General features: G+C 71.6%; 51 protein-coding genes and 2 pseudogenes (1 of these 53 running past the window's edge). 30 read left to right on the top strand and 23 right to left on the bottom strand.

Annotated elements, in window-relative coordinates:
- Nucleotides 1–12: 12 nt before the first annotated feature.
- From ABZZ74_RS10400 to thpR, 3 genes are all read left to right on the top strand, one after another.
- Nucleotides 13–450, top strand: a complete 438-nt coding sequence (locus ABZZ74_RS10400; protein ID WP_356763151.1) for a MarR family transcriptional regulator — start codon at nt 13–15, stop codon at nt 448–450.
- Nucleotides 451–549: 99 nt separating this feature from the next.
- On the top strand, nt 550–1,914 hold the full coding sequence (locus ABZZ74_RS10395; RefSeq protein WP_356763149.1) for an MFS transporter: 1,365 nt from the start codon (nt 550–552) through the stop codon (nt 1,912–1,914).
- A 112-nt stretch (nt 1,915–2,026) separates the two neighbouring features.
- A complete protein-coding gene (gene thpR, locus ABZZ74_RS10390) occupies nt 2,027–2,599 on the top strand; it encodes an RNA 2',3'-cyclic phosphodiesterase (protein ID WP_356763147.1) in 573 nt (190 codons plus the stop codon).
- Nucleotides 2,600–2,731: 132 nt separating this feature from the next.
- Here thpR and ABZZ74_RS10385 read toward each other — a convergent pair whose 3' ends face one another.
- From ABZZ74_RS10385 to ABZZ74_RS10370, 4 genes and pseudogenes are all read right to left on the bottom strand, one after another.
- Nucleotides 2,732–3,724: an aldo/keto reductase gene (locus ABZZ74_RS10385; protein WP_356763145.1), complete on the bottom strand. Its 993-nt coding sequence runs from the start codon at nt 3,722–3,724 to the stop codon at nt 2,732–2,734.
- Between the two features lie 30 nt (nt 3,725–3,754).
- Complete coding sequence (locus ABZZ74_RS10380) at nt 3,755–4,408, bottom strand: 1,4-alpha-glucan branching protein (protein ID WP_356763143.1); 654 nt, start codon at nt 4,406–4,408, stop codon at nt 3,755–3,757.
- Nucleotides 4,409–4,425: 17 nt separating this feature from the next.
- Nucleotides 4,426–4,924, bottom strand: a pseudogene (locus ABZZ74_RS10375) (Uma2 family endonuclease).
- A 92-nt stretch (nt 4,925–5,016) separates the two neighbouring features.
- Nucleotides 5,017–5,691, bottom strand: a complete 675-nt coding sequence (locus tag ABZZ74_RS10370) for an SGNH/GDSL hydrolase family protein (protein WP_356763141.1) — start codon at nt 5,689–5,691, stop codon at nt 5,017–5,019.
- Nucleotides 5,692–5,809: 118 nt separating this feature from the next.
- On the opposite strand from ABZZ74_RS10370, the gene ABZZ74_RS10365 reads away from it, so the two are divergent.
- Nucleotides 5,810–6,784 carry a WD40 repeat domain-containing protein gene (locus ABZZ74_RS10365; protein WP_356763139.1) on the top strand — a complete coding sequence of 325 codons (975 nt, stop codon included), beginning with the start codon at nt 5,810–5,812 and terminating at the stop codon, nt 6,782–6,784.
- On the opposite strand, the gene ABZZ74_RS10360 is transcribed toward ABZZ74_RS10365, so the two are convergent.
- The 7 genes from ABZZ74_RS10360 to ABZZ74_RS10330 form a co-directional block, all read right to left on the bottom strand.
- Nucleotides 6,708–7,370 (bottom strand): hypothetical protein, encoded by a 663-nt coding sequence (locus ABZZ74_RS10360; protein WP_356763137.1) that lies wholly within the window; start codon nt 7,368–7,370, stop codon nt 6,708–6,710. The genes ABZZ74_RS10365 and ABZZ74_RS10360 overlap by 77 nt on opposite strands.
- Nucleotides 7,371–7,482: 112 nt before the next feature.
- Complete coding sequence (gene serC, locus ABZZ74_RS10355; protein WP_356763135.1) at nt 7,483–8,601, bottom strand: phosphoserine transaminase; 1,119 nt, start codon at nt 8,599–8,601, stop codon at nt 7,483–7,485.
- Nucleotides 8,602–8,707: 106 nt separating this feature from the next.
- Nucleotides 8,708–10,018, bottom strand: coding sequence for a cytochrome P450 (locus ABZZ74_RS10350; RefSeq protein WP_356763133.1), 1,311 nt, complete (start codon nt 10,016–10,018; stop codon nt 8,708–8,710).
- 64 nt (nt 10,019–10,082) lie between these two features.
- Complete coding sequence (locus ABZZ74_RS10345; protein ID WP_356763301.1) at nt 10,083–11,234, bottom strand: cytochrome P450; 1,152 nt, start codon at nt 11,232–11,234, stop codon at nt 10,083–10,085.
- Between the two features lie 103 nt (nt 11,235–11,337).
- Complete coding sequence (locus ABZZ74_RS10340) at nt 11,338–11,685, bottom strand: DUF742 domain-containing protein (RefSeq protein WP_356763131.1); 348 nt, start codon at nt 11,683–11,685, stop codon at nt 11,338–11,340.
- On the bottom strand, nt 11,682–12,089 hold the full coding sequence (locus ABZZ74_RS10335; RefSeq protein ID WP_356763129.1) for a roadblock/LC7 domain-containing protein: 408 nt from the start codon (nt 12,087–12,089) through the stop codon (nt 11,682–11,684). The genes ABZZ74_RS10340 and ABZZ74_RS10335 overlap by 4 nt, the downstream gene beginning before the upstream one ends.
- Nucleotides 12,086–13,783: an ATP-binding protein gene (locus ABZZ74_RS10330; RefSeq protein ID WP_356763127.1), complete on the bottom strand. Its 1,698-nt coding sequence runs from the start codon at nt 13,781–13,783 to the stop codon at nt 12,086–12,088. The genes ABZZ74_RS10335 and ABZZ74_RS10330 overlap by 4 nt, the downstream gene beginning before the upstream one ends.
- A 226-nt stretch (nt 13,784–14,009) precedes the next feature.
- On the opposite strand from ABZZ74_RS10330, the gene ABZZ74_RS10325 reads away from it, so the two are divergent.
- From ABZZ74_RS10325 to ABZZ74_RS10310, 4 genes are all read left to right on the top strand, one after another.
- A complete protein-coding gene (locus tag ABZZ74_RS10325; RefSeq protein WP_356763124.1) occupies nt 14,010–16,931 on the top strand; it encodes an FAD-binding and (Fe-S)-binding domain-containing protein in 2,922 nt (973 codons plus the stop codon).
- Nucleotides 16,932–16,990: 59 nt separating this feature from the next.
- Nucleotides 16,991–17,131 (top strand): hypothetical protein, encoded by a 141-nt coding sequence (locus ABZZ74_RS10320; protein WP_356763311.1) that lies wholly within the window; start codon nt 16,991–16,993, stop codon nt 17,129–17,131.
- Between the two features lie 113 nt (nt 17,132–17,244).
- Nucleotides 17,245–18,177, top strand: a complete 933-nt coding sequence (locus ABZZ74_RS10315) for an EamA family transporter (RefSeq protein WP_356763122.1) — start codon at nt 17,245–17,247, stop codon at nt 18,175–18,177.
- Between the two features lie 56 nt (nt 18,178–18,233).
- A complete protein-coding gene (locus ABZZ74_RS10310; protein ID WP_356763120.1) occupies nt 18,234–18,509 on the top strand; it encodes a hypothetical protein in 276 nt (91 codons plus the stop codon).
- Nucleotides 18,510–18,512: 3 nt separating this feature from the next.
- Here ABZZ74_RS10310 and ABZZ74_RS10305 read toward each other — a convergent pair whose 3' ends face one another.
- The 3 genes and pseudogenes from ABZZ74_RS10305 to ABZZ74_RS10295 all read right to left on the bottom strand — a co-directional run bounded on the left by ABZZ74_RS10305 (nt 18,513) and on the right by ABZZ74_RS10295 (nt 20,273).
- A complete protein-coding gene (locus ABZZ74_RS10305; RefSeq protein ID WP_356763118.1) occupies nt 18,513–19,253 on the bottom strand; it encodes a class I SAM-dependent methyltransferase in 741 nt (246 codons plus the stop codon).
- Nucleotides 19,254–19,301: 48 nt separating this feature from the next.
- Complete coding sequence (locus tag ABZZ74_RS10300; RefSeq protein ID WP_356763116.1) at nt 19,302–19,433, bottom strand: DUF397 domain-containing protein; 132 nt, start codon at nt 19,431–19,433, stop codon at nt 19,302–19,304.
- A gap of 34 nt (nt 19,434–19,467) precedes the next feature.
- A pseudogene (locus ABZZ74_RS10295) lies at nt 19,468–20,273 on the bottom strand (helix-turn-helix transcriptional regulator).
- Between the two features lie 127 nt (nt 20,274–20,400).
- Here ABZZ74_RS10295 and ABZZ74_RS10290 point away from each other — a divergent pair.
- The 8 genes from ABZZ74_RS10290 to ABZZ74_RS10255 are packed head-to-tail and all read left to right on the top strand — an operon-like array spanning nt 20,401 to nt 30,452.
- Nucleotides 20,401–21,195: a TIGR03084 family metal-binding protein gene (locus ABZZ74_RS10290; RefSeq protein WP_356763114.1), complete on the top strand. Its 795-nt coding sequence runs from the start codon at nt 20,401–20,403 to the stop codon at nt 21,193–21,195.
- A complete protein-coding gene (locus ABZZ74_RS10285) occupies nt 21,192–22,871 on the top strand; it encodes an acyclic terpene utilization AtuA family protein (protein WP_356763112.1) in 1,680 nt (559 codons plus the stop codon). Before ABZZ74_RS10290 ends, ABZZ74_RS10285 begins: the two co-directional genes overlap by 4 nt.
- Nucleotides 22,868–24,466, top strand: coding sequence for a carboxyl transferase domain-containing protein (locus ABZZ74_RS10280; RefSeq protein WP_356763110.1), 1,599 nt, complete (start codon nt 22,868–22,870; stop codon nt 24,464–24,466). The genes ABZZ74_RS10285 and ABZZ74_RS10280 overlap by 4 nt, the downstream gene beginning before the upstream one ends.
- Nucleotides 24,467–24,483: 17 nt before the next feature.
- Nucleotides 24,484–26,331 (top strand): biotin carboxylase N-terminal domain-containing protein, encoded by a 1,848-nt coding sequence (locus tag ABZZ74_RS10275; protein WP_356763108.1) that lies wholly within the window; start codon nt 24,484–24,486, stop codon nt 26,329–26,331.
- Between the two features lie 5 nt (nt 26,332–26,336).
- A complete protein-coding gene (locus tag ABZZ74_RS10270) occupies nt 26,337–27,482 on the top strand; it encodes an acyl-CoA dehydrogenase (RefSeq protein ID WP_356763106.1) in 1,146 nt (381 codons plus the stop codon).
- An 8-nt stretch (nt 27,483–27,490) separates the two neighbouring features.
- Nucleotides 27,491–29,068, top strand: a complete 1,578-nt coding sequence (locus ABZZ74_RS10265; protein ID WP_356763104.1) for a 4-coumarate--CoA ligase family protein — start codon at nt 27,491–27,493, stop codon at nt 29,066–29,068.
- The gene (locus ABZZ74_RS10260) at nt 29,065–29,799 is read left to right on the top strand and encodes an enoyl-CoA hydratase family protein (protein ID WP_356763102.1); all 735 of its coding nucleotides are present in this window, start codon (nt 29,065–29,067) and stop codon (nt 29,797–29,799) included. Before ABZZ74_RS10265 ends, ABZZ74_RS10260 begins: the two co-directional genes overlap by 4 nt.
- On the top strand, nt 29,787–30,452 hold the full coding sequence (locus ABZZ74_RS10255; RefSeq protein WP_356763100.1) for a TetR/AcrR family transcriptional regulator: 666 nt from the start codon (nt 29,787–29,789) through the stop codon (nt 30,450–30,452). Before ABZZ74_RS10260 ends, ABZZ74_RS10255 begins: the two co-directional genes overlap by 13 nt.
- 15 nt (nt 30,453–30,467) lie before the next feature.
- On the opposite strand, the gene pdxH is transcribed toward ABZZ74_RS10255, so the two are convergent.
- Entirely contained in the window at nt 30,468–31,136 is a 669-nt protein-coding gene (gene pdxH / locus ABZZ74_RS10250; protein WP_356763098.1) for a pyridoxamine 5'-phosphate oxidase, read from the bottom strand.
- Nucleotides 31,137–31,403: 267 nt separating this feature from the next.
- On the opposite strand from pdxH, the gene ABZZ74_RS10245 reads away from it, so the two are divergent.
- The 3 genes from ABZZ74_RS10245 (at nt 31,404) to ABZZ74_RS10235 (ending at nt 35,179) form a co-directional block, all read left to right on the top strand.
- Nucleotides 31,404–32,504 carry a citrate synthase 2 gene (locus ABZZ74_RS10245; protein ID WP_356763096.1) on the top strand — a complete coding sequence of 367 codons (1,101 nt, stop codon included), beginning with the start codon at nt 31,404–31,406 and terminating at the stop codon, nt 32,502–32,504.
- A gap of 309 nt (nt 32,505–32,813) precedes the next feature.
- A complete protein-coding gene (locus ABZZ74_RS10240; RefSeq protein ID WP_356763094.1) occupies nt 32,814–33,635 on the top strand; it encodes a GNAT family N-acetyltransferase in 822 nt (273 codons plus the stop codon).
- A gap of 137 nt (nt 33,636–33,772) precedes the next feature.
- On the top strand, nt 33,773–35,179 hold the full coding sequence (locus tag ABZZ74_RS10235; RefSeq protein ID WP_133045592.1) for a PAS domain-containing protein: 1,407 nt from the start codon (nt 33,773–33,775) through the stop codon (nt 35,177–35,179).
- 55 nt (nt 35,180–35,234) lie between these two features.
- Here ABZZ74_RS10235 and ABZZ74_RS10230 read toward each other — a convergent pair whose 3' ends face one another.
- On the bottom strand, nt 35,235–35,990 hold the full coding sequence (locus tag ABZZ74_RS10230) for an SIS domain-containing protein (RefSeq protein WP_356763091.1): 756 nt from the start codon (nt 35,988–35,990) through the stop codon (nt 35,235–35,237).
- A gap of 226 nt (nt 35,991–36,216) precedes the next feature.
- On the opposite strand from ABZZ74_RS10230, the gene ABZZ74_RS10225 reads away from it, so the two are divergent.
- On the top strand, nt 36,217–36,909 hold the full coding sequence (locus tag ABZZ74_RS10225) for a metal-dependent transcriptional regulator (protein ID WP_054216870.1): 693 nt from the start codon (nt 36,217–36,219) through the stop codon (nt 36,907–36,909).
- Nucleotides 36,910–37,443: 534 nt separating this feature from the next.
- The gene (locus tag ABZZ74_RS10220; RefSeq protein ID WP_356763089.1) at nt 37,444–38,394 is read left to right on the top strand and encodes an alpha/beta hydrolase; all 951 of its coding nucleotides are present in this window, start codon (nt 37,444–37,446) and stop codon (nt 38,392–38,394) included.
- Nucleotides 38,395–38,416: 22 nt separating this feature from the next.
- Here ABZZ74_RS10220 and ABZZ74_RS10215 read toward each other — a convergent pair whose 3' ends face one another.
- The 3 genes from ABZZ74_RS10215 to ABZZ74_RS10205 are packed head-to-tail and all read right to left on the bottom strand — an operon-like array spanning nt 38,417 to nt 41,462.
- The gene (locus ABZZ74_RS10215) at nt 38,417–40,009 is read right to left on the bottom strand and encodes a transporter (RefSeq protein WP_356763087.1); all 1,593 of its coding nucleotides are present in this window, start codon (nt 40,007–40,009) and stop codon (nt 38,417–38,419) included.
- Nucleotides 40,006–40,779: an ABC transporter ATP-binding protein gene (locus ABZZ74_RS10210; RefSeq protein WP_356763085.1), complete on the bottom strand. Its 774-nt coding sequence runs from the start codon at nt 40,777–40,779 to the stop codon at nt 40,006–40,008. Before ABZZ74_RS10210 ends, ABZZ74_RS10215 begins: the two co-directional genes overlap by 4 nt.
- Nucleotides 40,780–40,799: 20 nt before the next feature.
- The gene (locus tag ABZZ74_RS10205; protein WP_356763083.1) at nt 40,800–41,462 is read right to left on the bottom strand and encodes a bifunctional DNA primase/polymerase; all 663 of its coding nucleotides are present in this window, start codon (nt 41,460–41,462) and stop codon (nt 40,800–40,802) included.
- A 309-nt stretch (nt 41,463–41,771) separates the two neighbouring features.
- Here ABZZ74_RS10205 and ABZZ74_RS10200 point away from each other — a divergent pair, with 309 nt between their 5' ends.
- Both ABZZ74_RS10200 and ABZZ74_RS10195 read left to right on the top strand, forming a co-directional pair.
- Entirely contained in the window at nt 41,772–43,157 is a 1,386-nt protein-coding gene (locus tag ABZZ74_RS10200; protein ID WP_356763081.1) for a transcriptional regulator, read from the top strand.
- Between the two features lie 221 nt (nt 43,158–43,378).
- Entirely contained in the window at nt 43,379–45,226 is a 1,848-nt protein-coding gene (locus ABZZ74_RS10195; protein ID WP_356763079.1) for a hypothetical protein, read from the top strand.
- Nucleotides 45,227–45,242: 16 nt separating this feature from the next.
- On the opposite strand, the gene ABZZ74_RS10190 is transcribed toward ABZZ74_RS10195, so the two are convergent.
- Nucleotides 45,243–46,550 (bottom strand): ABC transporter substrate-binding protein, encoded by a 1,308-nt coding sequence (locus tag ABZZ74_RS10190; protein ID WP_356763077.1) that lies wholly within the window; start codon nt 46,548–46,550, stop codon nt 45,243–45,245.
- Between the two features lie 117 nt (nt 46,551–46,667).
- On the opposite strand from ABZZ74_RS10190, the gene ABZZ74_RS10185 reads away from it, so the two are divergent.
- Together ABZZ74_RS10185 and purU are read left to right on the top strand one after the other, a co-directional pair.
- Nucleotides 46,668–47,168 (top strand): hypothetical protein, encoded by a 501-nt coding sequence (locus ABZZ74_RS10185; RefSeq protein WP_356763075.1) that lies wholly within the window; start codon nt 46,668–46,670, stop codon nt 47,166–47,168.
- A 46-nt stretch (nt 47,169–47,214) separates the two neighbouring features.
- Nucleotides 47,215–48,099: a formyltetrahydrofolate deformylase gene (gene purU / locus ABZZ74_RS10180; protein ID WP_356763073.1), complete on the top strand. Its 885-nt coding sequence runs from the start codon at nt 47,215–47,217 to the stop codon at nt 48,097–48,099.
- 192 nt (nt 48,100–48,291) lie between these two features.
- Here the strand turns inward: purU and ABZZ74_RS10175 are convergent, their stop codons facing one another.
- Both ABZZ74_RS10175 and ABZZ74_RS10170 read right to left on the bottom strand, forming a co-directional pair.
- Entirely contained in the window at nt 48,292–49,557 is a 1,266-nt protein-coding gene (locus ABZZ74_RS10175) for a zf-HC2 domain-containing protein (protein WP_356763299.1), read from the bottom strand.
- 194 nt (nt 49,558–49,751) lie between these two features.
- Entirely contained in the window at nt 49,752–50,324 is a 573-nt protein-coding gene (locus tag ABZZ74_RS10170) for a sigma-70 family RNA polymerase sigma factor (protein ID WP_356763071.1), read from the bottom strand.
- Nucleotides 50,325–50,633: 309 nt separating this feature from the next.
- On the opposite strand from ABZZ74_RS10170, the gene ABZZ74_RS10165 reads away from it, so the two are divergent.
- The gene (locus ABZZ74_RS10165; RefSeq protein ID WP_208782330.1) at nt 50,634–51,014 is read left to right on the top strand and encodes an STAS domain-containing protein; all 381 of its coding nucleotides are present in this window, start codon (nt 50,634–50,636) and stop codon (nt 51,012–51,014) included.
- A gap of 186 nt (nt 51,015–51,200) precedes the next feature.
- Nucleotides 51,201–51,713, top strand: a complete 513-nt coding sequence (locus ABZZ74_RS10160; RefSeq protein ID WP_356763069.1) for an EF-hand domain-containing protein — start codon at nt 51,201–51,203, stop codon at nt 51,711–51,713.
- Here the strand turns inward: ABZZ74_RS10160 and ABZZ74_RS10155 are convergent.
- The gene (locus ABZZ74_RS10155; RefSeq protein ID WP_356763067.1) at nt 51,697–53,229 is read right to left on the bottom strand and encodes an AMP-binding protein; all 1,533 of its coding nucleotides are present in this window, start codon (nt 53,227–53,229) and stop codon (nt 51,697–51,699) included. The two genes, ABZZ74_RS10160 and ABZZ74_RS10155, sit on opposite strands and share 17 nt — an antisense overlap.
- 87 nt (nt 53,230–53,316) lie before the next feature.
- Here ABZZ74_RS10155 and ABZZ74_RS10150 point away from each other — a divergent pair, with 87 nt between their 5' ends.
- The 3 genes in view from ABZZ74_RS10150 to ABZZ74_RS10140 are tightly spaced (at most 8 nt apart) and all read left to right on the top strand, a layout consistent with a single transcriptional unit that may run on beyond the window.
- On the top strand, nt 53,317–54,510 hold the full coding sequence (locus ABZZ74_RS10150) for an amidohydrolase family protein (protein ID WP_356763065.1): 1,194 nt from the start codon (nt 53,317–53,319) through the stop codon (nt 54,508–54,510).
- The gene (locus tag ABZZ74_RS10145) at nt 54,510–55,643 is read left to right on the top strand and encodes an acyl-CoA dehydrogenase family protein (protein ID WP_356763063.1); all 1,134 of its coding nucleotides are present in this window, start codon (nt 54,510–54,512) and stop codon (nt 55,641–55,643) included. The genes ABZZ74_RS10150 and ABZZ74_RS10145 overlap by 1 nt, the downstream gene beginning before the upstream one ends.
- 8 nt (nt 55,644–55,651) lie before the next feature.
- Nucleotides 55,652–55,798, top strand: partial view of an acyl-CoA dehydrogenase family protein gene (locus tag ABZZ74_RS10140; RefSeq protein WP_356763061.1) — the beginning only. It continues 783 nt past the right edge of the window; only the first 147 of its 930 coding nucleotides appear in the window; its start codon is at nt 55,652–55,654; the stop codon falls past the right edge of the window.

Raw genomic sequence — 55,798 nt, 5'->3', positions numbered from 1 at the left:
TACGCTAAAGACATGTCGGACCTCACCCATGGCGACGACGGTGCCGCCGTGAACGCCCTTCGCTCCGCCGTCATGCGGCTGTCCCGTCGGCTCAAGCACCAGCGCGTCGACGAGTCGCTGAGCCCCACCGAGATGTCGGTGCTGGGCACCCTGTCGAACTGCGGCAGTGCCACGCCGGGCGAGCTCGCCCGCAAGGAGCACGTGCAGCCGCCGTCGATGACCCGCATCGTCGCGCTGCTGGAGGCCAAGGGACTGGTCCGGCTGGAGCCGCACCCCGAGGACCGGCGCCAGAAGGTCGTCACCAAGACCGAGCAGGCCGAGGCCATGCTCGCGGAGAGCCGAGCCAAGCGGAACGCGTTCCTGGCGGGCCTCGTCGAGGGCCTGGACGAGGACGAGTGGGCCAAACTGCGCGCCGCCGCCCCCGTGCTGGAGAAGCTCGCACACCTGTAAGCAAGCAGTACGTCGCACGCGAGTGAGCCGGAGGGGAGCGTCGACACCGGCTGGAGCTCCCCGGAGGCGAACGAGCAATGAAAAGAGGAGGCGAACCCTTTGAGTTCGGGACCCGGAGCAGAATCCGCCCCCGCACCGACCACCCCCCACACCTCCCCGCCCGCCCCCGCAGCCCCCCGCAAGTCCTCGATGTTCAGCTCCCTGAGGATCCGTAACTACCGGCTCTTCTTCGCCGGCCAGGTCGTCTCGAACATCGGCACCTGGATGCAGCGCATCGCCCAGGACTGGCTGGTCCTCAGCCTCACCGGCTCCGCGACCGCCGTCGGCGTCACCACCGCCCTGCAGTTCCTGCCGATGCTGCTCTTCGGTCTCTACGGCGGTGTCCTCGTCGACCGGCTGCCCAAGCGCCCCGCGCTGCTGTTCACCCAGTCCGCGATGGCCCTCACCGGCATCGCGCTGGCGCTGCTCACGCTCTCCGGCCATGTCCAGGTCTGGCACGTCTACCTCGCCGCGTTCGCCGTCGGTCTCGCCACGGTCGTCGACAACCCGGCCCGGCAGTCCTTCGTCTCCGAGATGGTCGGCCCGGACCAGCTGCAGAACGCGGTCAGCCTGAACTCCGCCAACTTCCAGTCCGCGCGCCTCGTCGGCCCCGCCGTCGCCGGCGTGATGATCACCGGCGTGGGCACCGGCTGGGCGTTCCTCTTCAACGGGCTGTCGTTCGCCGCGCCGATCGCGGGCCTGCTGCTGATGCGGGCGCGCGAGCTGCACACCGTCCAGCGAGCCCCGCGCGGGAAGGGCCAGCTGCGGGAGGGCCTGCGGTACGTGGCCGGGCGCCCCGACCTGATCTGGACCATCGTCCTGATCGGGTTCATCGGCACCTTCGGCTTCAACTTCCCGGTGTACCTGTCGGCCTTCGCGGACGACGTCTTCCACGCCGGAGCCGGTTCCTACAGCGCCTTCAACACGCTGATGGCGGTCGGCTCCCTGGTCGGCGCCCTGCTCGCGGCCCGGCGCGGCACCGCCCGGATGCGGGTGATGATCGCCGCGGCGGTGGCCTTCGGCGCGCTGGAGCTGGTGGCGGCCGTGGCGCCGTCGCTGTGGCTCTTCGCCCTGATCATGGTGCCGATCGGCATGTTCGGCATGACGGTCAACGTCACCGCCAACACCACGGTACAGATGGGCACCGATCCGGCCATGCGCGGCCGGGTGATGTCGCTCTACATGATGGTGTTCATGGGCGGCACCCCGATCGGCGCGCCCATCGCCGGCTGGATCACCGACACCTACGGCGTCCGGGCGGGTCTTGCGGTCGGCGGCGCGATCGCGGCGGGCGCGGCGCTCGTCGTCGGCCTGGTCCTGGCCCGCGTCGGCAACCTCCGCCTCGCCCTCGGCTGGCACCGGGGCCACCCGGTCGTCCGGTTCGTGCCGCGCGAGGAGCAGGAGCAGCTGGCCCCGGCGGCGTGAGGTGCGGGAGTCGCGCTCCTCCCCGGATGCCGCTCGGTCACGGACAGCCGCGCAGGACAACGATACGTACGGTGACCGGGTCACGCATGGACATGGCGGCGAGACTGGCCCCATGAGACTCTTCGCCGCCGTGCTGCCCCCCGAGAACGTCACAGGTGAACTGGCCGCCGCGGTGGACGAGTTGCGGAAGCTGCCGGGCGGGGAAGGCCTGCGCTGGACCGGGCGGCCGGGGTGGCACTTCACCCTGGCCTTCTACGGCGAGGTCGACGACGACGTCGTGCCGGAACTGTCGGACCGGCTGGAACGGGCGGCCCGGCGGTCGGGGGCCTTCGCGCTGGCGCTGCGGGGTGGCGGGCAGTTCGGGCACGGGCGGGTGCTGTGGGCGGGGGCCGAGGGCCAGACACAGGAGCTGCGGCTGCTGGCGGACCGGGCGGAGGCTGCCGGGCGCAAGGCCGGAGTGGACATGGGGGAGCACCGGCGCTACAAGCCCCATCTGACGGTCGCGCGGGGCCGGGACGCGAGGGACGTACGGCCGTATCTGACGGCCCTGTCGGACTTCACGAGCCGCACCTGGACGGTCTCCGAACTCGTGCTCGTGCGCAGCAACCTGCCGAAGTCCGGGGTGCCGGGCGAGCAGCCCCGTTACGAGGCGGTCGCCCGCTGGGCGCTCGGAGGGGCCGGTTAGGCTCGGATACGTGGACCCGAAGACCCGGAACCGGATCATGGCCGGTGTGCTCGTGCTGTTGTTCGTGGTGGTGGCGTTGGCGGCGGCGCTCCGAAAGTAGTCGAGCCGACCGCCGCCACACCGCCGTGCCGCCTACCAGGCGAAGGCCTCCGGGGAGGGGCCCGGGCCGGGGAAGATCTCGTCGAGGCCGGCCAGCAGTTCCTCGCTCAGCTCCAGCTCGACCGCACGCAGGGCGGACTCCAGCTGCTGCGCCGTGCGCGGGCCGACGATCGGGCCGGTCACCCCGGGGCGGGTGAGCAGCCAGGCGAGAGCAGCCTCACCCGGCTCGACGCCGTGCTTGTCCAGCAGGTCCTCGTACGCCTGGATCTGCGCGCGGATGGTGGTGTTGGCGAGGGAGTCCGCGGCCCGGCCGCTCGCCCGGCGTCCGCCCTCGACCTCCTTCTTGATCACACCGCCCAGCAGACCGCCGTGCAGCGGCGACCAGGGGATCACCCCGAGGCCGTACTCCTGCGCGGCCGGGATGACCTCCATCTCGGCGCGGCGCTCGGCGAGGTTGTAGAGGCACTGCTCGCTGACGAGGCCGATGGTGCCGCCGCGCCGGGCGGCGATCTCGTTGGCCTGGGCGATCTTGTAGCCGGGGAAGTTCGAGGACCCGACGTAGAGGATCTTGCCCTGGGTGACCAGGGTGTCGATCGCCTGCCAGATCTCCTCGAAGGGGGTGGCGCGGTCGACGTGGTGGAACTGGTAGACGTCGATGTAGTCCGTCTGGAGCCGCTTGAGGCTCGCGTCCACCGCCCGCCGGATGTTGACGGCGGAGAGCTTGTCGTGGTTCGGCCACGACTCGCCGTCGGCGGCCATGTTGCCGTACACCTTGGTGGCGAGGACGACCTTGTCGCGCCGCTCACCGCCCTTGGCGAACCAGTTGCCGATGATCGATTCGGTACGGCCCTTGTTCTCGCCCCAGCCGTACACGTTCGCCGTGTCGAAGAAGTTGATGCCGGCGTCCAGCGCCGCGTCCATGATCGCGTGGCTGTCGGCCTCGTCCGTCTGCGGTCCGAAGTTCATCGTGCCGAGGACGAGTCGGCTGACCTTGAGTCCCGTGCGTCCGAGCTGCGTGTACTTCATGACCACCTAGCCAACGGCGTGGAGTGCGCTCTAGGCAAGGGGCTTCTGGGAGACCGGCTTCAGGAACGCGAACACGGCTCGGGCGCGGGTGCCGTCCGGGGACTGCCAGGCGCCGATGACATGACCGGTGGCTCCCTCGGGGGCGGTGTCCGGGGCGGCGGGACGCAGGACCCGGCGGAGGTGGAGGGCTTCGCCGAGGATGGTGCCGTCCTGGTCGTCGGTGACGGTGACGGGCCAGTCGGGGGAGGGGAGGCCGGCGCCCGTGAAGGAGCGGGTGACCTCGTGGTCGGGGGTGTCGGTGACGCTCTGGGCCTGGGCCTGGACGTGGCCCTCGATCAGCGCGAGGAGCTGGGCGTACAGCACCGGGTCGTGACAGCCGTCGTAGGCCCAGCGGGGGCCCAGGACGCCGTGCTCCATGGTGCCGACGAGGGCGCCCTCGGCGCCGGGGAGAGGGGCGCCGCGGTAGGTGAGGGGCACGTGGTAGGCGGTCGGCTCGGGGCCGGAGCTGTCGACGACCACCATGAACTCGATCCCGACCTCACCCTCCGGATCGTCCAGCCGGAACCCGCCGGCCTTGCTCAGCTCCGGAGTCCCGTTTCCCACATACCACGGCCGGGTCGGCAGCCAGGCGGTGAGCAGTTCCAGCTTGGTGGGCTTGACGGTGGTGTTGTGGATGATCGCCATGGACCGGATTCTGTCAGTCAGTCGCGGGGGAACTCATCCGTTTTCAGGGTGAGGCCGAGGTCCGTGAGGGTGAGGTCGACGTCCCCTCCGAAGCTGACGGTCGTCTCCGTCATGTAGTCGCCGTCCTTGGGCTGGGTGAACAAGTGGCACTTGCCCTGGTAGGGGTCGGCGATGAGGTAGACGGGGACGTCGGCGACGGCGTAGGCGGCCTTCTTGGACCCGTAGTCGTTGTGCGCCGTGCCCTTCGAGATGACGTCGGCCACGAACTCGACGTCCTTAGTAGTCGATCCGGACATCGGACTTCACGCGCCTGCGCGGGTACTTGGTGCGCAGTTGCTCGACGATGTCCAAGATGATCTCCCAGTGCGTGTCCCGCTGCGGCGTCATGAAGACGACCCCCTCGACGATCTCGACCTTGTAGCCCTCGGGGGTCCGCTCAAGCGACTCGAACAACGTGTCCAAGGTCAGCTCGCCGCTGTGGTCGGCCATCTCGATCCTGTCTTCAAGGACGGTCATCGTGGCGCTCCTCCCCGGCTGCCCCACGGACAGGTACAGCCGCGCGGTCCAACGATACGCACGGTCACCAGGGCACGCGGAGGGGAAGACGACTACGTCGCGTAGGGCTCCCCCATGTCCCACGCCTGGTGCATGGCGTCCGCGAAGGCCGCCGCGATCTTGTGTTCGCCGCTCGCGTTCGGGTGGGTGCCGTCGTAGGTGTCGAGGTGGATGTCGTACGAGGGCGGGGGCGAGACCAGGAGGAGGGGGGAGCGGGGTTCGTCCAGGTCCGCGAGGGTCTTGGCCAGCAGCTCGTTGAAGAGGGTCACCTGAGCCGCGAACGGCTCGTCGGCGGTCGCGCGGATGTTCGGGATCACCGGCAGGACGGCCATCCGGACCCGGGGCCTGGCCGACCTCGCCTCCTCGACGAAGGCCCGTACGTTGTCCGCCGTCTGCTCCGCGTTCGTGTAGAAGCCCAGGTCGATCAGGCCGAGCGACACCAGCAGCACATCCGCCCGGTGCGTGCGGACCGCCTCGCCGATCAGCGGAGCCATGTGCACCCAGCCCTCGCCCCAGCCGGCCAGGTGGGCGCGCGGGAAGTCGGGGTCCGCGTACTCGTACGACGTCGGCGCGTCCGTCGCCTTGTCGTGCAGCGTCTCGCGCGGACCGACCAGGGCGAACGAGTCGCCGTACGTCTCGCGCAGGTGCTGCCACAAGCGGTACCGCCAGGTGTGTTCGCCCGCGCTCCCGATCGTCATGGAGTCGCCGACCGGCATGAACCTAAGCATCCGCTCATGATGGACGATCAGGGCGGGATCAAGCGGACGGTCGGGGTGTGAGGCCCACCACGGTGGGCGCGAGGGGCGTGCCCGGTGAACCGGCCCCTGGGATGGCAGGCTTGGGGACATGCGCCGACCGTTCGCTCTTCTCGCCGGGGTCCTGCTCGTGGGCGTCTTCGCCGTGCCCGCCTCCGCCGCCGACGGCAAGGGGGACAAGGGGTTCACCATCACGGACCCGCGCATCAAGGAGTCCAGCGGGCTCGCCGCCTCCCATCTCCACCCCGGGATCTACTGGACCCACAACGACAGCAGCGACGGGCCGTACATCTACGCCGTCGACAGCGCGACCGGCAAGACCGTCGCCAGGATCACCCTCAGCGGTGTCGGCCGGCCGCGTGACGTCGAGGCCATCTCCATCGGGCCGAACAACGAGATCTACGTCGGCGACATCGGGGACAACCTCGGCGGCAAATGGCCGTACGTGTGGATCTACCGGCTGCCCGAGCCGAAGAAGCTCGTCGACCAGACGATCAAGGCCACGCAGTACGTGGTGAAGTACTCGGACGGGGCGCGCAACGCCGAGTCGCTGGTCGTCGACCCGAAGACCGGCCGCGCGTACATCATCGACAAGAACGAGAACGGCGGACATCTCTACGAAGGCCCGGCCAAGCTCTCCTCCTCGGGCAGCAACATCTTCCGGCCCGTCGCCCCCGTCGACCTCTGGGCCACCGACGCGGCCATCTCCCCGAACGGCAGACAGCTCGCCGTGCGCGGCTACTTCGGCGGGATCTACTACGCCTGGAACGGCGGGAAGATCAAGCGCGAGGGCCGGCTGGACGTGCCGTTGCAGGGTCAGGGCGAGTCCGTCAGCTACTCCCCGGACGGCACCAAGCTCCTGTACGGCAGCGAGGGCGAGGACAGCCCCGTGCAGGCCGAGGACGTACCGGGCGACGACTCCAAGTCACCGGCTGCGGGCGGGAGTTCGGACGCCTCCGGGTCGAGCGGCGGGGGCCTCGGCGGCAACGTCAAGATCGGCGCGCTGGCGGTGGTGGTCGCGGCGGCGGCCGTGTTCGGGATCCGGCGGCTGGGCCGGCGTCGCTAGGACGCGCGGGGTTCCGACGAGCGGGCCGCGCCGCCCTCTCACGGCGGCCTGAGCAAGGGGCGCCCGGTCCAGTCACCGGGCGCCCGCGACGGCGTTTCCAACGGTCAGTTCCGCACCGGCCTGAGCCCGTGGAGGCGGCGTGGTTTGGGGGGTCGAGGAGGCTGACGCCGTTGTAGGCGCGGCCTTGGATGAAGAAGACGGGGGCGGACACGAACGAGACGGCGATCGCGACGATGCTGACGGGGAACAGGGTCGGCAGCGACTGGCCTTCGGGCAGTGTCTTGCCGCCCTCGTGGACGGCGTAGGCGAAGGCCGCGAAGAAGACGATCACGCTGATCGCGAACAGGACGAGCAGAATGGTGCGGGTCCTGAGGGTGCGGGCCTCGGTGCGGACCTCGGCGAGCAGCGACGCGTCGCAGACGGGGCAGGTGAGCTCGACGGACTGCTTGCCCGACTGCGGGCGGCGTACCCGGAAGATGCTGTCCTTCCAGGTGATGTGTCGGGTGCGGACGAGGAAGCCCGTGACCTTGTCGCTGAGGATGTGGCGCACGGCGACCTGGACGGTGCCCGGTATCGGTCTGTTCATGCCCCGGCCGTACCCAACAGCGAGGGCCCTGTCACCGACAGGGCCCTGCAACAAGCTGCGCACCTAAGGGAGTTGACCAGGGAGTTACAGCTTCTCGATCACAGCTTCTCGATCACAGCTTTTCGATCACGTAGTCGACGCACTTCGTGAGGGCCTCGACGTCCGACGGGTCGATCGCCGGGAACATCGCGACGCGCAGCTGGTTGCGGCCCAGCTTGCGGTAGGGCTCGGTGTCGACGATGCCGTTGGCGCGCAGCACCTTGGCGACGGCGGCCGCGTCGATCTCGTCCGCGAAGTCGATCGTGCCGATGACCTGGGAGCGCTTGGCCGGGTCGGCGACGAACGGGGTCGCGAACTTCACGTCCTCCGCCCAGCCGTACAGCGTGCGCGCGGACGTGGCCGTGCGGCGCACCGCCCAGTCCAGACCGCCCTGGCCGTTGATCCACTCCAGCTGCTGGTTGAGCAGGAAGAGAGTCGCGAGCGCCGGGGTGTTGTACGTCTGGTTCTTGCGGGAGTTGTCGATCGCCGTCGGCAGGCTGAAGAACTCCGGGACGTGACGGCCGGAGGCGTGGATCCGCTCGGCGCGCTCGATCGCGGCCGGGGAGAAGACGCCGATCCACAGGCCGCCGTCGGAGGCGAAGGACTTCTGCGGGGCGAAGTAGTAGACGTCCGTCTCGCTGACGTCCACCGGCAGGCCGCCGGCGCCGGAGGTGGCGTCGACCAGGACCAGGGCGCCCTCGTCGGCGCCGGCCACGCGCTGGATCGGCATGGCGACACCGGTGGAGGTCTCGTTGTGCGTGAAGGCGTAGACGTCGACGCCCGCCTCGGCGACCGGCTCCGGGTGCGTGCCCGGGTCGCTGCTGATCACGGTCGGCTCGGCCAGCCACGGGGCCAGCTTGGACGCCTTGGCGAACTTCGAGCTGAACTCGCCGAAGGTGAGGTGCTGGGACTTGTTCTCGATCAGTCCGTGGGTCGCGATGTCCCAGAACGCCGTCGAGCCGCCGTTGCCGAGGACGACCTCGTAGCCGTCCGGGAGCGAGAACAGCTGGGAGATCCCCTCGCGCACCTTGCCGACCAGGTTCTTCACCGGAGCCTGGCGGTGGGAGGTGCCGAGGAGGGAGGTACCGGTGGCGGCCAGCGCGTCCAGCGCGTCCGTCCGCACCTTGGAGGGGCCCGCGCCGAATCGACCGTCGGCGGGCTTGATGTCAGCGGGAATCTGGATCTCAGCCACGAGCCGGAGGGTATCTCTTCGGCGAAACCGGACGGAAACGTGTCCGTTCGATGAGACGGGTTCTCCGGCCCGTGGACTTGTCGGAATGCACCACCTTCTTGCAGATCTACGAGGTCAGGCGGACCGGCAGGGCGAACAGGTCGTTCTGGGTCACCACCGGCTTGTGGCGGAGTTCGGCGGGCGGGACCGCCAGGTCCAGGTCCGGGAAGCGGCTGTACAGGGCCGGGAGGGCCACGTCGGCCTCGAGGCGGGAGAGGGCGGCGCCCGGGCAGACGTGGGGACCGTGGCCGAAGGAGATGTGGCGGTTGGCGGAGGCGCGGGTGATGTCGAACTCGCCCGCCGTCGGGCCGTGCGCCTGCTCGTCGCGGCCGATGGCGGCGTACGACACGATCAGCGCGTCGCCCGCGGGCAGCACCCGGTCGCCGATCCGAACGTCCTCGGTCGCGAAGCGGATCAGGACGTGGGAGGTGGGGGTGGAGTGGCGCAGGGTCTCCTCGATCACCTGCGACCAGTCGGCCTCCCCGGACAGCACCAGGGATCGCTGGTCCGGGTGGAGTGACAGGTTGAGCACCGCGTTGACGATGAGGGAGATCGTCGTCTCGTGGCCCGCCGCGACCATCAGCTGCAGCGTGGAGACGATCTCCTCGTCGGTGAGGTGGTCGCCGTTCTCGGAGGCCAGGATCAGGGCGGAGGTGAGGTCGTCGCCGGGCTCGGCGCGCTTGGCGGCGACGGTGGCCGCCATGATGCCCGCGAGTTCGGTGAGGGTGGCGATGACCTCCTCGGGCGGGGTCTGTGTCGAGAAGAACTTCTCGAACAGCTCCTTCAGGCGGGGCAACCGGGTCTCGTCGATGCCCATGAGGTCGGCGATGACGTACATGGGCAGGGGGTAGGCGAAGGCCGCCTTCAGGTCGACGACGTCAGCCGTGCGGCCGTTGCGGAGGTCGTCGGGGTGGTCGCCGCTGTGGTCACCGCTGTGGTCGCCGCGCAGGTCGGCGTCGAGGCCGTCCAGGAGGCTTTCGGTCAGCTCGGTGATCCGGTCGCGCATCTCCTCCACCCGGCGCGGGGTGAGCGCCTGGGCCACCAGGGTGCGCATACGGCGGTGGTCGGCGCCGTCCACGGTGAGCATGGAGCGGCCGGGGTTGGCGAGGCCGATCAGCGGCCAGTCCGGGGGGATCTCGCCCCGCTGCCAGGCACCCCAGACGGTGATGTCCTTCACCAGACGCGGGTCGGTGAGCAGCTGCTTGGCCTCGGCGTGGTGGGTGACCGCCCAGACCGGGACGCCGCCGGGGAGTTCCACGGCGGCCAGCGGTCCCGCCGCGCGGAGCCTCGCGCTCTCCTCGTCGAGGTTGCCGACGAAGGGGTCCAGCGCGATGCGGGTCTCTTGCGTACGGCTGCCTTCGATACCGGTCGTCGTCATGCGGGTGCCTCCCAGGGCGGTCGCGGGGGTGCGGATGTGCCGGGGCGTGGGTGTGCGCGGCGCGTCAGAGCACGGGTACGGGGGTGAAGTGGACCGGCAGGCCCGTCAGGCCGCGTAGCCAGGGTGAGGGGCGGCGGGTGAGGGACCGGGGTGGGACGGCCAGGTCGATGTCGGGCAGGCGGTCCAGTACGACCTCGATGGCCGTGCGTGCGATGACCTCGGCGACCTCCTGCGCCGGGAACGGGCAGCGGTGCTCGCCGTGTCCGAAGGAGAAGTGCGCGCCGTTGCCGCCGGTGAGTTCGGAGCCGTCGGTGCGGACCTGCGGGTCGGAGTTGGCGCCCTGCAGACCGAGCACCAGCAGATCCCCGGCCCGGATGCGGCGGCCGCCGAGCAGGGTGTCCCGCGAGGCCCAGCGGCCGGCCACGTTCTGCGTGGGTGCGTCCTCCCACAGCACCTCGTTCATGGCGTCGGCGACGCTGTTGCGGCCGCCGAACAGGGAGGCCGCGAACCGGTCGTCGGTCAGCATCAGCCGCAGGGAGTTGCCGATCCAGTCGGCGGTCGGCTGATGGCCCGCCGCCATCATCACCATGAGGTCCTGGATGATCTCCTCGTCGGTGAATCCGCCGCGGTCGGCGAGCATCCGTGACACGACGTCGTCGGCGGGCGCGGCCCGTCGCTGGGCCACCAACCGGGCCATGGACGTGGCCAGATGGGTCTGCCCGGCGATCGCCCGCTCCCGGCCGTCGATCATGTCGTTGAGCGCGGCCACCAGGCCCGGTCCCTGCTCGTCCGGGAAGCCGAAGAGCCGGGCCAGGACCCGCACCGGGAGCAGCATGGCGTACTCGGCGACGAGGTCCGCCCGGCCCTTGGAGCACAGGGCGTCGATCAGCTGGTCGGCGAACCTCTCGGCGTAACCGCGTAGTTCGGCGGGGTCGGCGGACTCCAGGGCGTTGCTGATCATCGCGGCGCGTTCGCGGTGGCGTTCGCCGACGGTGTAGAGGATCGACGGCTGCCTGCGGCCGATCATCGGGAGCAGGGGCCAGTCGTCGGGGATGCGGTCCCACTGGTTCCACAGGCCGGAGTCGCGGCTGAACAGCACGGGGTCGCCGGTGACCTGGTGGAGCTCGCGGTATCCGAGCACCAGCCATGCCGGTACGTCGCCGTCCAGCAGGACCGGGGTCACGGCGCCGTGCTCGCGGCGCATCCGCCGGTACAGCTCGGCCGGTTCGGTCTGGAATCCGGAGCCGGTGAGGGGGACGGGGGGTAGGGGGACGGGAGGGGGATTGGGGGTGGTTGTCGGGGTGGGGGTGGTGCGGGGGTCAGAGGTTGCGGAGTCCAAGGAGTACCTGTTCCAGGACGTCGGGGTCGATGACCGCGGCCTTGTTCGGGTGGCGGGCCCTGACGTGGCCCGCCGCGAGGAGGTCGGACAGCAGGATCTTGGTGATGCTCACCGGGAGTTTCATCTTGGCGGCCAACTCCACCAGGGGGGTGGGGCGTTGGGTGATCTGCAGGATCCGTGCGTGCTCCGACTGCATGCCGGGGGCCGGGGCGGACTCGGCGATGACGAGGGTCACCAGGTCGAAGGGGCTGTCCGGAGCGGAGTGGGCGCGGCCTCCGGTGAGGGTGTACAGGCGGTCGGGTGAGTCGTCCCTGCCGGGGCGGCTCATGAGGTCCGGGGCCGCGCGGACAGGTGTTCGCCCAGCTGCTCCACGAGTTCGCTCATGTTGTGGCCGACCAGGCCCGCGTCCGCGTCCTCGGCGGTGATCACGGCCAGGTGAGCGCCGTCGCCCGCCTCCACGATGAACAGGACGCCGCCGTAGAACTCCGTCATCGCCGAGCGCACGCCTCCGCTGCCGTCGCCGAACTCCATGGAGGCGCCGTGCGACAGGGACTGGATGCCGGCGGCGATCGCCGCGAGCTGGTCGGCCTGGTCGACGGTCAGTTCCGGTGTGCGGCACAGCTTCAGGCCGTCCCGTGACAGGACGAGGGCGTGCCGCGCGCCGGGGGTGCGCTCCAGTAGGGCCTCGATGAGCCAGGTGAGCTTCTCGTCGGCGGTGCTCGTGCCGGTCATGAGGTGGGGGAGCCTTTCGCGTCTGAGGGCTGGTCGTGCGGGTGCGGGTGCGTTGGGGTTTCTCGCGCAGTTCCCCGCGCCCCTGGGGTGTGTCGTGGGTCGGGGTCGTGGCGGTACGGCGAGCCCGCCGCCGACGGATTTGACGCCTGCGGGTCCGGTTCGGGGAGTCCAGGACGCGTAAGCGGCGGGCTGCGCCGCACCGCCACGACCCGCTCCTGCGCGTCTGCGGCCGCGGGTTCGTCGTCGGTGCCGCCTTGGTCGGAGAGGGAGCCTCGGACGGCTCGGCGGAAGCGGGCGGCCCGGGTCAGCGGGTCGTCCAGGGGGACGGGGGCGGCGGGGTCCGGTGCGGTGGTACGTGCGCTGTTGCGTTCGGCCTTGGCCAGTGCCTGGCCTCGGCGGCGTCTTGGGAGGCCGTCGGGGAAGGTGGTGTCCCGGGTGCGGGTGGGGGTGGGGTCCGGTTCGGTGGTGGGCTGGTGGGGTTCGCTGGTGGATGGCCACGGCTTTCCGTCCGCCGGCATCCCCGGGTGGGGCTGGGGGCTGGTCCCGGTGGGCTCCGTGAGGTTGTTCGGGGGTGCGTGGAGGATGTCCTGGGGGACGAGCAGGAGGACGCCTGTGCCGCCGCGGGCGGAGGGGCGGTAGGAGATCTTGAGGCCGTGCTTGCGGGACAGGCGGCCCACCACCGCGAGGCCCAGGCGGGTGCCCGAGAGGCCGCCGAGGCCCTCCGTGTCGCCGGAGACCGCCTTTTCGGCTCGGCGTAACTGCACCTCGCTCATGACCAGGCCGCTGTCCTCGATGGACACGATGACGCCGGCCGGGACCTCCTCGACGTAGACGTGCACCTCGGCGGTCGGCGGGGAGAAATTGGCCGCGTTGTCGAGGAGTTCGGCGAGCGCGTGCATCACGCCCTCGGCGGCGTGTCCGGCGACCGCGGCCCCGCTGGCGGAGTGCACGCGCACGCGTTGGTAGCCGCTGATCCGGCCCATCGCGCCGCGCAGGATCGACTCCATGGCGATCGGGCGGGCCCAGCGGCGGCCGGAGCGGGCGCCCGCCAGGACCGCGACGGAGTCGGCGAGCCGGCCCGCCTGGGCGGTGCGGTGGTCGAGGTGGAGCAGGTCGGCGAGGACGTCCTCGTCGGAGTGGCGTTCCTCCATGGCACGGAGGTCGGCGAGCGTGCTTGTGGCCAGGGCCTGCATCCGGCTCGCCGCGTTGGCGGTGGCCGCGAGGGCGGTGGCCCGGTCGTGCTCGGCCCGGCGCGCCTGTTCGGCCAGGTGTTCGTTCTCGGCGGCCAGGCGAGCGCGGTCGTGGGTGAACTCCGCGGCCAGTCGGGCCCGTTCCTTGGCGATGTCGGCGGCCACCCGGGCTCGTTCACGGGTGAGTTCCTCGGTGAGCCGTACCCGCTCCTGGTCGAACTCCGCGCTCTGCCGGATCCGGTCCTGCAGCAGGCGTCCGGTGTCCGCGGTGAGGGCCTCCAGCCGGCGCCGGGTCAAGCGGGTCGTCTGGACCGCGTGGGCGGCCACGGCCACGGCCACGACGAGCAGGACCGCGCCCGCGCCCGCGCCGACGGCGACCGGGACACGCTCGGACTCCCGTACGCGGGCGACCGCGCCGGCCACCGCGAGCGCGGCCAGCAGGGCGGTGAGCAGCGGGGCGGGTGCGACACGGCGCAGGGTGGGGCGCTCGGTGGGGGCGGTCATGTATCGGGTCCTCGGTCGGGGTGCTCGGTCGTTCCGGTCGTGCTGGTCGTGCCGGTCGTTCCGGTCGTGTCCCTGGGCGAGTAGCGACACCAGATGCTCAACTGGCGGTCACTATATGGGAGTTCGTGATCGAATTGGGAAGGTTCTGGAGGCGTTCACGGATTCCGCCGAAGTCCGGGTGGACAGGGTCGTCGTGACTGTCAGTGGTGGGATGCATGCTGGGTGCATGACGGATCTCGAGGCGGGGCTGCGCGCGGCCGTCCGGGGTGAGGTCGGCTTCGACGTCACGTCCCGGGCGCTGGTCACCATGGACGCGTCCAACTACCGGCGCGTGCCGCTCGGGGTGGTGGCTCCCCGGGATGCCGAGGACGTGGCGGCGGTGCTGGCGGTGTGCCGGGAGCACGGGGTGCCGGTGGTGGCGCGCGGCGGGGGCACGTCGATCGCCGGACAGGCGACGGGCGTCGGTGTGGTGCTGGACTTCACCCGGCACATGAACCGGCTGGTGTCGATCGATCCCGAGGCGCGTACGGCCGTCGTGCAGCCGGGGCTCGTGCTGGACCGGCTGCAGGAGGCCGCCGGCGCGTACGGGCTGCGCTTCGGGCCGGATCCGTCGACGCACAGCCGGTGCACGCTCGGCGGGATGATCGGGAACAACTCCTGCGGCTCGCACTCGGTGGCCTGGGGGACGACGGCGGACAGTGTGCGGGAGTTGGATGTGGTCACCGCGCGCGGGGCGCGGCTGACGCTCGGGGGCGGGTGGGCGGGTGCTCCGGAGGGGCTTCGGGCGCTGGTGGAGGGGGAGTTGGCGCTGTTGCGGACCGGTTTTCCGGAGCTGCCCCGCCGTATCTCCGGCTATGCGCTGGACGCCCTGCTGCCCGAGAAGGGCGCCGACGTCGCCCGCTCGTTCTGCGGCAGCGAGGGCACCCTGGGGGTGCTCACGGAGGCGGTCGTACGGCTGGTCGAGGCACCCCGCGCGCGTGCGCTCGCCGTGCTGGCGTACGGGGACGAGAGCGCGGCGGCCGAGGCGGCGGCGGGCCTGTTGCCGTACGGGCCGCTCACGGTGGAGGGGATGGCGGCCGATCTGGTGCCTGCCTCGGCCGGTCTGCCCAGGGGCGGCGCCTGGCTGTTCGTCGAGACGGGCGGGGAGTCGGAGGCGGAGGCACGCGCGCGTGCCGAGGCGATCGTGCGGGCCGCCGACGTCGTGGACTCGCTGGTCGTCACCGAGCCGGCAGGGCAGCGGGCGCTGTGGCGGATCCGGGAGGACGCGAGCGGTACGGCCACGCGGATGCCGGACGGCAGCGAGGCCTGGCCCGGGTGGGAGGACTGCGCGGTGCCGCCCGCGCGACTGGGCGCTTATCTGCGGGACTTCCGTTCTCTGCTGTCCTCCCATGGGTTGCGCGGCACCCCGTACGGTCACTTCGGCGACGGCTGCATCCACGTTCGCATCGACTTCGACCTGCTCACCGAGACGGGCGTCGGCCGCTTCCGGCGCTTCTCGGAGGAACTGGCCGACCTGGTGGTGGCACACGGCGGTTCGCTGTCCGGGGAGCACGGCGACGGGCTGGCGCGGGCCGAACTGCTGCCGAGGATGTACGGGTCTGATCTGGTCGCCCTCTTCGAGCGCGCGAAGGGTGTCTGGGACCCGGACGACCTGCTCAACCCCGGCGTCCTGGTCCGTCCCGCGCCCCTGGACGCCGACCTCCGCTTCTCCGTCCTGCCCCGCGAGCCGGTCGACGTGGCCTTCGGCTACCCGGCGGACGGCGGCGACTTCTCGGCGGCGGTACGGCGCTGCGTCGGGGTCGCCAAGTGCCGTACGACCGCTGCGGCCGGCGCGTCCGTGATGTGCCCGTCCTTCCGGGCGACCGGCGAGGAGGAGCACTCCACACGCGGGCGTGCCCGGCTGCTGCACGAGATGCTCGCCGGTGAACTGGTCACCGACGGCTGGCGGTCCACGGAGGTCCGGGACGCGCTGGACCTGTGCCTGTCCTGCAAGGGCTGCCGCTCCGACTGCCCGGTCGAGGTCGACATGGCCACGTACAAGGCGGAGTTCCTCCATCACCACTACGAGGGCCGGCGCCGCCCGGCCGCGCACTACAGCATGGGGTGGCTGCCGTTGTGGCTGCGCTGGGTGACGCGGACAAGGGTGGCGTGGCTGGTCAACTCCCTGGCTGCCGTACGGCCGCTCGCGGCCCTGGCCAAGCGGCTGGGCGGGATCGCGCCCGAGCGGGAGCTGCCCCGGGTCGCGTCGGAGACGTTCACCCGGTGGTACGGACGCCGGGCCAGGGCGCGGGTGCGGCGCATGATCCGGGAGGTGGGGTTGGAGTACGAGGAGGAGTCTTCGGGCAAGCCCGTGCTGCTGTGGCCCGACACCTTCACCGAGCACCTTTCGCCGGACGTGGGGAAGGCCGCCGTGCGGGTCCTGGAGGCGGCCGGGCTGACGCCGGTGCCGATCCCGAGGATGCCGAGAAACGTCAGGGAGACGGTGGACGAGGACGGCGCCACGTCCTACACCCTCGCCTTCCGGCCGGTCCGCCGCGAGCGCCCCTGCTGTGGGCTGACGTACCTCACCACCGGCCAACTCGACCTCGCCCGTGAGGTGTTGCGTCGCACGCTCGACATGCTCGACCCCTTTCTCCCGCTGGAGCCCGAGGACCGGGCGCCCTTCGTCGTCCTGGAACCCAGCTGCGCCGCGGCCCTGCGCACCGATCTGCCCGAGCTGCTGCACGACGACCCGCGCGCCGCCCGTCTCGCCGCCTCGGTGCTGACCTTCGCGGAGGCGCTGGAGAAGTACGCCCCCGACTGGACCCCACCCCGGCTCGACCGACCGGTCACCGGCCAGACCCACTGCCACCAGCACGCGGTCCTCGGCGACGGCCCCGACCGTCGGCTGCGCGCGGCGGCGGGCCTCACCGGCGAACTGACCGGCGGCTGCTGCGGTCTCGCCGGCAACTTCGGCTTCGAGAAGGGGCACTTCGAGGTGTCGTCGGCCTGTGCGGAGGAGCAGTTGCTGCCCGCGGTGCGCCAGGCACCCGAGGAGGCGGTGGTCCTCGCGGACGGCTTCTCCTGCCGCACCCAGCTGGAGCAGCTGGCAGGAGTACGGGGCCGGCATCTGGCAGAGGTGCTGGCGGAGGCGCTCGGCGACGAGTGACCGCGGGGCGGCGACCGGGGCCGCGGCTCATGGCTGACTGCCAGGTTTCATAAGCCCGCGTGATCGGCATCGGCGCCGGGGAGATCTCCACCGGCCGGATGCCCCTCGGCCAGCTCCTCGCCTTCGCCGCCTTCCTCGGCTACCTCTACCCGCCGGTCCGCGGCCTCCCCCAGTACCCCCAGCACACCCAGTGGTTCTGAGTCCACCATGCGGGACAGTTGCAAAACGGGTTCACGCGCCTGACCGAGTCTATTACCGTAGACCTTGCAGTGCAGCACGCTGAACGAACCCGAGCCGATCACCTGGACCGCCCGTGACCACGCCCAGCACGACGACTTCCGCGCCGACGACGTCCGCCTCCGCGGCCCCGCGCGGCCGGGGTTCGCTCGGCCCGATCGGCCTGGTGCTGTCGGGCGGCATCTCCGTGCAGTTCGGCGCGGCGCTGGCGGTGAACCTGATGCCGAGGGCGGGCGCGCTGGGTGTGGTGACCCTCCGCCTGCTCGCCGCAGCCGTGGTCCTGCTGCTGGTCTGCCGTCCCCGGCTGCGCGGTCATTCGCGCACCGACTGGGGCACGGTGCTCGCCTTCGGTGTCACCCTGGGCGCCATGAACGGCTTGTTCTACCAGGCCGTCGACCGCATCCCGCTCGGCGCGGCGGTCACCCTGGAGGTCCTCGGCCCGCTCGCCCTCTCCGTCCTCGCCTCCCGCCGCCTGATCAACGCCGTGTGGGCCGCGCTCGCCCTCGCGGGCGTGTTTCTGCTCGGCGGCGGCGACTTCGGCGCCCTCGACCCGATGGGCGTCGCCTTCGCGCTGGGCGCGGGGGCCATGTGGGCGGCGTACATCGTCTTCAGCGCCCGCACGGGCCGCCGCTTCCCGCAGGCGGACGGGCTGGCGCTGGCGATGGGTGTGGGGGCGCTGTTGATGCTGCCGCTGGGGATCGCCGAGTCGGGTACGAAGCTGGCGGACCCGGTGACGATCGCGCTGGGCTCCGCGGTGGCGATCATGTCGTCGGTCCTGCCCTACACCCTGGAGCTCCTGGCCCTGCGCCGCCTGCCCGCGCCCACCTTCGCGATCCTGATGAGCCTGGAGCCGGCCCTCGCGGCGACGGCCGGTTTCCTCATCCTGGGCCAGACCCTGAGCCCCGTCCAGGCGGCGGCGATCGCCCTGGTCATCGGCGCGAGCATGGGGGCGGTGCGGACGCAGGTGGGGCGGAGGAAGACGTCCCTGCCGGAGGCGGCGGTCTCCTGACCTCACTCCAGCCGAACCGGCCGGCGGCGGCTCAGTCGGCGGCGGGTTCCGCGGGGATGGCCGCGACCGCCGCTGCGGTCATCTGCCGTGCGGTGGTCACGAGGCTGGCGATCGGCTGGATGTACGCGCCCAGGGGCGTGCCCCTGGGCGTGGCGGCCCTCGTCGCACCGCTCGCCTGGCCGGGTCCCGCCGGCTCGCTCATCCTGTGCGCGGCCGCCGCGGCGCTGGTGGGCGATGCCGTCATCGGGGTCGCCACCCGGAAATGGACGATGATCGCGGGGGCCTCGCTCCTGACCGCGATCCACGCTGCGACGGCGGCCGCCACCGCGTGAGCGTCAGCGGGCCTTCTCCCAGACCGACACATGCTGCCTGCTGTCGCTGGTGAAGGGTTCGCGGGTCCAGCCCTCCCAGCGGTCGCGCAGCCGCATCCCGGCCAGGCGGGCCATCAGGTCCAGCTCCGAGGGCCAGACGTAGCGGAAGGGGACGGCGAGGTAGGAGCCGTGGCCCTCCCCGTCGACCCGTACGTGGTGCGAGCTCATCGACTGGGTGGCGACGTCGTAGAGATCGAACCCGAGCCGTCCGTCCCCGACATGGAACGGCACGGCGTTCTGCCCGGGCGGCAGCCTGCGCAGATCGGGGATGCCGACCTCGACGACGAAACGGCCGCCGGGTTCGAGGTGCTCGGCGACGTTGCGGAAACAGTCGACCTGGGCGTCCTGAGAGGTCAGGTTCATGATCGTGTTGAAGACCAGGTACGCCAGCGAGAAGCTGCCCTCCACCCTGGCCGTCGCGAAGTCCCCGATGGTCACGCCGATCGCGTCACCCCCGGGCTTGGCCCGCAACCGCTGCACCATCGCCTGGGACATGTCGATGCCGTGCACCTCGACACCGCGCCGCGCGAGCGGCAGAGCGACCCGTCCCGTGCCGATGCCGAGTTCGAGCACGCGCCCCGTTCCGGCAAGCTCCGCCAGCAGGTCCACGGCCGGATCCAGCCGCGCCGCCGCGAACATCTCCGCCGACGACTCGTCGTACCCCGCCGCGACGGACTCCCCGAAGTAACCGTCCTCATCGATCACCGGGGGACGGTACTGCGGGGGCGGTGGATGGCGCGCGCGAATTTCGCTTCAGTCGCGAGGCCTGCCGGAGGTCCCGTGGACGAAGGCGGAGAAGGCGGCCGGGCTGAGGGTGAGGATCCCGGCGGAGGGGTTCTTGGAGTCGCGGACGGCTATGTGGGGGGTGAGGGCTGCCACTTCCACGCAGTCCCCTCCGGTGTCGCCGCTGTAGGAGGACTTACGCCAGATTGCGCCCGTTGGGTTCGGATTGGTTCGCATAACGTTCCTCCATCGCGCGGGCGATCAGGGCAGCCGAGTCCCTGGGGGAGAGAGCAGCGGCCTGAAGGTGATCGTAATGTGCCCCTGGACGAAGTCCTCGGTGTAGACGATCTCCGGGTCGTTCGCGAAGCGCAGGAGGTTGAACGAGCCCATCAGCCCCGTGTGCGCGCCTGCCTCGAACGGCAGCACCTGGATGTCCAGCCACTTGCGCTGCTGCATCGTCAGCAAATGCGCCAGTTGTTCCCGCATGACCTCCCGCCCACCGACTTCCTGATGCAGCACCGCCTCGCTCAACACCACCCACATCACCGGGGGTTCGTCGCGGTCCAGGATGCGCTGCCGGTCCAGCCTCGCTGCCACCTTGGCATCGAGGTCGCCGTCCTCGCGCACCCCGAGCAGTGCTCGCGCGTACGCCGGCGTCTGCAGCAGCCCGTAGACCACCTGGGCCTGGAACGCAGAGATGTACGCCGCCTTCGCCTCCATCTCCGCATACGGCTGAAACCAGCTCGGCAACTGACTCCGCAGTACCAGCCCCACCAACCTCGAAAACGTCCCGCCCGTCCCCAGCGCCGCATCCACCCGCTCCGAGAACTCCCGTTGCGGTACCTTCCCCGCCGTCTCGATCTGGCCGATCAACGACCCCGTACAGAACACGATCGACCCGAGTGACTTCTGCGTCAGTCCTGCCGCCTCCCGAACGCGGCGCAGCTCGTAGCCGTAGTAGTCCAAGGGTGACGCGCTGGGATCAAGTTCGCGGATATGCACGACCACCACCTCCCATCACGCAGAGTAGCCGAACGACTGCGCAGGGATCCGGGGGTTGTGGAAAACCGTCCGGCAAATTAATGCAAGCACGCTTGCTTGTTTCTGGGCCCCCTGCCATGCTCGCCCCATGGCCGACCCGACGCCCGTCATCGACGATCTGCGTGCGGAGAGCGAGGAACTCGACCGGCTCGTGGCCGAGTTGAGCCCGGAGCAATGGGCGCTCGCGACTCCCGCACCAGGTTGGACCATCGCCCACCAGATCGCCCACCTCGCCTGGACCGACCACTCCTCGGTGCTGGCGGTGACCGATCGGGAGGCTTTCTCCCGCGAGGTCGAGAAGGCACTGGCCGCACCCGGCGACTTCGTCGACAACGGCGCGGAGGAGGGAGCCGGGAAGCCGCCCGAGCGGCTGCTCGCCGACTGGCGGGCCGGGCGCGAGGCGCTGGAGGAGGCCCTGCGTGCCGCCCCCGAGGGCGCCCGTTTCCCCTGGTACGGCCCGCCCATGTCCACCGCCTCGATGGCCACCGCCCGCCTCATGGAGACCTGGGCCCACGGTATGGACGTGGCCGATGCCCTCGGCGTGAAGCGCACCCCCACCGACCGGCTCCGGCACATCGTCCGCCTCGGCGTCCGCACCCGCGACTTCGCCTTCGGTGTGCACGGGCTGCCCGTGCCGTTCGAGGAGTTCCGCGTGGAACTCACCGCGCCGTCAGGCGAGTTGTGGACCTTCGGCCCCGAGGACGGGGACGAGCGTGTCACCGGACCCGCCCTGGACTTCTGCCTCCTCGTCACCCAGCGCGCCCACCGCGCCGACCTCGCCCTCGAAGCCGTCGGCCCCGACGCCGACCGCTGGCTGAACATCGCCCAGGCCTTCGCCGGGCCTCCGGGTGCCGGGCGTCCGCAGAAGGGGGAGGGCGCATGACGGCGGTCCTGCGCATCGGCAACGCCTCCGGCTTCTACGGCGACCGTTTCGACGCCATGCGGGAGATGCTCACCGGCGGCGAGCTGGACGTGCTGACCGGGGACTATCTGGCCGAGCTGACCATGCTGATCCTCGGCCGGGACCGGCTGAAGGACCCCGGCGCCGGATACGCCCGTACCTTCCTGCGGCAGCTGGAGGAGTGTCTGGGGCTCGCCCGCGCGCGCGGGGTGAAGATCGTCTCCAATGCGGGCGGGCTCAATCCCGCCGGACTGGCTGATCGGGTACGGCAGTTGGCGGACCGGCTCGGCATCCCCGTGCGGGTCGCCCATGTCGAGGGCGACGATCTCACCGCCGCGCACCCGGGCAGCCTCGCCGCCCACGCCTACCTCGGCGGCTTCGGGATCGCCGCCTGTCTGCGGGAGGGCGCGGACGTCGTCGTCACCGGGCGCGTGACGGACGCCGCGCTGGTCACCGGGCCCGCCGCCGCCCACTTCGGATGGGGACCGGGGGAGTACGACCGGCTCGCGGGGGCCGTCGTCGCCGGGCATGTCCTGGAGTGCGGGACGCAGGCCACCGGCGGCAACTACGCCTTCTTCGCGGAGGGGGGCCGTGACGTCCGGAGGCCTGGGTTTCCGCTGGCGGAGATCCATGAGGACGGCAGCTCCGTCGTCACCAAGCATCCCGGTACCGGCGGTTTCGTCGACGTAGGGACCGTCACCGCACAGCTGCTGTACGAGACCGGGGGCGCCCGGTACGCGGGGCCGGACGTCACCGCCCGGCTGGACACCGTACGGCTCACCCAGGACGGACCGGACCGGGTGCGGATCGACGGGGTGCGGGGTGAGGCGCCGCCCCCGACCCTCAAGGTCGGCCTCAACCGGCTCGGCGGCTTCCGCAACGAGGTCGTCTTCGTCCTGACCGGCCTCGACATCGAGGCCAAGGCCGCGCTGGTGCGGGAGCAGATGGAGCCGGCGGTGAGCAAGGTCGCCGATGCGCGGTGGGAGTTGGCGCGTACCGACCGGTCCGACGCGTCCACCGAGGAGACGGCGAGCGCGCTGCTGCGGCTCGTGGTGCGGGACCCGGACCAGGAGGCGGTGGGGCGGGTGCTGAGCGGGGCCGCCGTCGAGCTGGCGCTGGCCAGCTACCCGGGATTCCATGTGCTGGCGCCACCGGGAAAGGGCGCGCCCTATGGGGTCTTCGAGGATGTGTACGCCCCCCATGGTGCCGTCGCCCATGTGGCCGTCCTCCACGACGGGCGCCGGGAGCCGGTGGCGCCGGCCCACGACACCCTCGTACTCGACGATCCACCGGCCGTGGAACTGCCGGAACCTCTTCCCGGCGGGCCCCTCCGCCGTGCTCCGCTCGGGCTCCTCGCCGGGGCGCGCAGTGGGGACAAGGGCGGGAACGCCAACGTGGGGGTGTGGGTGCGGACCGACGAGGCCTGGCGGTGGCTCGTCCATGAGCTGACGGTGGACCGCTTCCGGGAGCTGATCCCCGAAGCCGGCGAACTGCCCGTCTCCCGGCACGTCCTGCCGAATCTGCGTGCCCTGAACTTCGTGGTCGAGGGGATCCTCGGGGAGGGCGTCGCCGCCCAGCACCGCTTCGACCCGCAGGCCAAGGCGCTCGGCGAATGGCTGCGCTCCCGCCACCTGGACATCCCGGAGGTCCTGCTGTGACCGTCATCGAATCCGGCCTGGACATCGCCGGTCCGGACTACCGGGCCAACCGCGAGGCCATGCTGGCCAAGCTGGCCGACCTGACGGCCGAGCATGCGAAGGCGCTGGCGGGCGGCGGTGAGAAGTACGTCCAACGGCACCGCAAGCGGGGGAAGTTGCTGGCGCGTGAGCGGATCGAGCTGCTGCTCGACCCGGACTCGCCCTTCCTGGAGCTGTCGCCGCTGGCCGCCTGGGGCAGCGAGTACACCGTCGGTGCCTCGCTCGTCACCGGCATCGGGGTGGTGGAGGGCGTGGAGTGTCTGATCACCGCCAACGACCCGACCGTGCGCGGCGGTGCCAGCAATCCCTGGTCGCTGAAGAAGGCGCTGAGGGCCAACGACATCGCCTTCGCCAACCGTCTGCCCTGCATCAGCCTGGTGGAGTCGGGTGGCGCCGATCTGCCGTCACAGAAGGAGATCTTCATCCCCGGGGGCGCCATCTTCCGGGATCTGACGCGGCTTTCGGCGGCCGGGATCCCGACCGTCGCGGTCGTCTTCGGCAACTCGACGGCGGGGGGCGCGTACATCCCTGGCATGTCCGACCACGTGATCATGGTCAAGGAGCGTGCCAAGGTCTTCCTCGGCGGGCCGCCCCTGGTGAAGATGGCCACCGGTGAGGAGAGCGACGACGAGTCCCTCGGCGGCGCCGAGATGCACGCGCGCGTGTCGGGACTCGCGGACTACTTCGCCGTCGACGAACCCGACGCGCTGCGGCAGGCACGGCGGGTGGTCGCCCGTCTCAACCACCGCAAGGCGCACGCCGATCCGGGGCCGGCCGAGCCCCCCAAGTACTCCGCCGACGAGCTGCTGGGCATCGTCCCGGGGGACCTGAAGACCCCCTTCGACCCGCGCGAGGTCATCGCCCGGATCGTCGACGCCTCCGACTTCGACGAGTTCAAGCCGCTGTACGGGACGAGCCTGGCGACCGGGTGGGCGACCCTGCACGGCTATCCGGTCGGCATCCTGGCGAACGCCCAGGGGGTGCTCTTCAGCGAGGAGTCCCAGAAGGCGGCCCAGTTCATCCAGCTCGCCAACCAGAGCGACATCCCCCTGCTCTTCCTGCACAACACCACCGGCTACATGGTCGGCAAGGAGTACGAGCAGGGCGGGATCATCAAGCACGGCGCGATGATGATCAACGCGGTGAGCAACAGCCGGGTCCCGCATCTGTCGGTGCTGATGGGCGCCTCCTACGGCGCCGGGCACTACGGCATGTGCGGGCGGGCCTACGATCCCCGCTTCCTGTTCGCCTGGCCCAGCGCCAAGTCGGCCGTCATGGGCCCGCAGCAGCTCGCCGGTGTGCTGTCGATCGTCGCCCGGCAGTCGGCGGCCGCGAAGGGCCAGCCGTACGACGAGGACGGCGACGCCGCCCTGCGGGCCATGGTGGAGCAGCAGATCGAGTCCGAGTCGCTGCCGATGTTCCTGTCGGGGCGGCTGTACGACGACGGCGTCATCGACCCGCGCGACACCCGCACCGTCCTCGGCCTGTGTCTGTCGGCCATCCACACCGCGCCGTACGAGGGTGCGCGCGGCGGCTTCGGCGTCTTCCGGATGTGAGGGATCCAGTGACTTCCATGATCACTTCCGTGCTGGTCGCCAACCGGGGCGAGATCGCCTGCCGGATCTTCCGCACCTGCCGCGAGTCGGGCATCCGGACGGTCGCGGTGCACTCCGACGCCGACGAGAACGCGCTCCACGCGCGCGTGGCCGACACGGCGGTACGGCTGCCGGGCGCGGCGCCCGCGGAGACGTATCTGCGCGGCGACCTGATCGTGAAGGCGGCGATCGCCGCGGGCGCGGACGCCGTGCACCCCGGTTACGGCTTCCTTAGCGAGAACGCCGACTTCGCGCGGGCGGTCCTCGACGCCGGCCTGGTCTGGATCGGGCCGTCCCCGTCCGCCATCGAGGCCATGGCGTCCAAGACCCGCGCCAAGGAGCTGATGGGGCTCGCGCCCCTGACGGACGTGACCGAGGCCGACCTGCCGGTGCTGGTGAAGGCGGCGGCGGGCGGCGGGGGGCGCGGGATGCGGGTCGTGCGCCGCCTTGAGGAGCTGGGCGCCGCGCTGGAGGGCGCGCGCGCCGAAGCCGCGAGCGCCTTCGGGGACGGCGAGGTGTTCGTCGAGCCGTACGTCGAGAACGGCCGGCATGTCGAGGTGCAGGTGCTCGCCGACGCGCACGGCACCGTGTGGGCGCTGGGTACGCGCGACTGCTCCCTCCAGCGGCGCCACCAGAAGGTGATCGAGGAGGCGCCCGCGCCCGGGCTCTCCGAGGGGCTCGAAGACGAGTTGCGCGCGCTGTCCGTGCGCGCCGCGCACGCCGTCTCGTACGTCGGCGCAGGCACGGTGGAGTTCCTCGTCGCCGACGGCAAGGCGCACTTCCTGGAGATGAACACCCGCCTCCAGGTGGAACACCCGGTCACCGAGGCCGTGTTCGGCATCGACCTGGTGGCGCTGCAACTCCGGGTCGCCGAGGGACACGCCCTCGACGGCGACCCGCCACGCGCGCGTGGCCACGCCGTCGAGGCCCGCCTCTACGCCGAGGACCCGGCGCGCGACTGGTCCCCGCAGACCGGCACCCTGCACCGCCTCACCGTCCCCGGCATCCGCCTGGACACGGGCTACGAAGACGGCGACACCATCGGCGTCCACTACGACGCGATGCTCGCGAAGGCCGTCGCCCACGCCCCCACGCGCGCGGAGGCGGTCCGCCGACTCGCCGGCGCCCTGGAACGCGCCACGATCCACGGCCCCACCACCAACCGCGACCTGCTGATCCGCTCCCTGCGCCACGAGGAGTTCACCGCGGCCCGCATGAACACCGGCTTCTACGACCGCCACCTGGCCGCCCTCACCGAACCGGCCCCCGACCCGCACGCCCCCCTGGCCGCCGCCCTAGCCGACGCCCGCTCCAACGGCTCCCGCTTCGGCGGCTGGCGCAATGTCCCCTCCCAGCCGCAGGTCAAGCGCTACGCGGCGGGGGACGAGGAGCACGAGGTCCACTACCGGCACACGCGCGCGGGCGGCCTAGAGGCGGACGGGGTCCGGGTCGTGCACGCCGCTCCCGACCTCGTCGTCCTCGAAGTGGACGGCGTACAGCGCAGGTTCGCGGTGTCGAGGTACGGCGACGAGGTGTACGTGAACGCCACGGCGCTCAGGGCCCTGCCCCGCTTCCCGGACCCCGCCGCCCAGCACGCCCCCGGCTCCCTCCTGGCCCCCATGCCGGGAACGGTCGTGAAGGTGGCCGAGGGACTGGCCGTGGGGGCCGCCGTACGGGCCGGAGAGGCCCTTCTGTGGCTGGAGGCGATGAAGATGCAGCACAAGATCGCGGCACCCGTCACGGGAAGGCTCAGCGCCCTCCATGTGACCACTGGCCGGCAGGTGGAGGTCGGCGCGCTGCTGGCCGTCGTGGAGGAGGAGCAGTGAGCGTCATGATCGAGACCGAGGAACACAAGGCCCTACGAGCCGCCGTCGCCGCCCTCGGCAAGCGCCACGGGCGGGACTACGTCCGCGAGGACCTCTGGTCCGAGGCGGCCAAACTCGGCTACCTGGGCGTCAACCTGCCCGAGGAGTACGGCGGCGGAGGCGGCGGGATCGCCGAACTCTCCATCGTCCTCGAAGAACTCGGCGCCGCCGGCTGCCCGTTGCTGATGATGGTCGTCTCCCCGGCGATCTGCGGCACGGTGATCGCCCGCTTCGGCACGGACGCCCAGAAACGCGCCTGGCTCCCCGCCCTCGCCGACGGCACCCGCACCATGGCCTTCGGCATCACCGAACCCGACGCCGGCTCCAACTCCCACCGCATCACCACCACCGCCCGCCGCGACCCCGACACCGGCGACTGGCTGCTCACCGGCCGCAAGGTCTTCATCTCCGGCGTCGACATAGCCGACGCGACCCTCATCGTCGGCCGCACCGAGACCGTGTCCACCGAAGAGGGCCGCACCAGCCGCGTCAAGCCCTGCCTCTTCATCATCCCGCGCGACGCCGAAGGCTTCACCCGACGCCAGATCGACATGGAACTCCAGGCCGCTGAGAAGCAGTTCGAACTGGTCCTGGACGACGTACGGCTGCCCGCCGACGCCCTGGTCGGCGACGAGGACGCCGGTCTCCTGCAGCTGTTCGCCGGCCTCAACCCCGAGCGGATCATGACGGCCGCCTTCGCGATCGGCATGGGCCGTTACGCCCTCGGGCGCGCCGTCGAGTACGCGCGCGACCGCGCCGTCTGGAACACCCCCATCGGCGCCCACCAGGCGATCGCCCACCCCCTCGCCCAGGCCCACATCGACCTCGAACTCGCCCGCCTGATGATGCAGAAAGCAGCCCACCTCTACGACGCCGGGGACGACGTCGGCGCGGGCGAGGCGGCGAACATGGCGAAGTACGCGGCGGGGGAGGCCTGCGTGCGGGCGGTCGACCAGGCCGTGCACACCCTCGGCGGCAACGGCCTCACCCGGGAATTCGGGCTCGCCTCGCTGATAACCGCCTCGCGTGTGGCGCGTATTGCTCCGGTGAGCCGGGAGATGATTCTCAACTACGTCTCCCACCAGACCCTGGGCCTGCCCAAGTCGTACTAGGAGGAACCGTGTTCCGAAGCGAGTACGCCGATGTGGTGGCCGTCGACCTGCCCATCCACGAAGCGGTGCTGGGCCGGGCCGCTGAGTACGGTGACGCTCCCGCCCTGATCGACGGGACCGACGGCACCACCCTCACGTACGAACAACTCGACCGCTTCCACCGTCGCGTCGCGGCCGGACTCGCCGAGGCCGGCGTCCGCAAGGGCGACGTACTCGCCCTGCACAGCCCCAACACCATCGCCTTCCCGACCGCCTTCTACGCCGCCACGCGCGCGGGTGCCTCCGTCACCACCGTGCACCCGCTCGCCACGCCCGAGGAGTTCGCCAAGCAGCTCAAGGACTCGGCGGCCCGCTGGATCGTCACCGTCTCGCCGCTGCTTGAGGCCGCGCGCCGGGCGGCCGAACTCGCGGGCGGAGTACGGGAGATCTTCGTCTGCGACAGCGCGCCCGGCCACCGCTCCCTCATCGACATGCTGGGCTCCGCCGCCCCCGAACCGGCCGTCGACATCGACCCCGCCGAGGACGTCGCCGCGCTGCCGTACTCCTCCGGGACGACCGGCACCCCCAAGGGCGTGATGCTCACCCACCGGCAGATCGCCACCAACCTCGCCCAGCTCGAGTCCGTCATGCCGGCCGGACCCGGCGAGCGCATCCTCGCCGTCCTGCCGTTCTTCCACATCTACGGCCTGACCGCCCTCATGAACGCGCCCCTGCGGCTCGGCGCCACCGTCGTCGTCCTGCCCCGCTTCGACCTCGACATCTTCCTCGCCGCCATCCAGAACCACCGCATCACCGGCCTGTACGTCGCCCCGCCGATCGTCCTCGCCCTCGCCAAACACCCCGCGGTCGAGCAGTACGACCTGTCGTCGTTGAAGTACATCCTCAGCGCCGCCGCCCCCCTGGACGCCCAGCTCGCCGCCGCCTGCTCCCGGCGGCTCGGCCTGCCGCCCGTCGGCCAGGCGTACGGCATGACGGAACTGTCCCCCGGCACCCATGTCGTCCCCCGCGAGGCCATGCCGGACGCCCCGCCCGGCACCGTCGGCAAGCTCATCGCCGGCACCGAGATGCGGATCGTCTCCCTCGACGACCCCGACAAGGACCTCGGCGTCGGCGAGTCCGGCGAGATCCTCATCCGCGGCCCCCAGGTCATGAAGGGCTACCTGGGCCGCCCCGACGCCACCGCCGCCATGATCGACACCGACGGCTGGCTGCACACCGGCGACGTCGGCCATGTGGACGCCGACGGCTGGCTGTTCGTCGTGGACCGGGTCAAGGAACTCATCAAATACAAGGGCTTCCAGGTGGCCCCCGCCGAACTCGAGGCCCTGCTGCTCACCCACCCCGGCATCGCCGACGCCGCCGTCATCGGCGTCTACAACGACGACAACAACGAGGTCCCGCACGCCTTCGTGGTCCGCCAGCCCACCGCCACCGACCTCTCCGAGGGCGAGGTGATGATGTACGTCGCCGAACGCGTCGCCCCCTACAAGCGCGTCCGCCAGGTCACCTTCATCGACGGCGTCCCCCGGGCCGCCAGCGGCAAGATCCTCCGCCGACAGCTGCGGGAACCCAGGGAGCGCGCATGACGTTGGTCGGACGTACCCGCGCTCGGGGCGTCGAGACCCTCAGCCTCGACTCCACCGCCAACCGCAACGCGCTCTCCGCCGCCCTGGTCGGCGAACTCGCCGGCGCGCTCACCGACTGCGCCAAGGACAGCGACGTCCGCGCGGTCGTCCTCACCCACACCGGCAACACCTTCTGCGCGGGCGCCGACCTGCGCGACCCGCCGCCCCCGGACGCCCTCGTCGGGCTGCTGCGGCAGATCGTCGAACTGCACAGACCGGTCGTCGCCCGGGTCACCGGACACGTCCGCGCCGGCGGCCTCGGACTGCTGGCCGCCTGCGACATCGCGGCCGCCTCCACCGACTCCACGTTCGCCTTCACCGAGGTCCGCATCGGCGTGGCCCCCGCCGTCATCTCACTGCCGATCCTGCCCCGCACCGACCCGCGCGCCATCGCCCGCTACTACCTCACCGGCGAACGCCTCGACGCCGCCGAGGCCGCCCGCATCGGCCTGCTCACGGCCGCCGGGGACGACGTGGACGCCGTACTCGAACCCGTCCTCGACGGCCTGCGCCGGGCCGCGCCCCAAGGACTGGCCGAGACGAAGGCACTGCTCACGGCCAGGGTCCTGGAGGCCTTCGACCGGGACGCGGCCGACCTCACCGCGCTCTCCGCCCGGCTCTTCGCCTCCCCGCAGGCCCGCGAGGGAATGACGGCCTTTCTGGAACGACGGGATCCCCAATGGGTGCTGTGACCACCGACCAGCGCGAGGAACGAGCCGAGCGCGTGCCCAAGCAGGACCGCAGCCGGGCCACCCGGCAACGGCTCCTGGAAGCCGCCGTGGCCTGCCTCGCCGAACACGGCTGGGCCGGATCCACGGTCACCGTCGTCGCCGAACGCGCCGGCGTCTCCCGGGGCGCCGCCCAGCACCACTTCCCCACCCGCGAGGACCTGTTCACGGCGGCCGTGGAGTACGTCGCCGAGGAACGCTCCACCGCCCTGCGCGCCCTGTTCCCCCAGGGCGCCGCGGACCGCCGCGTCGTCGTGGCCGCCCTCGTCGACCTCTACACCGGCCCCCTCTTCCGCGCCGCCCTCCACCTCTGGGTCGCCGCCTCCAACGAGGACCAACTCCGCCCCCGGGTCACCGAGTTGGAATCCCACGTCGGCCGCGAGACCCACCGCATCGCGATCGAGCTCCTGAACGCCGACGAATCCCGCCCCGGCGTCCGCGAAACCGTCCAGGGCCTGTTGGACATGGCCCGCGGCCTCGGCCTCGCCAACCTCCTGACGGACGACACCGGGCGGCGGGAGCGGGTGGTGGGGCAGTGGGCGGAGATCCTGGACCGGGTCCTCGGGGACGCGGCTGACGGCGGCCGAGCCACCGGGGACGGAGCCGCCAGGGGCTGAGCGCGGGCCGGGTCGCTAGGGGCTGAGCCGTTCCACGCGCCAGCTTCCGTCCGGCTCCGCCACGTAGCGCAGTCGGTCGTGCAGGCGGTTCTCGCGGCCCTGCCAGAACTCCACCGTCTCCGGGGCCACCCGGAAGCCGCCCCAGTTCGGCGGCACCGGCACCTGTTCGCCCTCCGGGTAGCGGGCCGCGAGTTCGGCGTAGGAGGCGTCGAGTTCGGCGCGGGAGGGGATCACGCTGGACTGGGCACTGGACCAGGCGCCGAGCTGGGAGCCGTGCGGGCGGCTGCGGAAGTAGGCGGCGGTCTCGTCGCGGCCGGTGCGGCGGGCGACGCCGCTGACGATGACCTGGCGGGCCATGGGGTGCCAGGGGAAGAGCAGCGAGACGTACGGGTTCTCGGCGAGGTCGCGGCCCTTGCGGGAGTCGTAGTTGGTGTAGAAGACGAAGCCCTGCTCGTCGAACCCTTTCAGCAGCACGGTCCGCGAGCTGGGGCGGCCCTGGGCGTTCGCCGTGGAGACGATCATGGCGTTCGGCTCGAAGAGATGAGCCTCGGTCGCGGCCTGCGCGAACCAGTGCGCGAACTGTTCCACGGGCGTGGCGGCCAGCTCGGACTCGGCGAGGCCCTCGGCCCGGTACTGCTTGCGCATCGCGGCGGGATCGAGGGGGACGGCGTCTCGGTCGGTCACGCGGTCATCTTGCCGTACGCATGAGTGCCGCGACGAAGCGCCTCCAAGGCCGGAAGCGGCACCTACGCGCCCCAGCAACGTGGCACTGAGTGCCGCGAACCCTCCCCAAAAGTGGCACTCGGAGATATCGTGCTGATGCCGTTCCGGTTGAACGACCAACCGCGCGGGGCATCACCAGGGTGGCCGCCAGGACCGCGAGTCGCACGAGCCGACCGGGGATCCGACGGGCCGGGCCGCCAGAGCCGCACACACACGAGGAGCCGCCTGATGTCCGACTTCGTACCCGGACTCGAGGGAGTCGTCGCGTTCGAGACGGAGATCGCCGAACCGGACAAGGAGGGCGGCGCCCTGCGGTACCGGGGCGTCGACATCGAGGACCTGGTCGGTCACGTCTCGTTCGGCAATGTCTGGGGGCTGCTGGTCGACGGCGCCTACAATCCCGGTCTGCCGCCCGCCGAGCCGTTCCCGATCCCCGTGCACTCCGGTGACATCCGGGTGGACGTCCAGTCGGCGCTGGCCATGCTGGCGCCCGTGTGGGGCCTCAAACCCCTGCTCGACATCGACGCCGAGGACGCCCGCGAGGACCTGGCCCGGGCCGCCGTCATGGCGTTGTCGTACGTCGCCCAGTCGGCGCGCGGCCAGGGCCTGCCGATGGTGCCGCAGCGGGAGATCGACAAGGCGCAGTCCATCACCGAGCGGTTCATGATCCGCTGGCGGGGCGAGCCGGACCCGAAGCACGTCGCCGCCGTCGACGCCTACTGGACGTCCGCCGCCGAGCACGGCATGAACGCGTCCACCTTCACGGCCCGGGTGATCGCCTCCACCGGCGCCGACGTCGCGGCGGCGCTCTCGGGCGCCGTGGGGGCCATGTCGGGCCCGCTGCACGGTGGTGCGCCGTCCCGGGTGCTGCACATGATCGAGGAGATCGAGCGGACCGGGGACGCGGAGGCGTACGTCCGGCAGGCCCTCGACAACGGCGAGCGGCTCATGGGCTTCGGGCACCGCGTGTACCGCGCCGAGGACCCCCGCGCGCGCGTGCTGCGCCGTACCGCCCGCGAACTGGGCGCGCCGCGCTTCGAGATCGCCGAGGCCCTTGAGAAGGCGGCCCTCGCCGAGCTCCACGCCCGTCGGCCGGACCGGGTGCTGGCGACCAACGTCGAGTTCTGGGCGGCGATCGTCCTGGACTTCGCCGAGGTCCCGGCGCACATGTTCACGTCGATGTTCACGTGCGCGCGTACGGCGGGCTGGTCGGCGCACATCCTGGAGCAGAAGCGGACGGGCCGGCTGGTGCGGCCGTCGGCGCGGTACGTGGGCCCGGCGGCCCGCGGCCCGCGCGAGATCGAGGGCTACGACAGCATCGCCCACTGAAACGCAGACGACCCGCGAGCTCTGGTCCCTCCGCCTCAGCGAAGGAGCCGGCCGGACGTACCGGCGAGCTCGCGGGTCGGGTGACTGCTTGGGATTGGGCCGGCTGCACGTTTCGCTCACGTGCTGGTCCGGCACCGCACTCGGTGTGGTGGCGAGCCGCTAGCCCGCAGTCACCTCACGCGTCCGGTATTCACACATCTGCCGAACCACCTCCCTTCTCGTGTGCTCCACACCCTAAGAACGGCTCGGCTCTGGATCAACCGTTTTTTTCGGAAGAGGATCCAGGGCGGCTCGCATAGCGTTCCGCGCATGACACAGCGACGCGCGATTCTCAGTGGTTCGGTGTTCGAGGAGCGGATCGGGTATGCGCGGGCCGTGGTGGACGGGGACTGGGTGCATGTGTCCGGGACCACCGGGTTCGACTATGCCGCTATGACGATCTCCGAGGACGTCGTCGAGCAGGCCGAGCAGTGTCTGCGCAATATCGGGGACGCGCTGGGGCGGGCCGGGTGTGGGTTCGAGGATGTCGTTCGGGTGCGTTATCTGTTGCCGGAGCGGGAGGACTTCGAGCCGTGCTGGCCCGTGCTGCGCCGGGTCTTCGGGGAGGTGCGGCCGGCGGCGACGATGATGGTGTGCGGGCTGGCCGACCCCCGGATGCGGATCGAGGTCGAGGTGTACGCGCGGCGACGGGTCCTGCGGATCGAGGCCGTGCACGGGGAGGACATGCTGGAGGAGTGGCGGTACGTGCACAACGCCGTCGTGCCGTCCGCCGCCATGTCCCGGGACGATGCGCGGGGGCGGCTCGGGCGTTATCGGATGGAGAACGCGTATCTCGGGGACGTGCTCGTGGGGTGTTCCACCGTGCGGCCGCCGGAGGGGGAGGGCGCGGTCGCGACCGTCATCGCGCGCGTGCTGCCCGAGTACCGGGGGCGCGGCTTCGGGACCGCGCTGTACGAGAGGGGGCTCACGCACGCGCGTGTACTGGGGGCGAAGGGCGTGGAGACGTGTGTGCTGGCGGCCAACGAGGACGGGCTGCGGTTCGCCGAGAAGCGCGGGTTCGTCGAGGTGGAGCGGTATGTGCTCGACGGGGAGAGCGATCTCTGGGTTGATCTTCGGCTGGGTCAGGGGTGATCGTGGAGGGGAGCGGCCGGCAACGATTCTCTCAATCTTGGGGAACTCGGTGTGTGCTGCGTCACGTTCCAGTTAGATGATTGCGAGTGAGCGAACCGACGCGCCGTACCTGCGGACGCAGCTGGCAGGGGGTCCAGGTGAGTGCTTCCCGGCGTAGTGGGACCACCGATGAGCTCGGGCCGGACGAGCCCGAGCGGGCCGGCCCCGTGGGCCCGGACGGCTCGGATCTGCTCGCCGCGCTGCTCGACGGGATGGACGCGGCGCTGTGCGCCTTCGACGCGGACGGGGTCGTCACCCACTGGAACCGCGAGGCCGAGCGGATTCTGGGCTGGACCGCGGCCGAGGCGGTGGGCCGGCACGGATTCGCGGGCTGGGCCGTGCGGGAGGCCGACGCCGAGGAGGTCGAGGGGCGGCTGATGTCCGCCATGCAGGCTCCAGGGCGGCAGGTGCACGAGTTCGCGTTGCTCACCAAGGACGGCGGGCGGGTGCTCGTACGGACCCAGTCCGCCGCCGTGCGAGGGCCGGACGGGAAGCCCGCGGGGGTGTACTGCGCCTTCAGCGAGGTGCACACGCAGATTGATCTGGAGCGGTCGATCGCGCTGAGCGAGGCACTGTTCGAGGACGCCAGCTGGGGTGTCGTGCTCGTCGACGCGGATCTGCGGCCGGCGGTGGTCAACGCCCATGCCGCGCGGGCGCTGGGCATCGGGCGTACGTCCGCTCTGGGGCGGCCGCTGGGGGAGCTGCTCGCGCAGGGCGTCGAGGAGCTGGAGAGCGCGTTCACGCACGTCCTGGCGGAGGGTGCGCCGCCCGCGCCCGCCGAGATCTGGGTGAGCGTGCGCACGGCGGAGGGTGAGCAGCGGCGGTGCTGGCGGTGCGGGTTCGTACGGCTGGCCTCACCGCTCGCTGAGGAGCCGGTGCCGCTCGGGGTGGGGTGGCTCTTCCAGGACGTGACCGAGGGCAAGCAGGGCGAGCAGGAGGCGGCGCTGCTGCGGTTCAGGTCCATCCAGTTGCACCGGGCGGCGCGGGCGGCCGCCGAGTGCGAGGATCCGCGGGAGGCGGCGACGGTCCATCTGGACTTCGCGCTCGCCGGGTTCGCCGATCACGCGCTGATCGACCGGGTGGCCGGGGGCGCGGTGGCCGACGCGGCGGCGGAGGGACCGGTCCGGCTGGTACGGGTCGCCGCCACGCCGTCCGGTGGGCCGGGGCCGAGTCTGCTCACCGGGAAGGCGGGGCTGCCCGTGCGGTACGGGCAGGGGCATCCGGCGTTGCAGTGCGTGGAGCGGGCGGGGTCGGTGCGGGCGAGCGTGGGAGCGGCCGGCGGTGAGCAGGCGCGGGAGTGGGCCGTGGCCCGGCAGTGGCCCGCCGATGTGGTGCACGCGTTGTGCGCGGTGTTGCGCAGTCGGGGGCGGACGTTGGGAGTGGTGACGTTTCTGCGGGGGAGCGGGCGGAGCCAGTTCGAGCGGGCCGACGCCGTGTACGCGGAGGACGTGGCCGTCCGGATCGCCGCCGCGCTGGACCTGGCGGGGGTCGTGGACGCGGGCTAGGCAAATCTGTCCGAGGCCGGCGGCGGGCCAGGTGGATCCAAACGGCCGGCCGGCTCTACCGCCGGTAGAAGATGCGGTCCGCGTACTCGGTCATCACCCTGCCGTTCCAGTCGTGGCCGCCGTCCACGTTGCCCGACCTCAGCAGCGGGGGCTCGATGCCCCGCTCGGCCAGAGACCCCGCTGCCGTCGCCATCACGGCCTGCATGATCGCGCTGGTGACGACCGTGGAGGCGGGGGCGAAGGGGGCCGGGACGGTGTCCAGGGTGAGGGTCGCGTCCCCGATGGCGATCTTGGAGTCCAGGACGATGTCGCAGTGGTCCTTGAGGTAGGTGCCCGAAGCGTGGCGGGAGCGCGTCTCCGTCGTGTACGCCACGGACGTGAGGCCGATGACCTTCACGCCGAGGGCGCGGGCGTTCATGGCCATCTCCACGGGGAGAGCGTTGCGGCCGGAGAGGGAGATGATGACCAGCGCGTCGCCCGCGCGGAGCGGGGAGGTGTCCAGGACGGCGCTCGCGAGTCCGTCCACGCGCTCCAGGGCGGAGCCGAGCGTGGCCGGCATGACGTCGACGCCGACGACGCCGGGCACGGCGAGCAGGTTCATCAGGGCGAGCCCGCCGGCGCGGTAGACGACGTCCTGGGCGGGCAGTGAGGAGTGGCCGGCGCCGAAGGCGAAGAGGCGGCCCCCGTCGGCGACGGTGTCGGCGAGCAGCGTGCCCGCCGCCGTGACGGCCTCCGCCTCCTCGTCCCGGACCCGTCGCAGGAGCTCGATCGCGGCGTCGAAGAACTGGTCGGCCAGTGTGGCGTCGCTCATGCGGGTCCCTTTCGGGGCGGGTGGGGGCGGCTGTGTCGCGGATCACCGTGCGGTCTGGACCACTGCCGTGTCAATACGGTGGCGCAGGACCCTTGGTCGAGGGCGCGGGCCCGCGTTTCCGCGGCGCGGCACGGTTGTCAGTGGTATGCGTCAGAATTGAGTCCAGGGCCAGCGCACACGCCGGGAAGCCGCTCGTGCTTCCGGCAGATCTCATCGAGGGGCACGTATGTCCGGACTGATCGACACCACGGAGATGTATCTCCGCACCATCCTCGAGCTGGAGGAGGAGGGTGTGGTCCCCATGCGTGCCCGGATCGCCGAGCGGCTCGATCAGAGCGGGCCGACCGTGAGCCAGACGGTGGCGCGGATGGAGCGGGACGGACTGGTCGCCGTGGCAGCCGACCGGCATCTGGAGCTGACGGACGAGGGCCGTCGCCTTGCCACGCGCGTGATGCGCAAGCACCGGCTCGCGGAGTGTCTGCTGGTCGATGTGATCGGCCTGGAGTGGGAGCAGGTGCATGCGGAGGCGTGCCGCTGGGAGCACGTGATGAGCGAGGCCGTCGAGCGGCGCGTGCTGGAGCTGCTGCGGCACCCGACGGAGTCGCCGTACGGGAACCCGATCCCGGGCCTGGAGGAGCTGGGCGAGAAGGACGGCGCGGACCCGTTCCTGGACGAGGGCATGGTGTCGCTGGCGGACCTGGATCCGGGGTCGGACGGGAAGACGGTCGTGGTGCGCCGTATCGGCGAGCCGATCCAGACGGACGCGCAGCTGATGTACACGCTGCGGCGCGCGGGTGTGCAGCCCGGCTCGGTGGTCAGCGTGACGGAGTCGGCGGGCGGTGTGCTGGTGGGTAGCGGCGGGGAGGCCGCCGAGCTGGAGGCGGACGTCGCCTCCCATGTCTTCGTCGCCAAGCGCTGACGGCGGCCTCCGGCCGCTGACGACTTCCGGTTCCGGTGTGACGGAAGGGGTGTCGTGCCGGTCCGCGCGGGGTGAGGTCACGGCCCGGAATCTGTGCGCCGAAATCGGAGCGCTCGGCCGGATCGCGTGCCAGGCTGTCGCGTGAGGCATATGACCGAGGGGGGAAGAGGGATGTGCCGCGGACGTGTGGATGGCCCCGGCGCCTTGTGGCGCCGGGGCCTGTCCTCCCCTGTGCTGACCCGGAGCCCCGAGCTCTCAGGGTCATTCCCCTCGGACCGTTTTCCCCGAGCGGTCCGCCTCCCGCTGAAGATCTCCCCGCGGCGGCGGCGATCATTCCTTGAGTGTGGTCACTCGAACGAGGGGTGTTGTCCGGCGGGACGGCATTTTCGAATACGCATTCGATAGTCTGCGGGTGACGGGGGACGCGGAATCTGCGCTTCAGGAGTGAGTGCACGGCAACGGCAGGACACGGTTCACAGGACCGGCCGGCTCGAGCGGGAGCGGTCCGAGCGGAGCTAGGGGGGTGCCAGGACCATGGCGCGACGCATCGACGTGACCGGGGCGGGCGGCGTACGTCTCGCGGCATGGGAGTTCGGGGACCCGCCCAAGACGGACCCGGCCCAGACGGACCTGCCCAGGACCGACCCGCCGGGCCTCGTACCCGGACAGCCGGGATCGCCGGACCGGGCGGCGCCGCACGCCGACCAGGAGCGCGCGCCCGGGGTGCTGTTACTGCACGGCCTGATGGGCCGTGCCTCGCACTGGGCGTCCACCGCCCGCTGGCTCTCCGAGCGGCATCGGGCCGTCGCGCTCGACCAGCGGGGACACGGCCAGAGCGACAAGCCCCCACAGGCCGCGTTCACCCGTGAGGCATATGTCGAGGACGCGGAAGCCGCCCTCGAACAGCTCGGCCTCGCCCCTGCCGTCCTCATCGGCCACGCCATGGGCGCGCTGACCGCCTGGCAGCTCGCCGCGAAGCGTCCCGAGCTGGTACGGGGCCTGGTCATCTGCGACATGCGGGCCTCCGCCCTCGGCGCCGCCTCGCAGCGGGAATGGGCGGACTGGTTCCGGGCGTGGCCCGTCCCCTTCGCCACGCTGGCGGACGTACGCAAGTGGTTCGGTGAGGACGATCCCTGGGTGGAGCGGCCGAATCCGGCGCGCGGGGAGTTCTACGCCGAGGTGATGCACGAGTCCGCCGACGGCTGGCGGCCGGTCTTCGAACCCGAGCAGATGCTGAAGTCCCGGGAGACGTGGGTGTACGACGCGCACTGGGACGAGCTCACCCAGGTGCGCTGCCCGGCGCTGGTGGTGCGGGGGCTCGACGGGGAGCTGGGGCGGGCGGAGGCGCAGGAGATGGTGCGGGTGCTGCCCCGCGGGGAGTACGCGGAGGTCGCCGACGCCGGCCACCTGGTCCACTACGACCAGCCGGAGGCCTGGCGGGCCGCGATCGAGCCGTTCCTGGACTCCGTGCTCACCACGCCCTGATCCGCTCAGCAGCGCCCGACCCTCACCCCTTGCTCACCGCCGTCAGGATCTCCGGGAGCCGGGCCGCCGTGCGCGGTGCCGCCAGACGCAGGCCCGCCCAGGTGATCGTCGCCCCGTAGGCCGCGCCCAGGGGCAGCAGGACCCAGCTCCAGCTGTCGCCGCCCTCCACCACGTTGACCCAGATCGTCACGGCGATGACCGGGGAGGACAGCAGGGCCGCCGAGACCATGCCGCCGAAGATGGAGATCCAGGCGAGGCCGGTCTGGCCGGGGGCGACGTTCTTGTAGCCCTCCTGCGGGATGGAGTACGGGAAGCGGGCCGAGGTCCACGCGCCGGTGGCCAGCATCGCCCCGAGCAGGGCGAAGGACAGACCGAGCACCTCCGGCAGGCGCGGCCAGTCGTCGAGCATCGCGGTGGTGAGGACCGTGACCAGCGTGGCGTACGGCAGGGTGATCACCAGCAGCGCCAGCGCCCGCCCGCGCAGCTCGACGTAGGCGTCGTGCGCGGTGGAGATCGTGGTCGCCACCATCCAGAACGCGGACGTGTCCTGCCCGAACTGGTTGTACATCTGGATGCCGAGCATCCCGGCGGCGAAGCACGCGAAGTAGACGGAGCCGGTGCCCTGCAGGGCGTTGAACACCGGCACGATGAGGCCGATGGCGAGCGACGTCACCCAGGCGGCCTTGGTCTTGGGGTCCCGCCAGACGTACCGCAGGCTGCGCTCCATGACCGTCCCGGTCCGCCCGGCGGGCAGCAGCCGCGGCGGCCCCCCGGGCGTCCGCTCCCGCCGGCCGGGCTCGGTGTCGGCCTGCAGGGTGGAGCCGTCCGGCGAGGTCATCAGCCGGGTCAGATGCCCCGCCCACACGGCGATCAGCGCCACCAACGCCCCGATGGTGAGCGCGAGCTGAGCGGCGGCGATGCCGTACGACCGCTCGCTCACCGAGTGCACCGCACCGAGCGCCGACGCGGGCGGCAGCCACCGCACCACGTCCCCGACCGGCGCGAGCTGCGCCAGCCCGCTCGAACCCAGGCGCTGGGCACCGAAGTTGACCACCTGCACCCCGATCGCGATGACCAGCCCGCTGAGCACCGCGAGGTCGCGGCCCCTACGGCTGGTCAGCAGGCGGATGTTGGCGGCGGCGACGGCCCGCGCGAGGGCCACGCACACCAGCAGCGCGAGGACGACGGCGACGACCCCGACGGCGTAGGCCGCGCCTCCGTGCGCGACCGCGACCGTCGAACCGATCAGCAGGAGCAGCGTGAACAGTGGTCCGATGCCGACCAGCGAGGCCGCGAGCAGCGCCCGCACCAGCGGCCGGGGCCGCAGCGGCAGCATCACCAGCCGGGTGGGGTCGAGCGTCTCGTCGCCGCCGGGGAAGAACAGCGGCATCACCGCCCAGCCCAGCGCCAGCACGGCCGTCAGCAGCACGACCACGGCGTCGATGTGCGCGTGCCCGCGCAGCGCGATCAGCCCGAGCAGCTGCAGCGCCCCGAACAGCAGCACGACGACGGCGGACGCGACGTAGGCGGCCCGCCGCCCCCCGGACTGCCTGAGCCCGTTCTTGAGCAGCGACAGCTTCAGCCGTACGACGGTCCCGGTGATGTCGCCCGTCATCGCGCGCCGCCGCCCAGCCAGTCCAGATCGGTACCGGCGTCGCGGCCGCCCGCACCGACGAGCTGGAGGAACGCCTGCTGCAACGAGGGGGCGTCGCCGCGGACCTCGGCGAGGATGCCGTGGGCGCGGATACGGCCGGCGGCCATCACGGCGACCCAGTCGCACAGGGACTCGACGAGTTCCATGACGTGGGAGGAGAAGACGACGGTGGCGCCGGAGGCCGTGTAGCGCTCCAGTACGCCCCGGATGATCTGCGCGGACACCGGGTCGACACCCTCGAACGGCTCGTCGAGGAAGAGCACTTCGGGATTGTGCAGCAGTGCGGCGGCGAGCCCGATCTTCTTGCGCATACCGGTCGAGTAGTCGACGACGAGCTTGTGCTGGGCACCGGCCAGGTCGAGCACGTCGAGCAGCTGTGTGGCCCGCTTGTCGACCTCGGCGCCGGGCAGTCCGCGCAACCGGCCGGAGTAGGCGAGCAGTTCCCTGCCGGACAGCCGCTCGAAGAGCCGCAAGCCCTCCGGCAGCACCCCGATCCGCGCCTTGACGGCCACCGGATCGCGCCACACGTCATGCCCGACGACCTCGACGGTCCCCTGATCGGGCCTGAGCAGCCCGGTCACCATCGAGAGGGTGGTCGTCTTGCCGGCCCCGTTGGGTCCCACCAGTCCGATGAACTTCCCCGCGGGCAGCTCAAGATCGATCCCGGCAACGGCAACCTGCTGCCCGAACCGTTTCCAGAGACCCTGTACGCGTACGGCGGCTGACGTCATGCATGAACCCTACGGTCAGTTCACTTGTCCCGACCGCACGCATAGGCAAGCGGGGAGATCAGCTCCTCCGCGTCCGGCAGCCACCGGTTGGCGGGGGTGGGCCGGCACGCCCACTGCACGGCCCCCCGGGACCCGTATCGGGTGGGGGGTGCGGCCACGTACGCCCCCTCGCCCAGTGCGGCCAGATCGAGGGACGAGGGGGACCAGCCGAGCTTGCGTACCAGGTCGGGAACCTTCGCCGACGCACCCGGCAGCACGAAGAAGTGCATCCGGCGGTCCGGCGTCAACGTCACGGGACCCAGCGTCAACTCCATGCGCTCCATGCGGGCCAGCGCCAGGAACCCGGCCGTCTCCGGGACGGAGATCGCGTCGAACGTCCGCCCCGTCGGCAGCAGGATCGACGCCGTCGGCTGCCTCTGCCACATCCGGCGGGCGACGGTCGCGCTGCCCGTCGCCTGCGTCGCCCAGTCCTCCCGTGCGGGATGCGCCCCCGGCGCATCGCACCCGGCCTCACCGCAGGAGCAGTGCTGCACCCCGTCGACGGCTTCCAGCCAGGTGCCGGGAAAGACGTCCCAGTGACGCTCCTCGGCGTAGCGAACGGCGGTCTCCAGCAGCGATTCTCCGCGCTGCTTCGGGATTCGGGCTGTTTCGGGCCCCGCGATGGTCTCGTCCACGATGAACACAACTCTAGTGATCACCGGGGGTTACGCACGCCACATGCGCGGGGGAGGGGCAACGATTCCGCATCGGGGCGCATGGGTGCACGCGTGGGGGCGCAGAGGAGGAACTCCGGTGTGAGCTGGGTAGCCAGTAGCGGGGTCGGCATCAGCTTTTACCCCGGCAATCCTCGCATGCCTCGCATTTTCGGTATGTCCGCGGGGCATTGATCTTCACGGCCGGATCTTTTCGCCCCCCACGGCGAGGGATCCGGTAGGGAAGGACACGCCAACTCGGTGCGTGGGCAGGCACCGCAGCCACAGGGGGTAGTGCCAATGGCCGCAAGGCCTCTCGTCGCGCGGCAGCCGAACGAACGGCTGCAGGCGCTCATCCAGGAGGCGGGGTGCTCGAACGCCGGGCTCGCCCGCCGGGTCAACATGTGCGGCGCCGAGCACGGCCTCGACCTGCGCTACGACAAGACGTCCGTGGCCCGTTGGCTGCGCGGACAGCAGCCGCGGGGCCGGGCGCCCGCGATCATCGCGGAGGCGCTGGGCCGCAAACTCGGCCGTACGGTCACGATCGACGAGATCGGCATGGCCAACGGCAAGAACCTCGCCTCGGGCGTCGGGCTCCAGTTCTCGCCGACGGTACTGGGAGCCATCGAGCAGGTCTGCGAGCTGTGGCGCAGTGACGTCGGGCGGCGGGACTTCCTGTCCGGCTCCTCCGTCGCCGCGTCCGCGCTGGTGGAGCCGAGCCGGGACTGGCTGATCTCCTCACCGGACGCGCAGGTGGCGCGCTCGGCGGGCCCGCGCGTCGGACAGTCCGACGTGGCGGCCGTGCGGGCGATGACCCAGGCCCTCGTCGACCTGGACCACCAGTACGGCAGCGGGCATGTGCGCCCGGTCGTCGTGCACTACCTCAACAGCGTCGTCTCAGGCCTGCTGGCGGGGTCGTACCGGGAGGCGGTGGGCCGTGACCTGTTCGCCGCGGTCGCCCGACTCACCGAGCTCGCCGGGTACATGGCCGTCGACACCGGCCAACCGGGCCTGGCCCAGCGGTACTACATCCAGGCGCTGCGGCTCGCGCAGGCGGCGGGCGACCGGGGGTACGGCGGCTATGTGCTGGCCGCCTCCATGAGCCATCTCGCCGCGCAGCTCGGAAACCCGCGGGAGATCGCTCAGTTGGCGCGAGCGGCGCAGGAGGGGGCGCGGGGGCGCGTGTCCCCGCGCGCGGAGTCGATGTTCTACGCGGCGGAGGCACGCGGGCACGCCCTGATGGGCGACGCGCGGGCGGCCCAGCTGGCGTCCGGGCGGGCGGTGAGCGCGCTGGAGGCGGCCGACGCCGACTCCGGGGACGACCCGGCGTGGATCACGCACTTCGACGAGGCGTATCTAGCCGACGAGTTGGCGCACTGCCACCGCGACCTCGGACAGGCCGAGGCGGCCGCGCGGTGCGCGGAGCAGTCGCTGGCCGGGCTGCCGGAGACGAAGGCACGCAGGCGGGCCATCGGATACGTGCTGCTGGCCACCGCGCAGGTGCAGCAGCGCGAGATCGAGCAGGCCTGCAACACCGGCCTCAAAGCGGTCGAGTTGCTGGAGACCCTCCGCTCCAACCGGGGCGCCGAGTACCTGGAGGACTTCCAGCAGCGGCTCGAGCCGTACCGGGAGGAACCGGTGGTGCGGGAGTTCGGGGCGCGGATGGAGTTGCAGGCGGCGGCGTGAGGGCGGGTGACCGGCCGGTTCCGGATGCGTGAAGCTGCGGGAAACGGCCGGTTGCCGTGCGGGTTCGCGCGCGCGGTGGACATAAGGAGCGTGCTGTAGAGCGATTCTGTTACGGCTGTCACAGGTAAGGAGGTTGAGGCCTGAGCTGCGTGGCACCCGGCTCGGGGGACCCGGTAGCGTGAGCCGACGATTCACAAGGTCCCCCATGTGTAGGAGTCCCGGTGACGCAGAGTGGACAGGGCGAGAAGCCCTCGCCGCGCGAAGCGCGCGAAGGCATCGTGCTGCCCTCCGACGGCGGCGAACCTTTGCTCCCGGGCATGCTGAACGCCCAGCCCGCGGCACCGGGCGGTCACACCGCCTCCTACGGCGGCTCCTCCGCCCAGCAGCAGGCCGGCCCGCAGACCCCGGCCGCGGCCCCGCCCGGCGGCCAGTCCTGGGGCACGCCCTGGGGCCCCGACCAGCACCAGAGCCCGGCGCCGCCCCAGGCCCAGTCCTGGCCGAGCCCGCCGGACCAGTCCTGGGCGGCCCCCGACCAGTGGACCACCTCCACGTCCGCCTCCACCTCCGCCTCCCAGCCCCTGCCGCCTGCCAACGACGGCTACGGCACCCCCACCGGCTCCGGCGGCTTCAGCGCCCCCCTGCCCCCCGCGGCCGACGAAGGGGCGACCCAGTACATACCGCCGGTCACCGGTTCCGGCATGCCCGCCGGTGCGCCCGTGCCCGGCAGCGAAGGCGCCACCCAGTTCCTGCCGCCCGTCCCCGCGAACGGTGACGAGGCCGCGACCCAGTACATCCCGCCGGTCGGCCCGGGCGCGCTGCCGCCCGAGGTCAGTGGGCCGACGGGGGCCGGGACGACCGGGTTCCCGGGGCACGCCCAGCAGACGGGAGCCGGAGCGGCCGGGTTCGCGGGGCACGGCACGCAGGCGCACGACCCGCAGGCAGGGACGGGCGCGGCGGGGTTCGCGGGCCGCGCCCCGCAGACGCACGCCCCGCAAGGCGCGGCCGGCGCCACCGGATTCCCGGGAACCCCTCAGGCGCACGACCCGCACGCGGGTGCCGGGCCCGTGCCGGTCGGCGGCCCGGACGCGCAGGCCACGCAGTATCTGCCGCCCGCGGGGGCCGGGCCGATGCCCGCCGCCGGTCCGGACGCGCAGCCCACGCAGTATCTGCCGCCCGTGACCGATCAGGCCCCCTACGGTGCCCAGCCCGGCGCGGACCGGCAGCCGCCCGCCGAGTTCGACAACCTGTTCCGCAGCGGGCCGGGCGGTGACGGCCCCGCCGGGGCCACGCAGCAGCTGCCCCGCTACGAGCAGCCCCCCGCCGCCCAGCCGCCCTACGGGCAGCAGTCGGCGCCCTCGTACGGCCGGCAGGCGCCCCAGCCGTCGTACGGCCAGCAGCCCCCCGCCTCCTACCCGCCGCCGCAGGAGACGCGCGGGGGCCGTGGCCGGTCGAAGGTGCCGCTCATCGCGGCCGTCGGCATCGGCATCGTGGTGATCGGGGTCGGGGCCGGCGCGATGCTCGGCGGAGGTGGCGGCGGCAAGGACAAGAACCAGACCGTCTCCGCCACCGCGCCCGCGTCCGGCGGATCCTCCTCGGCGTCCGCCGCGGACCCCGCGAAGCAGCAGGCCGTCGCCCTGGACAAGCTGCTGTCCGACAGCGGCAACAGCCGGGCCTCGGTGATCGCCGCTGTGGCGAACGTGAAGGCCTGCCGGAACCTGGACGGAGCGGCCTCGGACCTGCGTGACGCCGCCAAGCAGCGCACCCAGCTGGTCACCAGCCTCTCCGGCCTGTCCGTGGACAAGCTGCCGAACCACGCGGCCCTGACCACCGCCCTCAACCGGGCCTGGCAGGCCTCCGCGGCGGCCGACAACCACTACGCGGCCTGGGCCGACCAGGTCGGCGGCAACAAGAAGGGCTGCAAGAAGGGCCAGGCCCGCACCACGGGCCAGACCGCGGCCGGCAACCGCGCGAGCGGCACCGCCAGCCAGCAGAAGGCTGAGGCGGCCGACCTGTGGAACGCGATCGCGAAGACCTACGGCCTGACCCAGCGCCGGCCGACCCAGCTGTGAGTGAGCGGCGCGCGGGTCAGTCGACCTGCGCGTCCTGCAGCGCCCTCGTCATGTCCACGAAGCCCTTGCGCGCCGCCACGAGCTGACCCTGCCTGACCACCTGAAGGGTGACGTCGGCGTTGACGACGCGGGAGAAACCGATGCTCGCCAGGGGACCCTGGGTGCCCCACCGCAGGGTCGGCGTGAGACCGCCGGTGGAGACCTTCAGACCGTCGTCCAGGGCCCGGCGGATCGCGTCGGAGGTCACGTCGCCGCCACCGAGCGACTGGACGACCTTGGTGAGCACGGTGTAGGCGATCCACGTCGTCTGCACCCCGGCGTCCGCGGCGTCGATCCGGTTGTCCCCGAAGGCCTGCGTGCTGATCACCTTCTTCATCCCGTCCCAGCGCGGGTCGCCGGCCGGCGGGTACCAGCCGGTGATGTACGCCCCCTCGTACGGGCCCCGCTGCGCGCCGGACTCGTTGATGGCCGTCTGGTCGACGCTGTCCAGGGTGGCCGCGGTGCGCACCGCGGGACGGCCCTGGCGGGCGCGCTGGAAGGAGTCCATGAAGGTGCTGGTGCCGTCCCCGAGCGAGGGGATGACGCACCCCTTCTTCGTGGGGTCGCCGGTCGTGGCGTCCAGCGCGTCGGCCGCCGGCTGCGTGTACTCGGTGGTGTCCTCCGCCGCCCGCTGGTCGATGGCCGGCTTGTGCCCGCCCGCGCCGAGCCCCGCGTCGAGCATGGGCGGCAGCTCGTCGCCCGCGATGGTGTCGGCGCGTACCAGCGCCACGGGGCCGCAGCTCGCGGCGAGTTCCTTGCCGAGGCCGGCCAGCAGCGTGGGCTGGCCGCCGTTGACCGGGTAGGACAGCGGACTGGTGAACTCTGCGGTGGTGACGCCGTATCCGCCTATGTAGGGGATGCCCGCGCCCTCCAGGTCGGGCAGGTAGGAGTCGCCGAACTGGCTGTAGGAACCGACGACGGCGACGACCCCGGCCTTCACGGCGTCGCGTGCGCACTTGGCGGCGGCCACGCTGTCGTTGTGGTCGTTGCAGGTCAGGACCTTCAGCTTGCGGCCGTTGATACCGCCCTTGGCGTTGATCCAGCGGGCGTAGGCCTGCGCGAAGGCGGGCATGCCGGGCTTGTTGGTGGCGCTGGTGTCCTGCGGGGCCCAGGTCATGACGGTGATCGAGTCGTCCCCGCCGCCCCCCGTGGCACCGGGGATGACACCGCATCCTGCGGCGAGGGACGCGCACGCGGCCAGGGCCCCCGCCATGCGGACGGTTGCTCTGACGGGCCGGTTGAGTGTGGGGAGGAAGGTGCTGCGGGTGCGTCGCCTGCCGGTCATGGGCACACACGCTTCCGCCACATCCGTAACCCGGGGGTGACCCTCGGTTATCGATCGGTGACACCAAGGTGAATTGCAGGGGTCAGAGAGGGGCCCGATGGGAAGAACGTACGATCAGTGACCGTGCAAGGTACGGAGAACCCTTCCCGACGCGGGCGTCGCTCATCCACCATGGGCGGCATGCCACTGAACGACATGCCGTGGTGGCGCTGGCGCAGCAATGTGCGCTCCGCGCTGCACATGCTCTCCGACCCGGTGTTCCAGCAGAACGTCTGGCTGGCCGGGGTCGACGGGTACGGGGACGTCACCGACGCCGTGTACCGCCTGGTCGAGGACACCTGGCTGGACAACTGGTCCGCCGAGAAGTACGTCGGCACGATCTTCCGCGACTCGCAGGAGGCGGCCCTCGTCGACACCGCGGTGCTGCGGGTGCTGCGGATCATGCACCAGGTCGGCCCGGACGCCCCGGTCTCCGTGTACATGGAGAACGCCGGGTGGCCGGACGCGGTGCGGGCGGCGCGGGACGCGCACGTGCGGTTGGCGGTGGCCGACGGCGAGGACCCGGACGCGCCGCCGCGCACCCTGGAGCTGCTGCGGATCATGACGCGGTCCGCGTGACGGACGCGGGTCCGCCCGGCGGCCTGCTCGTGGGACCATGGCGGGCATGAACGAGCAGTCCACCCGAACCGAGGCGCCCCCCGCCGATCAGTACGTCCTCACGCTCTTCTGCCCTGACAAGAAGGGCATCGTGCACGCCGTGTCGAGCTATCTCTTCATGACCGGCTGCAACATCGAGGACAGCCAGCAGTTCGGCGACCACGACACGGGTCTGTTCTTCATGCGCGTCCACTTCTCGGCGGACGCCCCGGTCACGGTGGACAAGCTGCGGGCGAGCTTCGCGGCGATCGGGGACTCCTTCCACATGGACTGGCAGATCAACGAGGCCGACGAGAAGATGCGGATCGTGCTCCTGGTCAGCAAGTTCGGGCACTGCCTGAACGACCTGCTGTTCCGGGCGCGGATCGGGGCGCTGCCGGTGGAGATCGCGGCGGTGGTGTCCAACCACACGGACTTCGCGGAGCTGGTGGGGTCGTACGACATTCCCTTCCACCACATTCCGGTGACGAGGGAGACGAAGGCCGACGCGGAGGCGCGGCTGCTGGAGCTCGTCCGCGAGAACGACGTGGAGCTGGTGGTTCTGGCCCGCTACATGCAGGTGCTGTCGGACGACCTGTGCAAGCAGCTCAGCGGGCGGATCATCAACATCCATCACTCCTTCCTGCCGAGCTTCAAGGGTGCGAAGCCGTACCACCAGGCTCATGCGCGGGGTGTGAAGCTGATCGGGGCGACGGCGCACTATGTGACCGCCGACCTGGATGAGGGGCCGATCATCGAGCAGGAGGTCGAGCGGGTGGGTCACGACGTCACGCCGGACCAGCTGGTGGCGATCGGGCGGGACGTGGAGTGCCAGGCGCTGGCGCGGGCCGTGAAGTGGCATGCGGAGCGGCGGATTCTGCTCAATGGACGACGGACGGTTGTGTTCGCCTAGTGGCTCGGGGGGTTCTGGGTTCGTCGGCGGCTGCGGGTGAGCGGGGGCCGTTCGCGCAGTTCCCCGCGCCCCTGAAAAAGCTCAGCTGAACGTGCCTTCAGGGGCGCGGGGATGTATCGATTCGCGGCTCCGCCGCGTGGGCGCGAACGGCCCCCACTCACCCGCAGTCGCCGACGAACCCGCAACCAGTCCCTACATCCGGCTCATCGCCGCCGCCGCGAACAGAACATCCCGGATGGCCTGACGGTCACCGACCTGACCCGCCGCCGCCTCCGCCGGAGGCACGTGGCCCGCGGCCAACCGGCAGAACTCCACCCCGTCCAGGGCCACATGCGCGACCTCGAACTCCTCCGAGCCCACCGCCGCCGGGGAGTCCAGGGGGATCAGCCACTCGCCGCCGCCCGAACCCTCGATCTCCAGACGCAGGCTGCGGCCGGGTGACCCGGCGACCCCGAGGTGGCGGCCCTCCGCGGCCGCGGCCAGCCCCGACCGCCGGCGTTCCGCCAGCACCGCGGGCAGCATGCGGGCCGCCAGGTCGATCATGCGGTGCAGATGACGCGGGGACGGCGGCTCGTACGGGTAGTCGACCGCCTCGGCGATGTCCTCCGCGTGCACCCAGCACTCGAACGCGCGGTCCAGCATCGCGTCGTGCAGCGGCAGTTCGAAGTCGCCGTACGAGACGGCCAGCCGGGCGGAGCCCGAGCCGCCGGTGAAGGAGACGGTGCGGACGAGGTCGTGGGTCTGCTCGCGCCACGGCGCCCTGATGCCCCGGGTCGGCGGGAAGTGCGAGGTGCGCCAGTACGCCTCGGTGCGCGCCGCCGGGGTAGGGACCTCGGCGACGATCTCGCCGAGGGGGTCCTCCAGGCCGAGCGCGACCGCGACGAGCCCGTCGACGGAGAGGAGGTGGGCGATGACCCCGGCGACCGTCGTACGGCGGCTCTCCGCCCCGTCGCGCTCGAACCACCGCAGCCGTACGGGGGCGTGCCACTCGGCGTCGCCTATGTCCTGCAGCAGGGCGTCGAGCCGGGCCGTCTCCGCGTCGTACGGCGCCGCCCACTCGGGCACCGGGATGCGCGGAGGGCGCCGGCCGAGGCAGCCCGCCAGGACGCGGGTGCGCAGCGCGGGGTCCAGGTCGAGGCTCTCCGGCGGGTGCAGCAGGCCCACGGCCTCACGCAGCCGCCGCGCCTCGTCCGCGCAGGTGCCGCAGCCGCCCAGGTGGTCCTCGACGGCCGCCGTCTCCTCCGCCGAGCACGCGGCCAGCGCCCAGGCGCCGAGCAGCGACTTCAACACCTGATGCTCCAGCGCGACCGGCACCGCGACGGACGCGGGCAACGGCAGCTCCCCGTCCTCGACGGAGGCACGAGGCATGGGTATCCGCGGCGACCGCCACGCACCACCACCCGTCCCGCCTGCGGCGGCGCCTTCCGCGGCTCCACCGCCGCCCGGCCCGCCCTTCACGCCGGCGCCAGGCCCGCCTCCGGTGGCGCCCTCCCCGGCTTTTCCGGTTCCCGGTCGGTCCGTCGCGGCAGGTCCGCTCGCGGCGCCCGGATTCTTGGCGCCGAAATCTCCGTCGCCCGGCTGCTGCTGCCGCTCCTCCTCCTTGGCCTCCCCGCCCTCGAAGTCGCCGTTCTCGTCGAACGTTTCGAAGTCGCTCACACCGCACCCCCGGGTTCGGGCGGGGTGCCGGTGTCGTGGGCTGTGGACAGGAGTTGGAGGCCCAGGCGGAGGCGGCGGCGGGCCTCGTCCTCGGTGACGCCGAGGTCGGCGGCGGTCTGGCGGTAGTCGCGGCGCTGGAAGTAGGCGAGGTCCAGCGCGGCGCGCAGCGGAGCGGGCATGGAGGTGACGATGTAGTCGGCACGGGCGGCGACCGAGGCACGCCGGACCCTGCGTTCCAGTTCCTCGGGCGAGCCGCCGGTGCCCTGGGCCAGCGCGGCGGTCTCCGTGGCGCGCAGCCGTTGCACGGCGAGGCTGTGGGTCAGCGTGGCGACCCAGGTGCGCAGCGGCCCCTCCTTGGGGTCGTAGCGCTCGGGGTGCTCCCAGACATGGACGAAGACGTCACGCGTGATGCCGTCGGCGGCGCTCTCGTCACCGAGGACGCGATGGGCGAGGCCGTGCACGAGCGAGGCGAACCGGTCGTAGAGCTCGCCGAGCGCGGCCGCCTCACCGCGTGCCAGTCGCTGCTGCATCTTGCGGTCCCAGCGGGGCGGTGCGTCCTTCTTCGCCATGCGGCCCCCCTCACCCGTGTTCTCGCCTGTGCTCAGCGTGCGCTCACCGTCTTCTCGAATGTAGTCGGCACCCATGTCGGCGCACGCCCCTTTGTCGCAATGCGCGCCCCCGAGAGAGCCGCAGGTGATAGTGGGCGTTCGCCTACCCGGTGCAGAACTGATCGAACAGGATCGAAGGCGACTAAAACAAGCCTCTTTCGATCGCTTTCCGTTTCCGTCGCGGAGTTTGCGGGCAAGGCCGCTGGGCAGCCGCGCTGCAAGGAAGCGTAGGAACGGCTTCCGTTTGCGGGGGGCCGGCGAGCGAAGGGCATGGTGGTGACTTTTCATGTGACCGGCGACGAGCAGGGCGACTGGGCCGTGCTGCGTGTGTCGGGCGAGCTGGACCTGGTGTCGTCCCCGGTGCTGCGGCAGCGGGTGCACGACGCGGTGGCCGAGGGCCGCCACAGTCTCGTCCTGGACCTCTCCGAGGTGTTCTTCTGCGACTCCAGCGGCGTCGGCGTACTGATCGCCGCCCGCCGGCTCTTCCGCTCCTGCCACGGCAACCTGCGCCTCATCCTCCCGGCGCAGGGCGCGGTCGACGGCTCCCACGTCAACCGGGTCCTGGGCGCCCTCGGGGTGCGCCGTCTGTTCGACGTGTACGCCGGTCTGGACGAGGCCGTCACCGAAGAGGCCGGCCCGCTCTCGGCGTAGGCGCCACCGGATTTCACGGTATGCCGCGGTATGTCAAGGGATGTCACCAGGTCATTGCCACACGGTTGTCCCGGAATTCACCCGGTCCTGGCACAAGTGCCGCTCCACCGCGCCCCGGCAGGCCCGCTCGTCGTACGCTCCGTCCAGATATATGCACCCGACGCGAGTAAGGCGGCCTGAGAAGACATGGTCAGCAGCGAGTACGAGCGCAGGATCGCCGCCCGGTTCGCCACCTTCGACCAGGACGGCAACGGCTACATCGACCGCGAGGACTTCGGCACGGCGGCCAAGGCGCTGCTCGCCGAGTTCGCCGTCGCGGCCCGCTCCGACAAGGGGCAGGCGCTGTACGCCGGTGCGGAGGCGTTGTGGCAGGGCATGGCCGGGATAGCGGACCGGGACGGCGACCAGCGCATCACGCGCGAGGAGTTCGTCACCGGCGCGGTCAAGCGGCTGCGGGACAACCCCGAGCGGTTCGCCGAGATCGCCCGCCCCTTCCTGCACGCGGCGATCGCCGTGGCCGACACGGACGGCGACGGAGCGGCCACGGTCGCCGACACCGCGCGGGTGCTGCGGGTGCTCGGGGTCGACCAGGCCGTCGCCGAGGCGGCCGCCGCGGGCCTCGACGGCGACAGCGACGGCAGGGTGGGAGAGGCCGAGATCGTCCCGGCGTTCGCCCGCTACTTCACGGTGCCCGAGTAGCGCTCCCGGCCGCCGCGGTCCCCGAGTAGCGCTCGCGCAGCTTGTACTTGAGCACCTTCCGCAGCGTCTCGTTGCGTGGGAGGGCGTCCACCACCTCGAGCTGCTCCGGCAGCTTGTGCACGGACAGCCCTTCCGCGCGCAGGTACGACGTCATGGCGGCCAGGGTCAACTCCTCGGCCCCGGGCGCCTGTTCCACGACCGCGCAGACCCGCTCGCCGCGCTCGGCGTCCGGCAGCCCGATCACGGCGACGTCCCCGACCGCCGGATGCGCGGCCAGCAGATCCTCGATCTCCTTCACGGAGATGTTCTCGCCCTTGCGGATGATCACGTCCTTCAGCCGCCCGGTGAGCACCAGATGCCCGCTGTCCTTCACGAACCCCAGGTCCCCGGTGCGCAGGAACCCCTCTTCGTCGAAGGCCTCCGCCGTCTGCGCGGGGTCCAGATAGCCCTGGCATACCGCCTCCCCGCGCAGCCGCACCTCCCCGTCGACGACCCGTATCTCCATCCCCTCCGGCGGCCGCCCCTCGGTCGTCGCGAGGTTCTCCACGGTGTCGTCCGGCGCCCCCATGGTGATCATCGGCACCTCGGTCATCCCGTACCCGTGGGTGAGCTGCACGCCCATCTCCCGTACGACGGCGTGGTACACCTCCGGCGGCTTGGGCGCCCCGCCGCCCGCGAGCAGCCGCAGCGTGGGTATCACCTTGCGCCCGGGCTGTTTGCGCTGCTCGGCGAGGAACATCGAGTAGAACGCCGTGGATCCGCCCGCCACCGTCACCCCGTGCCGCCGATAGCCCTGCAGCGCGTCCGGCAGCGTGAACTGCTCGAACATCACCGCCGGGAAGCCGTACAGCAGCAGCATCACCGTGTAGTCGGGCCCGGCGATGTGCGCGTACGGGAAGGCCATCGAGCCCACGTCGTCGGCCGACAGGCGCAGGGCGTGGGCCAGGCACGAGCCGCCCGCGATCAGTGAACGGTCCGTGTGCAGCACGCCCTTGGGGTCGGAGGTCGTGCCGGAGGTCCAGTAGATCCAGCGTACGGAGGTGCCCTCGGCGGGCGGCGGAGGCAGGAGGTCCGGGTCGCCGTCCGGCAGGTCGTCGTACGCCTCGAAGACGCCCTTGGCGCCGAGCCGTCGGGCCATCTCCGTGTGGTCGAAGCCGCGCCAGGTGCCCGGCACCGCGAAGAACTCCGCCTTCGACTCCCGTAGCGCGAAGCCGACTTCGCGGTCCCGGTAGAAGGGGATGACCGGCGTCTGCACGGCTCCCAGGCGGGCCAGCGCGAAGGAGAGCAGGGCCGTCTCGATCCGGGTGGGCAGCTGCCAGGCGACCACCGTGCCGGGGCGCACACCCATGTCGTACAGACCGGCCGCCACGCGCTCGGCCCGGGTGCGCAGATCGCCGAAGGTCAGCGTGCGGTCGTCCTGGAGGAGCACGGGACGCTCGGGGGTCAGCCGGGCGCGGCGCTCCACCAGCTCCCACAACGTCCGGGAGGAACTCAGGGTGTGCGGGGTCTCCGTCATGTCTGCCCCCTGGCTTGGCTGACGACTCGTCAGGTGACATGCTATCTGACGGGTCATCAGATACGTACCGTCCGGCGGAGGGGAACCATGACCGAACTGCCCCGCATCATCAGCGTCGACGACCATGTGATCGAGCCCGCGCACCTCTTCGACACGTGGCTGCCGGCCAAGTACCGGGACCGGGGGCCGCAGCCGCTGACCGCGGGGATCGGTGAACTCGCCTACGTGGGCGGCAAGTACCAGATCACGATGGACCCCGAGGGCCCACCGACGGACTGGTGGATCTACGAGGACCTGAAGTTCCCGTACAAGCGCAACATCGCCGCCGTCGGCTTCGACCGCGACGAGATGACCCTGGAGGGCATCACCCGGGAGCAGATGCGGCGGGGCTGCTGGGACCCGAAGGCGCGCCTCGCGGACATGGACCTCAACCACGTCGAGGCCAGCCTCTGCTTCCCGTCCTTCCCGCGCTTCTGCGGGCAGACCTTCGCCGAGGCGCACGACAAGGAGGTCGCGCTGGCCTGTGTACGCGCCTACAACGACTGGATGGTCGAGGAGTGGTGCGGCGACAGCGGCGGCCGGCTCATCCCGCTGTGCCTGATCCCCCTGTGGGACGTCGACCTGGCGGTCGCGGAGATCCGGCGCAACGCCGCGCGCGGGGTGCGCGCGGTGACCTTCTCCGAGATCCCCACCTACCTTGGGCTGCCGTCCATCCACTCCGGCTACTGGGACCCGTTCTTCGCGATCTGCCAGGAGACGGGGACGGTCGTCAACATGCACATCGGCTCGTCCTCGCAGATGCCGGCCGCCTCCCCCGACGCCCCGCCCGCGGTGCAGGCCGCGCTGAGCTTCAACAACGCGATGGCCTCGATGATGGACTACCTCTTCAGCGGGGTCCTGGTGAAGTTCCCGACGCTCAAACTCGCCTACTCAGAAGGGCAGATGGGCTGGATCCCGTACGCCCTGGAACGCGCCGACGACGTGTGGGAGGAACACCGCGCGTGGGGCGGGGTGCGCGACACGATCCCCGAGCCGCCGTCGACGTACTACTACCGGCAGATCTTCTGCTGCTTCTTCCGCGACAAGCACGGGGTCGCCTCACTGGACGCGGTGGGCCGCGACAACGCCACCTTCGAGACCGACTACCCGCACGTCGACTCGACCTTCCCGCACACCAAGGAGGTCGCCCTCGACCATGTCAAGGGTCTCGACGACGAGACGATCCACAAGCTGATGCGGGGCAACGCGATCCGCATGCTGGGCCTGGACCTCGACCGCTGATGGACCTGTCGTACACGCCCGAGGAGGAGGAGTTCCGGGCGCGGCTGCGCGAATGGCTCACGAAGGTGCTGCCCACGCTGCCCGCGAAGCCGTCCCCGGACGACTGGCCCGCACGCCGGGCGTACGACCTCGGCTGGCAACGGATGCTGTACGACGCCGGGTACGCCGACGTCCACTGGGACGCCTCGCCGACGGTCCGGCTCATCTTCCTGGAGGAGACCGAGAGGGCCGGCGCTCCCTACGTCGGCGCGAACTTCGTGGGCCTGCTGCACGCCGGGCCCACCATCGCCGCCGAGGGTACGGACGAGCAGCGGGCGCGGTGGCTGCCGCCGATCCTGCGCGGGGAGGAGGTCTGGTGCCAGGGCTTCAGCGAACCGGACGCCGGCTCCGACCTCGCGTCCCTGCGGACGCGTGCGCGCAGAGACGGCGACGACTACGTGGTGAACGGCTCCAAGATCTGGACGTCCCACGCCGAAGTCGCCGACTGGTGCGAGCTGTTGGTGCGCACGGACGCGGAGGCGCCGAAACACCGGGGCATCAGCTGGCTGGCCATGCCGATGGACGCGCCGGGGGTCACCGTGCGGCCGCTGCGGACCCTCGCCGGGTCCGCGGAGTTCGCCGAGGTGTTCCTCGACGACGTGCGGTTGCCTGTGGCGAACCGGGTGGGGGACGAGAACGACGGGTGGCGGGTCACGATGGTCACGCTGTCCTTCGAGCGCGGCACGGCGTTCGTGGGCGAGGTCGTCGCCTGCCGTCGGGTGCTGGGTGAACTCGCCGACGAGGCCCGGCGCAACGGGCGTTGGGACGACCAGGTGGTGCGGCGGCGGCTGGGGAGGCTGAACGCGGAGTTCCGGGCGCTGTGGCGGCTCACGCAGTGGAACGTCAGCGAGGCGGAGGCCTCCGGCGGGGTGCCGGGGGTGGGGGGTTCGGTGTTCAAGCTGCGGTACTCGCACGCGCGGCAGGAGCTGTACGACGCGGCGGCGGAGGTGCTGGGGGAGGGGGCGCTGGATCTCGATCGGCCCTGGGTGCTGGATCGGTTGTCGTCGTTGTCGTACACGATCGCGGCCGGTACGTCGCAGATTCAGCGGAACATCGTGGCCGAGCGGATATTGGGGCTGCCGAAGGGGAGGTGAGGTGAGCGGTGCGGTTTCAATTGAGCGCGGAGCAAATGGATTTGCGCGGTGCCGTGCGAGGTGTGATCGGTCGTCGGGCGGCGAACGGTTCGTGGGGGCTGGTCGCGCCCCGCGGCGGAGCCGCAAATCGACACAGCCCCGCGCCCCTTGGAAGC

The organism is Streptomyces sp. NPDC006476 (assembly GCF_040612015.1).
In the GTDB taxonomy this organism is placed as follows: Bacteria; Actinomycetota; Actinomycetes; order Streptomycetales; family Streptomycetaceae; genus Streptomyces; species Streptomyces griseorubiginosus_B.
This window is presented reverse-complemented; position numbering and strand designations above follow the sequence as displayed.

Excerpts from the sequence above, each read along its gene's own strand:
- ABZZ74_RS10255 (WP_356763100.1), top strand. The coding sequence starts at position 29,787 with ATGGGTGCTGTGACCACCGACCAGCGCGAGGAACGAGCCGAGCGCGTG.
- ABZZ74_RS10170 (WP_356763071.1), bottom strand. The coding sequence starts at position 50,324 with ATGGCGAAGAAGGACGCACCGCCCCGCTGGGACCGCAAGATGCAGCAG.
- ABZZ74_RS10370 (WP_356763141.1), bottom strand. The coding sequence starts at position 5,691 with ATGCTTAGGTTCATGCCGGTCGGCGACTCCATGACGATCGGGAGCGCG.
- ABZZ74_RS10400 (WP_356763151.1), top strand. The coding sequence starts at position 13 with ATGTCGGACCTCACCCATGGCGACGACGGTGCCGCCGTGAACGCCCTT.
- ABZZ74_RS10385 (WP_356763145.1), bottom strand. The coding sequence starts at position 3,724 with ATGAAGTACACGCAGCTCGGACGCACGGGACTCAAGGTCAGCCGACTC.
- ABZZ74_RS10240 (WP_356763094.1), top strand. The coding sequence starts at position 32,814 with ATGACACAGCGACGCGCGATTCTCAGTGGTTCGGTGTTCGAGGAGCGG.
- ABZZ74_RS10340 (WP_356763131.1), bottom strand. The coding sequence starts at position 11,685 with ATGAGCCGCCCCGGCAGGGACGACTCACCCGACCGCCTGTACACCCTC.
- ABZZ74_RS10260 (WP_356763102.1), top strand. The coding sequence starts at position 29,065 with ATGACGTTGGTCGGACGTACCCGCGCTCGGGGCGTCGAGACCCTCAGC.
- ABZZ74_RS10325 (WP_356763124.1), top strand. The coding sequence starts at position 14,010 with ATGACGGATCTCGAGGCGGGGCTGCGCGCGGCCGTCCGGGGTGAGGTC.
- thpR (WP_356763147.1), top strand. The coding sequence starts at position 2,027 with ATGAGACTCTTCGCCGCCGTGCTGCCCCCCGAGAACGTCACAGGTGAA.
- ABZZ74_RS10365 (WP_356763139.1), top strand. The coding sequence starts at position 5,810 with ATGCGCCGACCGTTCGCTCTTCTCGCCGGGGTCCTGCTCGTGGGCGTC.
- ABZZ74_RS10285 (WP_356763112.1), top strand. The coding sequence starts at position 21,192 with ATGACGGCGGTCCTGCGCATCGGCAACGCCTCCGGCTTCTACGGCGAC.
- ABZZ74_RS10330 (WP_356763127.1), bottom strand. The coding sequence starts at position 13,783 with ATGACCGCCCCCACCGAGCGCCCCACCCTGCGCCGTGTCGCACCCGCC.
- ABZZ74_RS10270 (WP_356763106.1), top strand. The coding sequence starts at position 26,337 with ATGATCGAGACCGAGGAACACAAGGCCCTACGAGCCGCCGTCGCCGCC.
- ABZZ74_RS10220 (WP_356763089.1), top strand. The coding sequence starts at position 37,444 with ATGGCGCGACGCATCGACGTGACCGGGGCGGGCGGCGTACGTCTCGCG.
- ABZZ74_RS10200 (WP_356763081.1), top strand. The coding sequence starts at position 41,772 with ATGGCCGCAAGGCCTCTCGTCGCGCGGCAGCCGAACGAACGGCTGCAG.
- ABZZ74_RS10275 (WP_356763108.1), top strand. The coding sequence starts at position 24,484 with ATGATCACTTCCGTGCTGGTCGCCAACCGGGGCGAGATCGCCTGCCGG.
- ABZZ74_RS10190 (WP_356763077.1), bottom strand. The coding sequence starts at position 46,550 with ATGACCGGCAGGCGACGCACCCGCAGCACCTTCCTCCCCACACTCAAC.
- ABZZ74_RS10150 (WP_356763065.1), top strand. The coding sequence starts at position 53,317 with ATGACCGAACTGCCCCGCATCATCAGCGTCGACGACCATGTGATCGAG.
- ABZZ74_RS10290 (WP_356763114.1), top strand. The coding sequence starts at position 20,401 with ATGGCCGACCCGACGCCCGTCATCGACGATCTGCGTGCGGAGAGCGAG.
- ABZZ74_RS10230 (WP_356763091.1), bottom strand. The coding sequence starts at position 35,990 with ATGAGCGACGCCACACTGGCCGACCAGTTCTTCGACGCCGCGATCGAG.
- ABZZ74_RS10160 (WP_356763069.1), top strand. The coding sequence starts at position 51,201 with ATGGTCAGCAGCGAGTACGAGCGCAGGATCGCCGCCCGGTTCGCCACC.
- ABZZ74_RS10350 (WP_356763133.1), bottom strand. The coding sequence starts at position 10,018 with ATGACGACGACCGGTATCGAAGGCAGCCGTACGCAAGAGACCCGCATC.
- ABZZ74_RS10245 (WP_356763096.1), top strand. The coding sequence starts at position 31,404 with ATGTCCGACTTCGTACCCGGACTCGAGGGAGTCGTCGCGTTCGAGACG.
- purU (WP_356763073.1), top strand. The coding sequence starts at position 47,215 with ATGAACGAGCAGTCCACCCGAACCGAGGCGCCCCCCGCCGATCAGTAC.
- ABZZ74_RS10360 (WP_356763137.1), bottom strand. The coding sequence starts at position 7,370 with ATGAACAGACCGATACCGGGCACCGTCCAGGTCGCCGTGCGCCACATC.
- ABZZ74_RS10165 (WP_208782330.1), top strand. The coding sequence starts at position 50,634 with ATGGTGGTGACTTTTCATGTGACCGGCGACGAGCAGGGCGACTGGGCC.
- ABZZ74_RS10215 (WP_356763087.1), bottom strand. The coding sequence starts at position 40,009 with ATGACGGGCGACATCACCGGGACCGTCGTACGGCTGAAGCTGTCGCTG.
- ABZZ74_RS10310 (WP_356763120.1), top strand. The coding sequence starts at position 18,234 with ATGGCCGCGACCGCCGCTGCGGTCATCTGCCGTGCGGTGGTCACGAGG.
- ABZZ74_RS10145 (WP_356763063.1), top strand. The coding sequence starts at position 54,510 with ATGGACCTGTCGTACACGCCCGAGGAGGAGGAGTTCCGGGCGCGGCTG.
- ABZZ74_RS10335 (WP_356763129.1), bottom strand. The coding sequence starts at position 12,089 with ATGACCGGCACGAGCACCGCCGACGAGAAGCTCACCTGGCTCATCGAG.
- ABZZ74_RS10210 (WP_356763085.1), bottom strand. The coding sequence starts at position 40,779 with ATGACGTCAGCCGCCGTACGCGTACAGGGTCTCTGGAAACGGTTCGGG.
- ABZZ74_RS10225 (WP_054216870.1), top strand. The coding sequence starts at position 36,217 with ATGTCCGGACTGATCGACACCACGGAGATGTATCTCCGCACCATCCTC.
- ABZZ74_RS10155 (WP_356763067.1), bottom strand. The coding sequence starts at position 53,229 with ATGACGGAGACCCCGCACACCCTGAGTTCCTCCCGGACGTTGTGGGAG.
- ABZZ74_RS10380 (WP_356763143.1), bottom strand. The coding sequence starts at position 4,408 with ATGGCGATCATCCACAACACCACCGTCAAGCCCACCAAGCTGGAACTG.